Source organism: Alkaliphilus peptidifermentans DSM 18978 (assembly GCF_900101495.1).
In the GTDB taxonomy this organism is placed as follows: Bacteria; Bacillota; Clostridia; order Peptostreptococcales; family Natronincolaceae; genus Alkaliphilus_C; species Alkaliphilus_C peptidifermentans.
Genome location: NZ_FMUS01000006.1, coordinates 57,672 through 115,342 on the forward strand (window position 1 = coordinate 57,672; position 57,671 = coordinate 115,342).

The 57,671-nt window shown below is 33.0% G+C and carries 46 protein-coding genes (2 of these 46 cut by a window edge); 31 read left to right on the forward strand and 15 right to left on the reverse strand.

Annotation, left to right across the window (positions count from 1 at the left end; translation table 11 throughout):
• Positions 1 to 688, forward strand: partial view of a methionine--tRNA ligase gene (metG, locus tag BLP68_RS06105; RefSeq protein WP_091541260.1) — the 3' portion only. It extends 938 nt beyond the left edge of the window; only the last 688 of its 1,626 coding nucleotides appear in the window; its start codon lies off the left edge, out of view; its stop codon occupies positions 686 to 688.
• A gap of 31 nt (positions 689 to 719) precedes the next feature.
• Here metG and BLP68_RS06110 read toward each other — a convergent pair whose 3' ends face one another.
• Entirely contained in the window at positions 720 to 1,703 is a 984-nt protein-coding gene (locus BLP68_RS06110; protein WP_091541262.1) for a tocopherol cyclase family protein, read from the reverse strand.
• A 172-nt stretch (positions 1,704 to 1,875) separates the two neighbouring features.
• Here BLP68_RS06110 and BLP68_RS06115 point away from each other — a divergent pair, with 172 nt between their 5' ends.
• From BLP68_RS06115 to BLP68_RS06125, 3 genes are all read left to right on the forward strand, one after another.
• Positions 1,876 to 2,733 carry a DegV family protein gene (locus BLP68_RS06115; RefSeq protein ID WP_091541264.1) on the forward strand — a complete coding sequence of 286 codons (858 nt, stop codon included), beginning with the start codon at positions 1,876 to 1,878 and terminating at the stop codon, positions 2,731 to 2,733.
• A gap of 85 nt (positions 2,734 to 2,818) precedes the next feature.
• Positions 2,819 to 3,085: a hypothetical protein gene (locus BLP68_RS06120; protein WP_091541266.1), complete on the forward strand. Its 267-nt coding sequence runs from the start codon at positions 2,819 to 2,821 to the stop codon at positions 3,083 to 3,085.
• Positions 3,086 to 3,108: 23 nt separating this feature from the next.
• The gene (locus BLP68_RS06125; RefSeq protein WP_091541267.1) at positions 3,109 to 3,453 is read left to right on the forward strand and encodes a nitrous oxide-stimulated promoter family protein; all 345 of its coding nucleotides are present in this window, start codon (positions 3,109 to 3,111) and stop codon (positions 3,451 to 3,453) included.
• On the opposite strand, the gene BLP68_RS06130 is transcribed toward BLP68_RS06125, so the two are convergent.
• From BLP68_RS06130 to BLP68_RS06145, 4 genes are read right to left on the reverse strand one after another with little or no spacing between them, the layout of a single operon-like run.
• The gene (locus BLP68_RS06130) at positions 3,418 to 4,488 is read right to left on the reverse strand and encodes a GerAB/ArcD/ProY family transporter (RefSeq protein WP_091541270.1); all 1,071 of its coding nucleotides are present in this window, start codon (positions 4,486 to 4,488) and stop codon (positions 3,418 to 3,420) included. The two genes, BLP68_RS06125 and BLP68_RS06130, sit on opposite strands and share 36 nt — an antisense overlap.
• The gene (locus BLP68_RS06135) at positions 4,489 to 4,701 is read right to left on the reverse strand and encodes a hypothetical protein (RefSeq protein ID WP_091541271.1); all 213 of its coding nucleotides are present in this window, start codon (positions 4,699 to 4,701) and stop codon (positions 4,489 to 4,491) included.
• Positions 4,702 to 4,713: 12 nt separating this feature from the next.
• The gene (locus BLP68_RS06140; RefSeq protein ID WP_091541274.1) at positions 4,714 to 5,883 is read right to left on the reverse strand and encodes a Ger(x)C family spore germination protein; all 1,170 of its coding nucleotides are present in this window, start codon (positions 5,881 to 5,883) and stop codon (positions 4,714 to 4,716) included.
• A 5-nt stretch (positions 5,884 to 5,888) separates the two neighbouring features.
• On the reverse strand, positions 5,889 to 7,454 hold the full coding sequence (locus tag BLP68_RS06145) for a spore germination protein (protein ID WP_091541276.1): 1,566 nt from the start codon (positions 7,452 to 7,454) through the stop codon (positions 5,889 to 5,891).
• A gap of 273 nt (positions 7,455 to 7,727) precedes the next feature.
• On the opposite strand from BLP68_RS06145, the gene BLP68_RS06150 reads away from it, so the two are divergent.
• From BLP68_RS06150 to BLP68_RS06165, 4 genes are all read left to right on the forward strand, one after another.
• Positions 7,728 to 9,707: a toprim domain-containing protein gene (locus tag BLP68_RS06150; protein WP_091541279.1), complete on the forward strand. Its 1,980-nt coding sequence runs from the start codon at positions 7,728 to 7,730 to the stop codon at positions 9,705 to 9,707.
• Positions 9,708 to 9,763: 56 nt separating this feature from the next.
• Entirely contained in the window at positions 9,764 to 11,950 is a 2,187-nt protein-coding gene (locus BLP68_RS06155; protein ID WP_091541460.1) for a DNA gyrase/topoisomerase IV subunit A, read from the forward strand.
• Positions 11,951 to 12,212: 262 nt separating this feature from the next.
• Positions 12,213 to 13,421: a glycosyltransferase family 2 protein gene (locus tag BLP68_RS06160; protein WP_091541281.1), complete on the forward strand. Its 1,209-nt coding sequence runs from the start codon at positions 12,213 to 12,215 to the stop codon at positions 13,419 to 13,421.
• A gap of 33 nt (positions 13,422 to 13,454) precedes the next feature.
• Entirely contained in the window at positions 13,455 to 14,135 is a 681-nt protein-coding gene (locus tag BLP68_RS06165) for a glycosyltransferase family 2 protein (RefSeq protein ID WP_091541283.1), read from the forward strand.
• Positions 14,136 to 14,205: 70 nt separating this feature from the next.
• On the opposite strand, the gene BLP68_RS06170 is transcribed toward BLP68_RS06165, so the two are convergent.
• From BLP68_RS06170 to BLP68_RS06185, 4 genes are all read right to left on the reverse strand, one after another.
• Complete coding sequence (locus BLP68_RS06170) at positions 14,206 to 17,328, reverse strand: efflux RND transporter permease subunit (protein WP_091541286.1); 3,123 nt, start codon at positions 17,326 to 17,328, stop codon at positions 14,206 to 14,208.
• Between the two features lie 2 nt (positions 17,329 to 17,330).
• Positions 17,331 to 18,545 (reverse strand): efflux RND transporter periplasmic adaptor subunit, encoded by a 1,215-nt coding sequence (locus BLP68_RS06175; RefSeq protein WP_091541288.1) that lies wholly within the window; start codon positions 18,543 to 18,545, stop codon positions 17,331 to 17,333.
• A gap of 180 nt (positions 18,546 to 18,725) precedes the next feature.
• Positions 18,726 to 19,415 (reverse strand): response regulator transcription factor, encoded by a 690-nt coding sequence (locus BLP68_RS06180; protein WP_091541290.1) that lies wholly within the window; start codon positions 19,413 to 19,415, stop codon positions 18,726 to 18,728.
• On the reverse strand, positions 19,412 to 20,884 hold the full coding sequence (locus BLP68_RS06185) for a sensor histidine kinase (protein ID WP_091541293.1): 1,473 nt from the start codon (positions 20,882 to 20,884) through the stop codon (positions 19,412 to 19,414). Before BLP68_RS06185 ends, BLP68_RS06180 begins: the two co-directional genes overlap by 4 nt.
• Positions 20,885 to 21,145: 261 nt before the next feature.
• On the opposite strand from BLP68_RS06185, the gene BLP68_RS06190 reads away from it, so the two are divergent.
• The 3 genes from BLP68_RS06190 to BLP68_RS06200 all read left to right on the forward strand — a co-directional run bounded on the left by BLP68_RS06190 (position 21,146) and on the right by BLP68_RS06200 (position 24,226).
• On the forward strand, positions 21,146 to 21,439 hold the full coding sequence (locus BLP68_RS06190) for a hypothetical protein (RefSeq protein WP_091541294.1): 294 nt from the start codon (positions 21,146 to 21,148) through the stop codon (positions 21,437 to 21,439).
• A 212-nt stretch (positions 21,440 to 21,651) separates the two neighbouring features.
• Complete coding sequence (locus tag BLP68_RS06195) at positions 21,652 to 22,602, forward strand: L-threonine 3-dehydrogenase (RefSeq protein WP_091541297.1); 951 nt, start codon at positions 21,652 to 21,654, stop codon at positions 22,600 to 22,602.
• Positions 22,603 to 22,768: 166 nt separating this feature from the next.
• Positions 22,769 to 24,226 carry a PAS domain-containing protein gene (locus BLP68_RS06200; RefSeq protein ID WP_091541300.1) on the forward strand — a complete coding sequence of 486 codons (1,458 nt, stop codon included), beginning with the start codon at positions 22,769 to 22,771 and terminating at the stop codon, positions 24,224 to 24,226.
• Between the two features lie 29 nt (positions 24,227 to 24,255).
• Here the strand turns inward: BLP68_RS06200 and BLP68_RS06205 are convergent, their stop codons facing one another.
• Complete coding sequence (locus BLP68_RS06205; RefSeq protein WP_091541302.1) at positions 24,256 to 26,241, reverse strand: HD domain-containing phosphohydrolase; 1,986 nt, start codon at positions 26,239 to 26,241, stop codon at positions 24,256 to 24,258.
• Positions 26,242 to 26,534: 293 nt separating this feature from the next.
• Here BLP68_RS06205 and BLP68_RS06210 point away from each other — a divergent pair, with 293 nt between their 5' ends.
• On the forward strand, positions 26,535 to 28,043 hold the full coding sequence (locus BLP68_RS06210; protein WP_091541305.1) for a DUF1846 domain-containing protein: 1,509 nt from the start codon (positions 26,535 to 26,537) through the stop codon (positions 28,041 to 28,043).
• Positions 28,044 to 28,105: 62 nt separating this feature from the next.
• On the opposite strand, the gene rpsD is transcribed toward BLP68_RS06210, so the two are convergent.
• Together rpsD and BLP68_RS06220 are read right to left on the reverse strand one after the other, a co-directional pair.
• Positions 28,106 to 28,702, reverse strand: a complete 597-nt coding sequence (rpsD, locus tag BLP68_RS06215) for a 30S ribosomal protein S4 (RefSeq protein ID WP_091541307.1) — start codon at positions 28,700 to 28,702, stop codon at positions 28,106 to 28,108.
• Between the two features lie 164 nt (positions 28,703 to 28,866).
• Positions 28,867 to 30,093, reverse strand: a complete 1,227-nt coding sequence (locus BLP68_RS06220) for an FprA family A-type flavoprotein (protein WP_091541308.1) — start codon at positions 30,091 to 30,093, stop codon at positions 28,867 to 28,869.
• Between the two features lie 319 nt (positions 30,094 to 30,412).
• Here BLP68_RS06220 and BLP68_RS06225 point away from each other — a divergent pair, with 319 nt between their 5' ends.
• The 18 genes from BLP68_RS06225 (at position 30,413) to BLP68_RS06310 (ending at position 50,810) form a co-directional block, all read left to right on the forward strand.
• Positions 30,413 to 31,060, forward strand: a complete 648-nt coding sequence (locus BLP68_RS06225; RefSeq protein ID WP_091541311.1) for a bifunctional 2-keto-4-hydroxyglutarate aldolase/2-keto-3-deoxy-6-phosphogluconate aldolase — start codon at positions 30,413 to 30,415, stop codon at positions 31,058 to 31,060.
• Between the two features lie 20 nt (positions 31,061 to 31,080).
• Positions 31,081 to 32,103, forward strand: coding sequence for a sugar kinase (locus BLP68_RS06230; RefSeq protein WP_091541313.1), 1,023 nt, complete (start codon positions 31,081 to 31,083; stop codon positions 32,101 to 32,103).
• The gene (locus BLP68_RS06235; RefSeq protein ID WP_330389097.1) at positions 32,078 to 33,052 is read left to right on the forward strand and encodes a sugar kinase; all 975 of its coding nucleotides are present in this window, start codon (positions 32,078 to 32,080) and stop codon (positions 33,050 to 33,052) included. The genes BLP68_RS06230 and BLP68_RS06235 overlap by 26 nt, the downstream gene beginning before the upstream one ends.
• 11 nt (positions 33,053 to 33,063) lie before the next feature.
• A complete protein-coding gene (locus tag BLP68_RS06240; protein WP_091541314.1) occupies positions 33,064 to 33,447 on the forward strand; it encodes a VOC family protein in 384 nt (127 codons plus the stop codon).
• Between the two features lie 189 nt (positions 33,448 to 33,636).
• Positions 33,637 to 34,638, forward strand: a complete 1,002-nt coding sequence (locus BLP68_RS06245; protein ID WP_091541317.1) for a LacI family DNA-binding transcriptional regulator — start codon at positions 33,637 to 33,639, stop codon at positions 34,636 to 34,638.
• Between the two features lie 93 nt (positions 34,639 to 34,731).
• A complete protein-coding gene (locus BLP68_RS06250) occupies positions 34,732 to 36,180 on the forward strand; it encodes a tagaturonate reductase (protein WP_091541319.1) in 1,449 nt (482 codons plus the stop codon).
• On the forward strand, positions 36,180 to 37,667 hold the full coding sequence (locus BLP68_RS06255) for a UxaA family hydrolase (protein WP_091541321.1): 1,488 nt from the start codon (positions 36,180 to 36,182) through the stop codon (positions 37,665 to 37,667). Before BLP68_RS06250 ends, BLP68_RS06255 begins: the two co-directional genes overlap by 1 nt.
• Before the next feature lie 16 nt (positions 37,668 to 37,683).
• The gene (locus tag BLP68_RS06260; protein ID WP_091541324.1) at positions 37,684 to 38,934 is read left to right on the forward strand and encodes a glucuronate isomerase; all 1,251 of its coding nucleotides are present in this window, start codon (positions 37,684 to 37,686) and stop codon (positions 38,932 to 38,934) included.
• A 78-nt stretch (positions 38,935 to 39,012) separates the two neighbouring features.
• Positions 39,013 to 39,408, forward strand: a complete 396-nt coding sequence (locus BLP68_RS06265; protein ID WP_091541326.1) for a cupin domain-containing protein — start codon at positions 39,013 to 39,015, stop codon at positions 39,406 to 39,408.
• A gap of 399 nt (positions 39,409 to 39,807) precedes the next feature.
• Complete coding sequence (locus BLP68_RS06270) at positions 39,808 to 40,932, forward strand: ABC transporter ATP-binding protein (RefSeq protein WP_091541328.1); 1,125 nt, start codon at positions 39,808 to 39,810, stop codon at positions 40,930 to 40,932.
• Positions 40,933 to 41,015: 83 nt separating this feature from the next.
• Complete coding sequence (locus tag BLP68_RS06275; protein WP_207647882.1) at positions 41,016 to 42,086, forward strand: glycoside hydrolase family 88/105 protein; 1,071 nt, start codon at positions 41,016 to 41,018, stop codon at positions 42,084 to 42,086.
• Between the two features lie 277 nt (positions 42,087 to 42,363).
• A complete protein-coding gene (locus BLP68_RS06280) occupies positions 42,364 to 43,671 on the forward strand; it encodes an ABC transporter substrate-binding protein (protein ID WP_091541333.1) in 1,308 nt (435 codons plus the stop codon).
• A gap of 50 nt (positions 43,672 to 43,721) precedes the next feature.
• A complete protein-coding gene (locus BLP68_RS06285; protein WP_091541335.1) occupies positions 43,722 to 44,597 on the forward strand; it encodes a carbohydrate ABC transporter permease in 876 nt (291 codons plus the stop codon).
• Positions 44,597 to 45,526 carry a carbohydrate ABC transporter permease gene (locus BLP68_RS06290; RefSeq protein WP_091541338.1) on the forward strand — a complete coding sequence of 310 codons (930 nt, stop codon included), beginning with the start codon at positions 44,597 to 44,599 and terminating at the stop codon, positions 45,524 to 45,526. The genes BLP68_RS06285 and BLP68_RS06290 overlap by 1 nt, the downstream gene beginning before the upstream one ends.
• 47 nt (positions 45,527 to 45,573) lie before the next feature.
• A complete protein-coding gene (locus BLP68_RS06295; protein ID WP_176758891.1) occupies positions 45,574 to 47,139 on the forward strand; it encodes a glycoside hydrolase family 28 protein in 1,566 nt (521 codons plus the stop codon).
• A gap of 93 nt (positions 47,140 to 47,232) precedes the next feature.
• Entirely contained in the window at positions 47,233 to 48,066 is an 834-nt protein-coding gene (gene kduI / locus BLP68_RS06300; RefSeq protein WP_091541342.1) for a 5-dehydro-4-deoxy-D-glucuronate isomerase, read from the forward strand.
• A 33-nt stretch (positions 48,067 to 48,099) separates the two neighbouring features.
• A complete protein-coding gene (gene kduD / locus BLP68_RS06305) occupies positions 48,100 to 48,879 on the forward strand; it encodes a 2-dehydro-3-deoxy-D-gluconate 5-dehydrogenase KduD (protein ID WP_091541344.1) in 780 nt (259 codons plus the stop codon).
• A 341-nt stretch (positions 48,880 to 49,220) separates the two neighbouring features.
• Positions 49,221 to 50,810: a M28 family metallopeptidase gene (locus BLP68_RS06310; protein ID WP_176758892.1), complete on the forward strand. Its 1,590-nt coding sequence runs from the start codon at positions 49,221 to 49,223 to the stop codon at positions 50,808 to 50,810.
• A gap of 113 nt (positions 50,811 to 50,923) precedes the next feature.
• On the opposite strand, the gene BLP68_RS06315 is transcribed toward BLP68_RS06310, so the two are convergent.
• The gene (locus tag BLP68_RS06315) at positions 50,924 to 52,522 is read right to left on the reverse strand and encodes a M23 family metallopeptidase (protein ID WP_091541349.1); all 1,599 of its coding nucleotides are present in this window, start codon (positions 52,520 to 52,522) and stop codon (positions 50,924 to 50,926) included.
• Positions 52,523 to 52,691: 169 nt separating this feature from the next.
• Here BLP68_RS06315 and BLP68_RS06320 point away from each other — a divergent pair, with 169 nt between their 5' ends.
• Positions 52,692 to 55,352 carry a sensor domain-containing diguanylate cyclase/phosphohydrolase gene (locus BLP68_RS06320; protein WP_091541351.1) on the forward strand — a complete coding sequence of 887 codons (2,661 nt, stop codon included), beginning with the start codon at positions 52,692 to 52,694 and terminating at the stop codon, positions 55,350 to 55,352.
• Between the two features lie 125 nt (positions 55,353 to 55,477).
• On the opposite strand, the gene BLP68_RS06325 is transcribed toward BLP68_RS06320, so the two are convergent.
• Together BLP68_RS06325 and abc-f are read right to left on the reverse strand one after the other, a co-directional pair.
• Positions 55,478 to 56,164 carry a transporter associated domain-containing protein gene (locus BLP68_RS06325; protein ID WP_091541354.1) on the reverse strand — a complete coding sequence of 229 codons (687 nt, stop codon included), beginning with the start codon at positions 56,162 to 56,164 and terminating at the stop codon, positions 55,478 to 55,480.
• A 105-nt stretch (positions 56,165 to 56,269) separates the two neighbouring features.
• Positions 56,270 to 57,671: the 3' portion of a ribosomal protection-like ABC-F family protein gene (gene abc-f / locus BLP68_RS06330; RefSeq protein ID WP_091541357.1), read on the reverse strand. It continues 506 nt past the right edge of the window; only the last 1,402 of its 1,908 coding nucleotides appear in the window; its start codon lies beyond the right edge, outside the window; its stop codon occupies positions 56,270 to 56,272.

Here is a 57,671-nt window from a genome sequence, read left to right on the forward strand (position 1 = left end):
TAGAATAATATCCAGTGAGTATATAACCCTTGAAGGTAAGAAAATCTCTACTAGCAATAATTGGGCAGTCTGGGTTAATGATGTCATAGAAAAATATAATGTAGATGCCTTAAGATATTTTTTAATAGCCAATGGACCAGAAAAGAGAGACACAAATTTCTCTTGGAGAGAGTTTATCAATAGCAATAATGGAGAGCTCCTTGGAGCCTATGGTAATTTGGTAAATAGAACTCTGACCTTCGTTAAAAAGTTTTTTGATAATAGGATACCAAAGGGTGAGGTAGATGATGAAATAAAAAGAACTATAGAAAACCTTTACCATGAGGTAGGTATAAAGATAGAAGGGGGAAATTTAAAATCAGCTATTGAACAAATTTTTGATTTTATAAGAAGTATTAATAAATATTTTGATGAAGAAACACCATGGATCACTGTAAACACAAACAACAATGAGTGCAGAACTACTATTTATAATTGTCTTTTTTGCATAGTAAATGTTACCAATTTACTAAATCCATTCCTACCAGCGTCATCCCAAAAAGTTAAAGGATGGTTTAGTTGTAGTGAAAGCTCATGGAAGTTAATTAACCTGGTATCAGAAATAGAAATTGGAGAGTTTAGTATCTTATTTGAAAGATTAGATAAAAAATTGATTGAGGAGGAAGTAGCTAAGTTAAACAGAGATTAGTTAAAGGCTATCTATAGAAAAATACAAACAATTATGATTTTGGTAATAGTACAGATAAATCTCCCACCATTTCTAATCCTGTATTTTTACCTTCGCCTTGAAAAATTATATTATTACTTTTATCTGATAGCTTTACATGTACTTGAGAAGTAATGCTCTCCAAAATTTCTCGATTCATTACTCCTTTTTGGGGAGCAATAAGAATACTTGATTTTGAAAAAGTCGCTGAAATTTCTAAACGGTGATGTCGGTCTTCAATAATAGCTTCTATTCCATTGGCATATTTTTTTAAACGTTTTATTTTAGCTCCTGTGTAGGTAGCAAATCTAAAAAAATTATCTCCAATTTTTAAGAAAGAGATATGACCAATAAAATGTTTTCTTAGCCATGGAATTTTTGCTATGGAAAACATAACAGAAATATTTTCTTGAGCAAAATGATTGGATTGAAGCCATATATATGCCTCAGGAAAGGATACACCCCAATCCTTCTCAATATATCCATAGCCTTTATCAAAGGAAATGTTTTCATGGTTTATAGTTAAAGCTCCCTTAATATTATGATGAATATTAACAATACCATGGTAGCATTCCATAAAGGGTAAATATGAAAAGGGACCCATGATGCCTGGATATATTATGGATTTGGGGAATGGGACTATATTATAGAAGCTTAACGTCCCTTGAATCTTAGTATTATTATTTTCTAAATCTAATTTAATTTTACTGCTATTAAAATAATTGTCTCCAATTTGCACTACGAAATTTTTATTAGAAGAGTGAAAGTCATCAATAGGAAAGGAAAAATAATCGACTTCACCTTCTATACCATCAAAAACTTGAATAAATGAATGAGAATTCTTACTGTCTGCCTCCAATGAAATACCAGGGATTACCCCTAAGACCGTATCTCTTTTATCATTTATCAGCTTAAAATACCAGCCTTCGAAATAGTTTTTTTTCTTATATCTACCCTGAAACATTTCTGGATTCCAAAGCTTTGTTAGTATATACATTTTGCATCATCCTTTAGTTTTAATATAAATAACAGCATGGTTTATTTTTACCTTAGAATGATTGATAATAAACTAAGCAATGCAATAAAATTACTAATAATTTTATACATTAATAGTACTTTATGTTAAAATTATATTAATTGTAATAGAAATTAGATTGGAGGATAAATTAATGGCTATAAAGATTTTAACTGACAGTACAAGCTATATAAATGATTCAATAAAAAAATTATTAGATATTAGAACAATATCTCTAAGGGTAGAATTTCCCGATAAGACCTTTAAAGAAACAGATTTGAATAATACCAGCTTCTATGAAATGATGGAGGAGAAAGGCATTCCTAAATCTTCGCAGCCTTCAATAGGGGAATTATATACTGAAATGGAAAATGTTATAAAACCAGGTGATGATCTTGTTTGCATTTTATTATCATCTGAAATGAGTGGTACATATGCAACAACCCATATGGCCAAAGATATGATTTTGAAAAATTATCCTAATGCCAATATTGAAATTATTGACTCAAGGTCTAATTGCATGCAGCTGGGCTTTGCAGCAATAGAGGCTGCAAAAGCAGCAAAGGATAATGAGTCATTAGAGCAGGTTATTAATGCAGCTAATGAGAATATTAAAAAGAGCAGATTTTTGTTTATACCCGACAATCTCAAATATTTAGAAAAGGGAGGTAGAATTGGAAAGGCAAATGCCATCATAGGAAACCTCTTGAAAATCATCCCAATTTTAACTGTCGAAAATGGTGTAACAACAATATTTAAGAAGGTTAGAACAAAAAAGAAGGCAGTTATAACAATAGTAGAGCAAGTTTTAGAGGACATCAAGAACTACGGACTAGGAGAAGTGGTAGTTCATCATATTAATTGCTTTGATGAAGCTGAAAACATAGTGAATGAAATAAAAAAGTTTATTGATGTGGATATAAAGATACAAGATATTGGGCCAGTTATTGGATTGCATGTTGGACCGGGTGCAATAGGCGTTGCATATTACACAAAAAAGTATATTAGATAGCTAAGATAAAGATAAATTGAATTAAAGTAATTATAATTGGACATATAGATTAATATGAATAACACTTTATTTAGGAGGGGCTATCATGAGATTACAGCAGTTGGCAGAAGAGCTACAGAAGGACTTAGAAGAGGGCAGATTAAATTATATAATTTACCAGCAGGGTAGACAATGGAAATATGAAAATTATGATAACACCAGTGATAATCTAAATGATGCTGAGAAAAGATATTTGACCATAAAAAATAGAGTGGATGATAAAGCTATAATTGTAAATGGAAAAAAGGATTTCAGTGATTATGATATAAAGTATATTCAAAAACAGATTAAGAGCTTAAGGGACAAATTATGATATAAAAATTATGGGTAGGTAAAATGATTAACTTAGAAGAAAAAAGATTAAGAAGAGAAAAGCTAACAATAGAGAAAATGATTGGAATATATTGTAGACGTAATCATCAAAGGGAGCTTTGTATAGAATGCAAAGCTTTGTTGGAGTATGCAATTAATAAATTGAGGGTATGTCCCTTTAAGGAAAGAAAACCAGTATGCGCAAGCTGTAGAATTCATTGTTATGTAGGTGAAATGAAGGATAATATTAAGGGAGTAATGAGATACTCTGGACCAAAAATGCTTTTATTGTATCCTATTGACACCCTAGCCCATATATTACATACTGGGCTTTTATGGATTTTTAGTTCTAAAAAAACTAATGATTAATAGCATTAAAGGAATAACTATCTGAAAAGGTATGGAGTATAATGGCCAGATTTCTATTGCCCAATTAAGCATTTGCGGGGCACTTTCATATATCCAAATACATAAACCAAGTAATATTATTCCTACAGGTATTACAAAGGGTCGATGATCATGACTATTGGTTAACTGTGCAATCCCGATTGTTGCTGCTAAATAGCATATGCAAATTTTTGTTCCTCCACTAATAAAAAAGAAAACCCCAATTAAAGCGTCAATGTTAAGGTCTGGTATCTGCTGTATTGTATAGTGGGGTGGGAAAAGAGTTCTTGCAATTTCATCTGCACCCAGTACTGATAAATCCCTTATAATGCCCATTAATAATATAGATCCAGCTAATAGGAATGAAAATATGTAGGTTTTCTTAACACTTCCTGAAGAATGCAAATAGGGTAGTATCATTAGTAATATAATGGTTTCACCGAAGGGAAAGGTCAATACTGAGAAACTTGCCATCAAAACCGGTTGAAGCCCTTCTGCTAAGATGGGCTTTAAATTTGATATATCAAAGTAGGGTAAAAGGATTAAAAAAATTCCAACCTGAAAAATGAATATAAAGGGAATGATTAACTCTGCTGTTCGAGCAGTTACCTCCAATCCACTCCGTACTGAATATCCAGTAACAAATACATAACAAGCCATTATAAACCATAATGGAGTCTCTGGTAGTGTGACGGTTAAGGTATATTCTCCAAAATTACGTAAAACAAGAGAGGCTAAATGAATGAAGTACCAAATATAAAGGATATTAACTATTGTACCTAACCATTTTCCCAGTAATATATGATTAATTTCCACCAATGTTTTCTGTGGGAATTTTTTGTATAGTAGATAATAGCAGCTGAACAAAAGGAATCCACCTATCCATGCAGCTAAATAGGCGATCCATGCATCCTGCATTGCATTGCTTCCAGGTACTATAATAATTGTACTTCCTAAAATAAAACCAATCATTAGTATAGATAATTGAGTGGATGATATTTGTGCTTTCTTGTACATTTAATTACCTCTCAGGTTGTTTACTATTTTCTCTATATGTATAGCTGGTGAAGGAATTGCTAAATCTTCTGCTACTATTAATACAATTAAGATGCCTATAATCATGAGAAAGCTATATACAGCTAAAGCCAGCTTGTTTTTACTATTATAAAGAATAGGTAAATCAACTAAAAAGAGTAAAAACAACGCAATTAATAAAAGCACTATTATCATATAATCTCACTCCTATTCAGGGGTTGATGGCTGTAAAATTTGTCCAGTTCTTCTTATGTTTGACTCTATATCTATATTAATTTCAGCGTTAGAAAAAACAGTATCCCAATCATCTTCTACTTCCTTCCAATACTTTGGGTGCTCCTTTGCAACAATTTCTCCGAATCCAAAAAAGTCTAAGCTATGTACTCTTTGACCTTTATATAAAGCTTTAAGAATTTCTTCTTTAATAAGCTTTTTACTTTCTTCTTCAACGTATTTAATCATTTCAGGAGTAGTTAAATCGATGGATTTTTGCTGCTCACCAAGGTTACTATCTGCCTTTATTTTAATCTGTAGTATTGGTTTATTATCAACCAAACTAACACTCATCTTACTATTAACCTTCATAAGCTCTAGAGAAATAAACTCAAGTGGGTCCTTAGGGCTTGGTATAACCAATATTCCCCCGTGCAAATCACCTGCTACCCATAAATAACCACGGGTTTCGAATTCATCTAAAAATCCTATAAGCATATCCTTATCAAAAACCCCAGTCCCTGCGATCCTTAAATCCTTAGCTACATCTGGTATTCCTTCGTGTCTAACAAATACTGTTGGGAGCAAAACTTGGTTACCTTTACTATTTAAATCTTTAAACAGTTCAATTAATGTAATTTTTTTAGTTGTTCCAGTGTGAATAGCATTATCAATAGCCTTAGTGATATGCTCTGCTGGTATTAACTCTATAACACTCCCGGTTTCTAAAATAGCCTTAGCACTAACTCCCTTTGTTAGCAGTATATGTGCCTGTCTTCTAAACTCATGATCCCGCTCAAAAAAATCGATGGTATCTAATATCCCTTTTTTTGCAAATTCCTCCCCTAAAACCACCAGTTGAATATGGCCGATATATATTTTGCGACTGGAAATGGTAGTGATTTTTCTAAATAGCTCAAAGGTTGTTCTGCCTGTAGTTGAATAGGTAACAACAGCATTGCCCTCATAGCCCTCTTGAGCCAAGCGTCTAGGTATTAAAACCTGAACAGTAAGCTCCATCAGTTCATCCTCAACAAGGTCGACACCAATGGCAACAGCAACACCCATCTCACTTATTTCCCGTAAATTCCAACAGCCTGTTAAGGTTAGAATACAGATTAATATCATTAGTAATATGGTGATTTTTTTCATATTATCCCACATTTATACTATTCCTCCGTAGGGTTGTGATCTTCAAGGGCTCTAAATTTAGTATTATCAAACAGTAAACTCCACAATGGTGGTCGTATATAGGTATCCTTTAGGCCATCTGATATTGGAGCCAATGGTGATAAGAATTCAACTCCGAAGGACTTCATATTGCACATATGTATAAAGATAACAACCAGAGCAAATATTATTCCATAGAAGCCCAGTATACTACCTGCAATTAATAAGCAAATCCTTAAAAAGAAAACAGTCCCATCTAGGGGAGGTACAATAAAGCCTGTAATGGCTGTTAAAGCAATTACAATAACCATTAACGGGCTAGCTATACCTGCTTCTACAGTTGCTTGTCCTAAAACAATAGCTCCAACTATACTTACTGCCTGCCCCACTGGTTTGGGCATTCTTAGACCTGCTTCTTTAATTAATTCAAAAATAATAACCATCATTAGTGCCTCGAAAAAAGTTGGCATAGGTATTCCCTCCCGTACAGCAGTTATAGCTATAAAGAGTCGAAAGGGAATAATCTCATGATGGAATGTTTGAACAGCAACATATAGGGCAGGAAGGGTTGTGGTGATAAATAATGCCAATAAACGAAGTATTCTTAATATAGTTGCATATAATGGCCTTGTATAATAATCTTCACTTACCTGTAGGTTTTCTATAAACACCCTTGGTACTAACAAGACAAAGGGTGTTCCATCACATAATACAGCTACCCTTCCTTCAAGTAGTTTACCCACTACAACATCTGGTTTTTCTGAGTTGCTGACGGTTGGAAAGGGAGATAATGGATGATCCTCTATGAATTGTTCAATGTAGCCAGATTCCAAAATAGCATCTATCTCAATCCTTTCTAATCGTCCCTTCAACTCATTAATTATATATTTATCTGCTATACCTTCGAAGTAGCAAATTACAATTCTTGTCTTAGAAAACCTTCCAAGCTTTGTTTCTTCGAACTTAAGCTTTGCTGATTTTACCTTTCTCCTGATTAAGGTTATATTGGTTATCAAATCCTCATTAAAGCCTTCTCTAGGGCCTCTGACTACTGATTCAGTATCTGGCTCATTCACACCTCGAGTATCCCACTTCTTAGCATCTATAATAATTGCGGTTTTTTCATCCTGTAAAAATAGAATGGTGCTTCCCCCAAGGAGCTTTTCAATTATTTTATCTAAGGAATTTTCTGTTGAACAATTTAGGGATTGAATAATTTCGTTAATTATTATATCAATTACTTTTCTATTGTTCTTTAAGTATTTCATTTTGTTTTCCTGTGCTTCTGCCATTAATGGTTTTAGAACATTTAGCTCTATTGACTTTTTATCCGTCAAGCCATTAATATAAACAAGGATGCCTTCACTACAATTTATAGCACTTAGCTTAAAGGATCTGATTACTAAATCGCCATCATTGTTCATAATAAGCTTAAGTTTTGAGATTAGTTCCTTTAATGTAGTGGGAATAGCATCACCATACTGTAAAACAGATGTGTCGGAATGTATATGCCTCTTTGGCTTGTATTTGAAATATTGAAGTAAACCCATAATTCGTCGAAGCATTATTTCACTCCTCAATTTCTAGTTATATTAATTTCCCCTAAAATTACAAGAATATTAGTTAATTGAAAAGATTTACAAATATTTTCAAAAAATGTAATTAAAATCCCTTTTAAAGTAGTGTACTATACTCAATTTAATTATATTAGCTACTCAATTTAAAACTTCGGAAGGAAAAAACACTTCAATGTCTAATACCAATAAAAGATGTCGATAATATACTAGCTTTTATGGTATTATTATAAATGGTATTTACAAAAGAAAAGAGGGGCATAGATGACTTTGAAAACTCAACATACTTATGATAATGATAGTTTATCAACATTAGAAGAAAAGGATAAGGTGAGACTTAGACCAGGTGTTATTTTTGGTAGCGATGGAGTAGAAGGATGCCGACATACTCTTGTGGAGATAGTTGCAAATGCTAGGGACGAAGCTCAGGAAGGCTATGGAGATTTAATTGAAGTTGTGCGCTACAAGGATAAATCAATAGAAGTAAGGGATAGAGGTAGAGGTATTCCTTTAGAGTATAATACAAAGGAGCAAAAATATAACTGGGAGATCGTTTTTACAATTCTTTATGGTGGAGGAAAGTATAATAATAACTCAGGAAGTAATTATCAGTACAGTATAGGTCTTAATGGATTAGGTACTGCTGCCACGCAATTTGCAGCTGAATACATGGATGTAGAAGTATACAGAGATGGCCATAAGTACCAGCTCCACTTTGAAAAGGGAGAAAATATTGGTGGTTTAAAAAAGCAGGAATTCAATTATACCCACACAGGCTCCATAATAAAGTGGAAGCCTGATTTGGATGTATTTAATGACATTAATATTCCATTAAGCTTTTTTAAAGAAACCCTTAAGAGACAGGCAATAGTAAACAAAGGTATTACATTTAAATTATATGATGAAGAAACTGAGGAAACCTTTGAGTATCTATATGAAAATGGTATTGTTGACTATGTTAAAGAGATAAATGGAGAAATTGGATTTACTGAATGCCAGTATTTTGAATTTGAAACCAAGGGTCGGGACAGAGAAGATAAAGAATTATATAAGCTAAAAATTGAAGTAGCATTTGCATTTAACAATGAGAATACGCTGCTTGAATATTATCACAATTCATCCTTTCTTGAGCATGGAGGCTCACCCGATAAGGCTGTAGATAGTGCCTTTTCATCTCAAATACATAGCTTTATTAAGGACAAGAATAAATACACTAAAAACGAAAAAAGAGTTACCTTTACCGATATTAAGGACAGCTTAATTTTAGTCACAAATACCTATTCAACTATAACAAGCTACGAAAATCAAACAAAAAAGGCAATTACTAATAAGTTTATACAGGAAGCAATGACAACCTTTTTAAAGGAAAAGCTGGAGGTATATTTTATTGAAAATAAGGCTGACCTGGAAAAAATAATAGATCAAGTATTAATTAATAAGAGGAGTAGAGAAAAGGCTGAGCTAACTCGAATAGATGTAAAGAAAAAGCTAAGTAAAGGCATTGACAACTTTTCCAATAAGGTAAAGAAGTTTGTGGACTGTAGAACTAAGGATATATCTAGAAGAGAGTTATTTATTGTAGAAGGTGATTCTGCTTTAGGTTCAACAAAAATGGGTAGAGACGCAGACTTTCAAGCTATTATTCCTGTCCGTGGAAAGATATTAAACTGTCTAAAATCTGATTATGAGAAGATATTTAAAAACGATATAATTGTAGATATATTAAAGGTATTGGGCTGTGGAGTAGAAATTAAAAATAAACACAATGATTTGAGTTTTTTCGATATAGAGAAACTTAACTGGAATAAAATTATAATATGTACAGATGCAGATGTGGATGGATTTCAGATTAGAACACTTATATTAACAATGCTATATGTATTAACACCTACACTAATCGAAAAAGGATATGTATATATTGCTGAGTCACCATTGTATGAAATTGCTGATAGTAAGGATAATGTTTATTTCGCATATTCTGATGGAGAGAAAAATAAAATTTTAAAAAAACTAAAAGCAAACTATAAAATACAAAGATCTAAGGGATTAGGAGAAAATGAGCCCGAGATGATGTGGCAAACCACTATGAATCCAGAGTCAAGAAGGTTAATTAAGGTAACCCCAGCCGAGGCTCAGGCAACAAAGGAAGCCTTTGAATTGTTCCTTGGAGACAATCTAATGGGAAGAAAAGAATTTATTTCAGAGCATGGATACAAGTACATTGAGGAATCAGATGTTATATAAGACCTCAACTAACTGAATCTGGCAAATTTTTAATAAAGAAGGAGGGGGTAATGGAAATGCAGTCTAATTTAACCCATCTAAATGTAATAGAAACCTTAGAAAAAAATTATATGCCCTATTCAATGAGCGTAATTATATCAAGGGCATTACCCGAAATTGATGGATTAAAACCATCCCATCGTAAGCTATTATTCACAATGTTTAAAATGGGATTGTTAAAGGGTACTCGTACAAAATCAGCAAATATTGTTGGTCAAACCATGAAACTAAACCCCCATGGAGATGGTGCTATTTATGAAACAATGGTGCGACTCACCAGAGGAAATGAAGCATTATTACATCCATTAATAGATAGTAAAGGAAACTTCGGTAAAAACTATTCGAAGGAAATGGCCTATGCAGCACCGAGATATACTGAAGCAAAGCTGGAGAGCATATGTGAAGAGTTTTTTAAGGACATTAATAAAAACACTGTGGATTTTGCGCCTAATTATGATAATACAATGCAAGAGCCTAAGCTTTTACCTACAACATTTCCTAATATACTAGTTAATCCTAATATGGGTATCGCGGTAGGAATGGCAAGCTCAATATGTAGCTTTAATTTAAAGGAAGTATGTCAAGCAACCATTGAATTTCTTAAGAATTCAGAAGTAGATGTAACACAATACCTGAAAGCTCCAGATTTTTCTTCCGGTGGACAGCTTATTTTAAATAAGGCAGAGCTCAGTTCAATATATAAAACTGGGAAGGGTAGCTTTTATTTAAGGGGAAAATATAGATATGATAAAAAAATCAACTGTATAGAAATCTATGAGGTTCCTTATACAACCACTACAGAAGCTATTATTGAAAAAATAATTGAGCTTGTTAAGGCTGGTAAAATAAAAGATATTAGTGATATACGAGATGAAACCGATAAAGATGGTTTAAAGATAACGATAGATTTAAAAAGAAATGTTGATCCAGAGCAGCTGATGAATAGATTATATAAGCTGACAACCCTTCAAGATGCATTTAGCTGTAATTTTAATATATTAATTAATGGGTATCCAAGGGTTTTGGGTGTAAAAGAGATTATCAAGGAGTGGACAAGCTTTAGAATAGATTGCATTAAAAGGCAGCTTGCATATGATATTAATCAAAAAAACCAGAGGCTCCACCTATTAAAGGGTCTCGAGAAAATTCTATTAGATATTGATAAAGCTGTTCAAATTGTTAAGGAAACAAAAAATGATAAAGAGGTTGTACCAAATTTAATGAAGGGCTTTGAGATAGATGAGGTTCAAGCTGAATTTATAGCTGATATTAAACTTAGGAATTTTAATCAAGAGTATATACTTAACAAAACTAAGGATATTAAGGCGTTGGAAAAGGAGATAAAAGGCTTAGAGGCTACTTTAAAAAGTGAAGACAAAATTAATAATGTGATTATTAAAGAGCTTGAGGAAGTAGCTGAAAAATATGGTAATCCTAGAAAAACAGAAGTTATTGAAGAACAACAAATTGAAGTAATTACTGAAGAACTATTAATTGAAGATTATAATGTTAAGCTGTTTTTAACTAATGAAAACTATCTAAAGAAAATATCCATAGCATCCTTAAGAAGTAGTAGTAATGGACACAAGCTTAAGGATAATGATTTTATATGTCAAGAGATTGAGGGGACTAATAAGTCTGATATACTACTTTTTTCCAACAAGCATGTAGTATATAAAATAAAGTGCTATGAATTAGAAGATAAAAAGACAAGTAGTTTAGGGGATTATTTAAATAATTTACTTTCATTAGCAGATGATGAAAAAATAATTTATATGACCGCTACTGATAACTATAGTGGACATATGTTATTTATATATAGAAATGGTAAATGTGCTAAAATAACTATGGAAAGCTATCAAACAAAAACAAATAGGAAGCAATTGGCAAATGCATATTCTGATGAAGCTGAATTGGTACACATTGAGCATATTAAAGAAGATAAGGAACTAGTAGCAATTAGTAGTATTAATAAAGTATTGATATTCAAAACCAGTCAAGTTAGTGTAAAAACTACAAGAAGCTCTATTGGAGTTCAAGTGTTGAAGGCTAAAAAGGGCAGTGCATTGGCATCAATTAAAGAGCTGGAGGAAGTATTTTTTGCAGACTTTGATTATTATAGAGGCAATATACCTGCAATAGGTACATTTTTAAAAAAGGACGATTATTTAGAAAAACCATTAGAAAATCTAAGCTTTATTTAACTAAAAATATGAAGCCAGCTATTTTATAGCTGGCTTCATACTGTTGAAAATCCTCCACCTTCTTTGTTGCTGCAAAAACCCAGCACCCTTACGTATTACGTATACGTTGCAGTCGCTGAGTTTTCTTGCGCCATGAATGTGAAGAATTTTGAACAGTCTGGATATTGTTGAAAAAATTAAACTTGTCTATGAACATAATTACCGTTAACTAATATAATGTACTGGAAGTAAAGATTAAAATCAGTATAGGAGACGTGATTAGATGTTTACAGACCCCAATATAGAAGTAAGTGTTATTATACCTTCATTTAATAGATATCCATTAAACTTAATAACCCTCTATTCATTTGAAAATCAAACCTTTGATTTTAAAAAAATGGAGGTTATCTTCATTGACGATGCATCAGTAGACGACACATATAAAATTATATCAAAATATAAACCCCCATATCATTTTTCATATGTAAAATGCACAAAAAATTTTGGTAGGGGGAAAGCAAGGAATATTGGTATTAATTTAGCTAGAGGAAAGATAATTATTTTTCTAGACGCAGAGATGATAGTTGAAGAAGATTTCGTAATGAATCATTATTTAAAGCATAAAGAAAAAAACAATCTAGTATTAACTGGAGCCCTTCATTTAAAGAGTGTCTACACTTGTATTTTCCCTGAATTTGATATGAAACAATTTTCTTTAATGAAGATATTATTTAAAAACGATAAAGAGTTATATATTAGATTAAATAATTTCATTAAGAATCTTGAAATAAGTCAAGAGAAGGAAAATAAAAATTTTGTACTGTTTAATAGAAAAGAAATATTGCAGCGCAAATATAAAATATTAATAACTGAAGACTCATACTTTACTAAGGAATTACTAGAGCTTTATGGAAAGGACTTCAACTTTCCATGGATGGCATTTTTGACTGGTAATGTTTCTATAAAAAAGGATCTTATTTTAAAGTTGGGTGGGTTTGATATAGATTTTGAAGGATATGGCTATGAGGACTGGGAGCTTGGATATAGATTATATTTAAATGGAGCAGAATTTGTTGCAGATGAAAGTGTTGCTGGTTATCATCAAGAACATCCAATTCCAGAAAATAAATGGAATAATGCAGTTAACAACTATTATCTGTTTACAGAAAAGCATCCTAGTATAGATGTATTGATACTAAGCCTAGAATTAGCAAGAATAGTTGATTTAAAGACAATGAATAGTATTCTAGGGGAATATAAACATCTAAAGAATAAATATTCCAATGAATTTACAAGCTTTCAGGAGAGCTTTTCAAAAATATTAAAAACAACAGCTATATTATTGAAGTATGATATACGCCATAAATTCCTAATTGAAGCTTCAGGGATAAGTAAGCAAGAAAAAGAGAAGCTATTATCTGATATTAAAGCAATGAAAAGGATGGGCGAATTTAAACAGTTAGTTAAATTATTCGAGGAAAAGCTAGTATAAGTATTGTTAAACTAAATAAAGGGAGAGATTTACTTGATTTCAGTAATAACCTGTACAATTAGAGATGAATGTATGGATAATGTATTTCAAAATTATAATAGTCAAGTAGGTAAAAACAAACAATTAATTATAGTTCTAAATAAAGATAAGATGAATTATGATAAGTGGGTTGAAAGATCAAAAAAATATGATGATATATCTGTATATAGAATAGAAGAGGGGGCGACCTTAGGAGATTGCTTGAATTTTGGCATTGAAAAATCCAAATATGATATAATTGCAAAGTTTGATGATGACGATTTTTATGGACCAAATTATCTACGTGACTCTATAGAAATTCTTAATAAAGGTAAGGATATTGACATAGTTGGTAAAAATGCGTATTTTGTCTATTTACAAGAGGAAGAGAAACTAATTCTAATGAATTCTATTGAAAATGACTATGTGGATCATGTGGCTGGAGCTACATTAGTATTTAGAAGGGACCTATGGCATAAGGTGAAGTTTCAAAAAGCAAATAGAGGAGAAGACTATTTTTTTCTTGTAGATGCTCAAGAGCAAGGGTATAAGGTTTACTCAGGTGACAGATACAATTTTACTACAATAAGGAAAAATAAAGAATTACACACATGGAAGCAGGATAATAGTTTTTTCATAGATGAGGGTGCGGTAATTAACTATACTGGAGACTATGGAGCTAAAGTAGTAAAATAATAGGTATCGAATATATAATTAACTCCCCAAAATATACAATTTAGGGGAGTTAATCTATAAATATAACAATTTACATTTCGACTATCTCTTTTTTACCTTTAATTTTTCTTTTAATCGCAACTGATAAGTCATCCACTAAGGTATATACTGTTGGTATCAATACTAATGTTAATATTGTTGACAACAATAGCCCAGCAATAACTACTATACCCATCGGAGCTTGAATTTCTGCTCCTTCACCTATACCAATGGCCAACGGAAGTAAACCCAACACTGTAGTTAGAGTGGTCATTAATATAGGTCTTAACCTAACTGGCCCGGCTGTAATTATCGCATCATGTCTATCTTTACCAGCATTTCTTAAGGTATTAATATAGTCCACCAGTACAATAGCATTATTAACAACTATACCCGATAGCATAATTATTCCAATCAATGCTGTTATACCTAAAGCTGTACCTGTTACCAATAAGCCTAGTAATGCACCAGCCAATGCAACTGGAACTGATAGCATAATTACAAGGGGGTGCAGCAATGACTCAAACTGTGCTGCCATAACCATATATATTAATATGACTGCCAGTACTAGGGCCAATAGCAAGTCTGCAAAAGCATCATTCATTTCTTTGTTTTGCCCCCCAATATTATAGGTATAGCCTTGGGGTAAATCATAGCCTTTCAACACCTCTTCAATATCTTGGGTAACACTTCTTAGATCTCTGTTACCTATTTGTCCACTAATGGTTACAACTCTTTGTTGATTTTCTCTGTTGATTTGGACAGGACCTCTTTCAATTGACACATTGGCAACTTGATTTAATGGGACTGTTCCTCCAGTAGCAGTTGGTATTTTCATTTGCTGAAGATTAGATAAGCTATCTGTTACACTATCATCACCTTTAATTACTACATCTATTTCATTACCATCATACTTATATCTTGTAGCAGTTATACCTGATGTTGTATTTCTAATGCTATTGGCTATCTGGGCGGTTGTTAAGCCATAGGTAGCCGCGCTATATTTATTAATATGAACCTGAACCTCAGGGATTCCTTCACTAAAGCTGGTGGTTATTTCTCTTGTATCTGGTACAGACTCAATCATTCTTTTAAAGTCTTCAGAAATGTTCTGTAGAATCTCTAAGTCATCACCCCGTAGACTAATACTTATAGGATCACCGCCCATCATACCCATAGCGGTGGCAGCTTCTGTGACATTTATTTCTGCACCAGGAATATCCTTAACTAATTCTCTAATTTCATCTGCTATTTCCTTTGAATTTCTATTTCTATGTTTGATATTGGTAAGGGTAACAGTTATACTGCCTCTATTTCCACTAGACCCACCTAGAGACATTTGACCTCCTCCTCCGATGGAGGAAAATACAGTATCAATTTCTTCAACGGATGAGATGCTTTCTTCAATCTCTAGAAGCACATTATTTACCTCGTGCAGTTCGGCTCCTACAGGTAAGGTAACACTAATATTGACTAATCCTTCATCTGAGGCTGGGAATAACTCTACACCAATTAGAAAAATCGATGATAAGCTTCCTAAGAATATCAAAATGGCTACAACCATTGTAATTTTTCTGTGACCTAGACTCCATGATAACAGCTTTTTATAACGGTTTTCCATTCCATTAAAGGCTTTATCGAATAAATCATATATATGCTTAAAGCCTTTTCTAATTCCTTTTCTTTCTTTTACATCCATATTATCAACCTTCAATATCTTAGAAGCCAGCATAGGAATTAATGTCAATGAAACCACCAACGATGCAACCAGTGAAAAAGTTACTGCCAGGGCAAGCTCTGTAAAGAGACTGGAAATCATACCATCCACAAATACAATTGGTAAAAATACTGCAATTGTAGTAAGGGTGGAGGCAGTAACGGCCATCGCCACCTCAGAAGCACCAGCACTTGCAGCTTCCTTTCGGGAGTAGCCTTCCACTCTAAATCTATAAATATTCTCTAATACAACTATGGCATTATCCACCAGCATCCCTACACCGAGGGCAAGCCCTCCCAGTGTCATGAGGTTCAAGGTAATATTACCAAAATATAAAAGAGCAAAGGTTCCAATTACGGCAATAGGGATAGATGTTCCAATAATCAATGTTGATCTAATATTTCTTAAAAACAGATAAAGTATCATTATAGCGAATATTCCACCCATTATAACGTTTTGAAGAACATTGTTAATGGCGCCGGTTATATAGGTAGACTCATCGGAAACAATTGTAATATTTACCTCTGAAAATTCATTTTGAAGTTTTTGTAGCTCATTATGAATCAATGAAGCTACCTGAACTGTATTAGTATCAGATTGCTTTTGAATTGTTATATTTATACTTTCTTGTCCATTGGTTCGGGATATAGTTTGTATGTCCTTGTGGGCAAGTTCGACTTCTGCTATATCCTTTAATAGCACAATACCCCCAGTGGGTAATGCTATTGGAATTTCCTTAATTTCATCAATGGTTGAGAATTCTCCCATTGTTCTAATATTAAGCTCCTTTTCTCCATTGGTAAGTGTTCCACCTGGTAAATTCATATTGGAGGCACCTATTAATTGAGCTAATTGTGTCAAAGTAATGCCATATATATCTAAAATCTGTTGATTTGCTTTAATTTCCACTTCATTTGTATACCCACCAGTAACATCTACAGATGCCACACCTTCAATTCTTTCTAGTCGAGGCTTTATTGAATCCTCAGCTAGTATCTGTAAAGAGTTTAGGTCATCACCTTCATTAGTTAATGATATCTGCATAATTGGAAAGGCATTTGGATCTATAGTTAAAACCATAGGATCCATTGCTCCTTCAGGCAACATGCCCTTTATAAGGTCAATCCTTTCCCTCATATCTAAAGAGGCAAAATCCATATCTGTACCATAATTAAATTGAGCTATAACTATTGAGCTTCCCTGAGATGTGATAGAGGTAATACTATCAATATTACTAACAGTTGCTATAGCACCTTCAATAGGCCTAGTTACAAGGTTTTCTATTTCATTGGGGCCTACTCCTGAATAAGAAGTACTAACAATTGCAACAGGTATTTCTAAAGCAGGATATAGGTCAATTGGTAATCTTGTTAAGGAAATTGTTCCCAATAAAACTATAATAAGCATTATCATTACAATAGTTACAGGTCTTCTTACGGCTAAATTAGATAAATTCATAATTACTCACCCCTTACTACTTTCACCCGTTGACCATCTGCAACATAATGCTGACCTTTAGTAATAACGGTGGCTCCTTCTTGTAACCCCTCTGTAATTTCAACATACAAGCCGGTGTCTAAACCAATAGTAACCTTCTGTTCAACAGCATAGTCATCCTTTACAAGGTAAATGATTTTTTCACCTTCTTTGTCTAGAATGGCACCACTTCTAACCGTCAACACATCCTGTCTGCTTTCTAAATCTATTTGGATTATACCACTCATTCCAGGCTTAACTTTATTATTAGTATTTGGAATATACACTTTTACAGAATAAAGCTGTGTTCTAGGATCAGCAGTAGGACTAATATAATCAATAACACCAGTTATAGTTTCATCAAGGGCTGAGGCTATAGAAATAACAACTTCTTGACCTTTAAAGAGCTTATTAACTAAATTTTCAGCTATGTCAACTCGTAAATAAATATTGTCTAAATCAACAACAGTTGCTGCAGTCTGTGCATTAGTAGCTAAATGACCTTCTACAACATTTAAGCTGGATACTACACCACTAATTGGGGCTTTGACCAATGTATTATCAAGATTACTTTTAACCTGTGCATAGCCACTTTCAGCTTGACTTAGTTGATTTAAAGCCTGCTGATATCCAATTTCAGATTGCCTAACCTGTGCTTCGGCTGCTTCTATGGTCTTGCTAGATGCAGCCATTTCTGCTTGTTCAAGCTGTGTCTTAGATACAGCCCCTGCTTCATAAAGGGTCCTTGTGCGCTCTAGGTCTGAAAGAGCAGCCTCGTAACGTTCTTTAGTAGATTCGTATTGGATTTTGGCTGATCTCATTCCATTTTCTGCTTGATCAACACCCCTTAATGCTAAATCAACTCCGTGCTTTGATTGCTCAATACTTCTATTTATATCTTTTTGATCCATTACAAATAGAACTTCATCCTTATGGACAAAATCACCCAGCTTAACATTAACACTTGTTACTGTACCAGGCATTTGAGGCATAATCATTAGTTCATTATCTGCATAAATCTTTCCATTAAGATTGACCTTATTTGCTATAGTTTCCTCATTAACCCTTTCAACCTCCACTGGAATATAGTGCTGGTCGCTAGTAGCTGATTGATCATCTACATCTTTGCTGCATCCAACTACAAATGTTGAAATAACTAGTAGGGTCAATAAAAGTATATAACTAGCTCTTTTTTTCATTTTTTTTCCTCCTGCATTTTAATTTAGTGTGAATATTCACAATAGACAGCAGTCTACTATCAAATATTTAAGATATGTTACATGCTTTAAATCGATTATAACTATTAAATATGAATTACATCTAAATAGAATCTTAAATAATTCTAAAATAAAAAAAACGAATAGTTAATATTTAGTAGCTTATAGCTCAAATCTGTATCCGACTCCCCATATTGTTTCAATGTATTGGGGATTCGACGGATCAATTTCAATTTTTTCTCTAATCTTTCTGATATGAACAGTAATTGTAGAAATATCACCATGAGATTCCAGACCCCATAATTTTTCAAATAATTCCTCTTTTTTGAAGACGATGTTAGGGTTAGAGGCTAGAAATAATAACAAGTCAAATTCTTTAGTAGTCAAAATAACCTCCTTGGCATTAACAAATACTCTTCTAGAAGCTTTATCTATACTTAACCCTCTAATTTGTATTTCGTTATTATCTTCATTTGTTTTTTTAGTTAATCTTTCATATCTAGTGATATGTGCCTTTACCCGTGCAACTAACTCACTTGGGCTAAATGGCTTAGTCATATAATCATCAGCTCCGAGTCCTAGGCCTCTTATTTTATCAATGTCTTCTTTTTTAGCAGAAACCATAATAATAGGAACATTTTTGTTCCTTCTTATTTGCTTACATATTTCAAAACCATCTACCTTTGGGAGCATTAGGTCAAGTATTATCAAATCATATTGCTGATTTTTTGCCTTTATCAGTCCTTGATCACCACTATTTTCTACTTCAACAAGGTACCCATTTATTTCTAGATAATCTCTTTCCAACTCAGCAATGCTAATATCATCTTCAATAATTAATATTTTTTTCATAATGTATCACCACTCTTACTAATTTTTATTGTGAAGAATATACTTGTACCTAAGCCTTCGATACTTTCAGCCCACATTTCTCCGCTATGCTCTTCTATAATTTTTTTAGCAATAGCCAGACCTAACCCACTACCACCAATTAAGCTATTACGAGATGGATCAGCCCTATAAAACCTATCAAAGATGTATGGAAGCTTGTCTTTTGAAATACCTTGACCATTGTCTCTAATTTCAAATAATATATAGTCATCTTTTTGATTTACTATAAAGTTTATGATACCCTCAGATTTATCCATAAATTTCACTGCATTTTCTATAACATTAACAATTACTCTTTTCAGCTGCATCACATCCACCAAGACAAATGTAGAGCTGGCAACCTGATTTTCATAGTTCATCATTACATTCTTTTTTTCTAAATCGAAATTTAATTCCTCCAATAAGTCAACCATGTATTTAGAAATATTAATCCTATTCAAATGCAATGGTAGCTTACTTAAATCTAATTTAGAGAATAAAAATAAATCATCAATTAATCTATCAACATCTACTGTTTTTGTATAAATTGTATTTATATATTTTTCAATCTTATGGGGTGTATCTGCCACACCATCTTTAATACCCTCAACATATCCTTTTATAGTAGTAATAGGTGTTTTTAAGTCATGAGAAATATTTGTGAAAAGCTCTTTCCTATTCTCTTCATATTGAAATTGTGTATCTAATGATTCCTTTAATCTTTTTCGCATTTCTTCAAAGGCATTGGATAATTCACCAATTTCATCCTTTGAATTTATATTTATTTCAAAGTCTAAATCACCCTCTCTAATTCTATTGGCGGAAGTTTTTAATTTATTTAAAGGCTTTACAATACTACCTGCCACAAGATAAGTTAAGGTACCATTAGTTAATATCAGAATAACTACAGTAGATATCATAAGCATATTTATAAAGTTCTGCATGCTTCTCATCATGGGCTCAACATTTGTTATCATGAAAACACTTCCTTTACTTGAATCATCAAAAAAGAAGTCGTGCTGATATATCTGTAAGCCTTTAATTGTAGTATCTAAGGGATATGATTGTTCGTATACATACTCACCAAACTGAGGCAGAGGATTTTCCTCAATAATATTAGTCATTCGAAGTGGAGAGTAAATAATCTCATTATTCTTCCTAACTATTAATCCCGAATTAAAGCCATTAAGCTTATCTTCATAATAAAATAAAAAGTCTTCATCCTCAAAGCTCTGGGGAGATATTAAAGCGGTCTGTTTAATGGTAGAAAAAATTGCATCTCTTTCAGCTACAACCTGTTTAGCCTTATGAATTGTATCAACACCAGGATACTCTTTTTGAAAATCTCCAATATAATAAAAACGGGCAAAAAAACTTACAATCACCAATAAGATAATAGGAATAACCAGTAATCCTATATAGGATAATAGTAACCTTAATTTTATAGACATAGTGCCTCCTAATTTAAAATAATTTATTAAACTTACTTGGACTGAACAATAAAACTAAATTTGTGCTATATCATAGAATCTGATATTGTTATTATATATAACTAATATAAATTGCATATAAAGTATTTCTTAAATTTTTCTAAAATACCAATCCTTTTTAAAACAAAAATAAAATTTATAAAAATTTAAGACTTTTTTTAGTTGAAGTTTATACTTTATTGTTATAATAATTATATATGAGTTGAAGTAGGAGGTATATATATGGAAGTAATTACTGGTTTCTTTAGGTTTTTGTTAATATTCTTTACTGTAAAAACAGTGTTAAATATGTTATTTAAAATTAGGCCTGCAAATAGAGAAAAGATAGAAGAATCAAAAATAGAAAATGATAAAGAAACTGAAATACAAGAAGAGAAGGTAGAGGATATGGTCTTTGACGAAATATGTCAAGCATATGTAGTTAAGTCTAAGGCATACCAAGTCGTTATGGATGATGGTGATACACACTATTTTTGCAGTTGGGATTGCAGACAAAAGCATATTGATAGCAAGTAGAAAAAGAAACAAAGGGACGGTTCTTTTGTTTCTTTTTCGAGGGTGAAACAAAAGAACCGTCCCTTTGTTTCTTTTTGTTTCGTCCGTGCTTACTTGCTTAAATATTTATTTATGTTGGCATAAATATTATAATAAAATTATGAAAAGAATATAAAAAACTGGGATTTTTATTATTGGTTATAAACTAAAATAGTATAAGGAGTGGATTCATAATGAAAAAGGTTCTAGTGACAGGTTCCTTAGGGCAGATTGGTACAGAGCTAGTAGTAAAGATGAGAGAAATATACGGAGTAGATAACATAATAGCATCCAACAGAAGTGTGAAAAAAGGACATCCATTAGTGGAGGGCGGAATTTTTGAAGCCCTTGATGTTACAGATGGCAAGCAATTTTTCGAGGTTGCAAAAAAATATCAGGTAGATACTATAATACATATGGCTGCTCTGTTGTCGGCTACAGCAGAAAATAATCCCATGATGGCATGGAATATTAATATGGGTGGATTAGTAAATGCCCTCGAAGTAGCCCGAGAAATGAATTGTAAATTTTTTACCCCTAGCTCTATAGGAGCATTCGGTCCCTCAACACCAAAGGATAATACACCACAAGATACGATTCAAAGACCCACAACAATGTATGGTGTAAATAAGGTTTCAGGGGAATTACTGTGTGATTATTATTACTATAAATTCGGAGTTGATACTAGGGGTGTGCGATTCCCTGGATTGATTTCATACACTCAAGAGCCCGGTGGAGGAACAACAGATTATGCAGTATACATATTTTATGAAGCACTAAGACAGAAGAAATATACTAGCTACATAGCAGAGGGTACCTATATGGATATGATGTATATGCCTGATGCTGTAAATTCTATAATTGACCTTATGGAAGCGGATCCATCTAGGCTTAAGCATAGAAATGCTTTTAATGTTACTGCAATGAGCTTTGAGCCTAACGAATTAGCAGCTGAGATAAGAAAGCATATTCCTGAATTTACAATAGATTACAAGGTTGACCCTATGAGACAAGCCATAGCCGATAGCTGGCCTAACTCTATAGACCCTTCAGCTGCAATAGAAGAGTGGGGCTTTAAAGCAGAATATGATTTATCTAAGATGACCATTGATATGTTAGCTAAGCTTAAAGAAAAAGGGATATAAAGATAATAAAATAATGTTAAGAACACCAAAACCCGTAAAACACCTCGTAATATATATACAGGTGTTTTATTATTGCATATTATTAATAAAATATAAAGAACAAAAGGATTTACCAAAGAAGAGATAGAAATATATAATATAGATAACGGGGAAGGGGGATTCATTGATGGAGGATAATATATATAATAGGTTGAATTTTGAAGAGTTAATTGATATTTTTCCTTTGGCGTTATATGTAGTGAAGGATTCAAAAATAATAGATTGCAATAAATCTGCAGTAAATATTTTTGGATATGAAGACAAAAAACAAGTAATCGGTCGTATTCCCTATGACTTGTCACCTGAAAAGCAACCAGATGGCAGTTATTCAGCCATCAAGGGAGAAGAAATTATTAATAGAGCATTAATGGGAGAGAAGGACTTAGAATTTACCTGGACCCATAGAAGAAAAAATGGAAGTGATTTCTTAACTAACATAAAGATAAAAAATAAAAAAGGAAGTTTATATGTAGTTATTAATGATATTAATGAAATTGATAAATTAAAGCAACAATTAATTCAGAAAGAACAAAGCTATCAATTGTTGTTTAATAACCATAAAAGTGTAATGCTATTGATTAATCCTGCCAATGGAAATATAATCGATGCAAACCAAACGGCTATTAATTACTATGGATATTCTAAGGACAAGCTATTGACAATGAAAATACAAGATATTAATATTCTAGATGAAGTAGAAGTATTAAAGGAAATGAGTCTAGCAAAGACTGAAAAAAGAAATTATTTTCAGTTTACCCATCGTCTATCTAATAACCAATTGAGGGATGTTGAGGTGCATAGTTTTCCTATTGATATAGAAGATGAAAAATTATTATTTTCAATAATCCACGATGTATCAGAAAAAATTGAACAAAAATTAATGTTTGATACGTTATTTTTTGATTCGCCCTATGCTGTAGCTATTTTAGATAAAGACCAAAAAATAAGAAATGTAAATAGGAATTTTACTAATATGTTTCAATATTATCTTGAAGAAGTACAAGGGCAGGCTATTAATGATTTTGTCTCCACAGAACAAGTAAGAAGTCAGGTAGATACCAATATACAGTCAGTATATAGAGGTGATATTATTAAAAAGGAAGCAGTTAGAAGGAGGAAGGATGGTAGTTTGGTGGATGTGGAGGTATTATGCTATCCAATTATTAACCATAATATCATTATAGGTGCATACATCATATATACTGATATATCTAGGAAAAAATCCTCTGAGAAACAGCTTCACTTATTTAGAAAGATACTTGACAAATCATCTGATGGAGTAGTTATTACTGATATTAAAGGAAATATAAAGTGGATAAATAAAGCTTTTATGATGAAAACAGGATATACATTTGTTCAGGTAATTGAAAAAAAGGTTAATATACTTAGGTCTGGTACACATGACAAAGTATTTTATGAAGCTATGTGGAATGAAATAAAAAATAAGGGCAGCTGGAGTGGCGTAATTTACAATAAAAATAAGCGAGGGGACATATTCCCCCAATTCCTCAGCATTAATAGTATTGAAGATGAGAATAATGTAATAAATTACTATGTTGGCATATATAAATCAATAGAAGAATAAAAAGAACTTTGCTTTAGGCAAATTTCTTTTTATTTCATCATAAGAGCAATAAATCTTTCAGCTAAAAGTGGGTCGAACTGAGTACCAGCACAGCGTCTAATTTCTTCTAGAGCTTCAGCATGACTCTTTGCAGGACTATAGGAGCGAGGATGGGTCATTACATCATAAGCATCAGTGATTGTTATAATTCTAGATATAATAGGTATTTCTTCACCCTTAAGACCTCTAGGGTACCCCTTACCATCCCAGCGTTCATGATGTGCAAGAATGTACTCACCGATTGACCTCATGTTGGCAGAGGACATCATAATATGATAACCAATTTCTGTATGCTTTTTCATTACCTCCCATTCTTTTTCAGTCAATTTGCCTGATTTACTAAGAATACTGTCAGGTATGGCGATTTTCCCAATATCATGCATTATACTGGCAAGGCTCAACTCATCCAGCTGACTATCTGAAAGACCAATAGATTTACCCAGCATAAGAGATAGCGCTTTTAGCCGTTCGGCATGCTCTCTTGTTTCCATTGTTTTTTCATCTAAGGTTGTCTGTAGAGAAGCGATGATAGAGCTTCGTATACTTTTACTCTCATTAAGCTTGTTTTTATACATACGGTCATCAGCTTCCTTTATAAGAAGCTCGTTGGTAATTTTATTTGAGCGTTTTGTTGAATAACCGAGGGCAATACTTAATTGAATTGGATTAGCCTCTGTTTGCAGGCAGAGCTTGCGAATTCTATCGCAAATCCTTTTTGCTCCTACCTCTGTGGTTTCTGGAAGGATTATGGAAAACTCATCTCCGCCTATTCTAGCTATAATATCATCTTTTCTACAGGCTTTTACCAGGATTCTAGCCATTTTTTTCAATAGATCATCACCAATCTTATGACCAAAAGCGTCATTTGCTAGCTTTAATCCATTCATATCTCCAATGATGATTGTATATGGATAGGCTCCGCGATTATCAAGTTTTTTCAATCTTTCATCGTAATAGGTTCTATTATAAAGGCCAGTTAGTTTATCGTGATAGCTCATATGGATGATTTTTTCTTCAGCTTTTTTTCTAGCGGTAATATCCTGAGCAACTCCTTGAATTTCGTAGGGAGCTCCATCTTTATATATAAGACTAATATAAGTTTCTAAAACAATAACTTGATTCTTTTTATTCAAGACCTTTAACTCGATTGGTTTTTGAAAATTTTGAAGGGTATATGTAATAATATCTAACCCATATATGTGATTTTTATTATTACTAATTATAAAATCTGCAAAATGCATACCTAGAATTTCTTCCTGAGGATAACATAATATTTGACTACAAACATTGTTTACCGAAGTGAGGCGGCCTTCCAAATCGTAGGTGAAGATGATGGCAGCGGCATTTTCGTAAAGGTTTCGGTATCTTTCTTCGCTTTCTTTAAGCTTATCTGCAAGTTTTTTCTGTTCGGTTATATCCCTAAGAATTCCTTTTTCTGCAATTGGTGTACCAGATTCATCTCTTTCAAGGATGAGCCATTCCTCAACCCATCTTATCTCTTTATTTTTACATACTACACGGTAGGTATGATTAAACTCATCAATATTCTGTTGTCTAGCATTATAAACAGCCAACATTGTTTTCTCTATATCTTCTTCATAAACAAAGTCCCAGTAATCCTTTAATTCTCCATTATAAAAATCTTCAGGAGTATAACCAAAACGAGAAATATTGTTGGTAACAAATTTAGTCGGAGCTTCCGGTGTCAAAGTCCATTCAAAAACAAAAACTGCACTTTTCTCAATGATTTCATATGCTTTTTCAAGCTCTTTATTGGATATTCTCAGCTGTTCTAAAGAGGCATGAGACTGATTTGTATAAACAACCATGCTCTCCAGCATTTGGTTAAGGGCTTCCTTCAGATGCTTAAGCTCATCCTCTGGATTAATAAAAAATTTTCTATTGTAACGGTTCTTAGATATTAATTGAATTTCCTTCACAAGTGCATCAATTTTATTGCAATCAACTTTATACACACCATTGATCCTCCTGTTTTCATTAAGTCGTAGGACTTTTTTCGCAATTTTCACTAATATTTATTTTTCTCCTTATTTCTATAAAATCCTTCTTAGTTCAAAAATAATATGAGGTTTTGACCTATTTTGAAAGGATTAATTTTACATTATAAAAGGGATATTCTTTCTTAATAATAAGGACAATACTATATACTTTAAACTCAAACTATGTCATAATAGTAAGTTGTAATCAAATGTTTTTAACAATATATAGATAGAAAACAAATTTAAAAAAGCCATTGTGAGGAGATAATATGATGATAGGATTTGACCATAAAAAATATCTAGAAGAGCAATCAAAGTATATTTTAGAGCGTGTTAATAATTATGACAAGCTATATCTGGAATTTGGAGGTAAACTCTTATTTGACCTTCACGCTAAAAGAGTACTTCCTGGATTTGATGAAAATGCTAAAATAAAGCTATTACATAAGCTTAAGGAAAAAATTGAAATCATTATCTGTGTTTTTGCAGGAGATATAGAAAGAAATAAAATAAGAGGCGATTTTGGGATTACTTATGATATGGATGTTTTAAGAATGATAGATGATTTAAGAGCATATGAGCTTTTAGTAAATAGCGTAGTGATAACAAGATATGATGGCCAGCCAGCTACTAATGTTTTTATGAATAGGCTTAAACAAAGAGGAATAAAGGTATATACCCATAGGCCAACGAAGGGCTATCCTACTGATATAGATACTATTGTAAGTGATGAAGGATATGGGAAAAATCCTTATATCGAAACTACAAAGCCTATTGTTGTTGTGACAGCTCCAGGGCCCGGCAGTGGTAAACTGGCTACTTGTTTAAGTCAGCTATATCATGAATATAAACAGGGTAAGGTTGCAGGATATTCGAAATTTGAAACATTTCCAGTGTGGAATATTGCATTAAAGCATCCATTAAACATAGCCTATGAGGCTGCAACAGCAGATCTTAAGGATGTTAATATGATTGATTCATTCCATTTAGAGGCATATGATAATATTGCTGTTAATTATAATCGCGATGTAGAAACCTTTCCTATTCTACAAAGAATTATAGAAAAAATAACTGGAGAAGAGTCTGAATATAAATCTCCTACGGATATGGGCGTTAATAGGGTAGGCTTTGGTATTATTGATGATGAAGTTATTAAAGAAGCCTCAAAACAAGAAATAATAAGAAGACTTTTTAAAATAGCCTGTGAATTTAAAAAGGGCTACGTGGATAAAGAAACCTTAGATCGAATAAAGCTCATAATGGAAGAATTAAAGCTTAAGCAGGAGGATAGAAGAGTCGTTATATATGCAAGGGAGAGGTCAGCAAAACTAAAAGAATTATCTGATAAAAACGAGATATGCCCAGCAGTAGCAATAGAGCTAAATGATGGAACAATACTAACCGGTAAAGGTTCAAAGGAAATGGAGGCAACCGCTGCTGTTATATTAAATGCTGTAAAATACTTAGCTAATATATCTGATGAGATACATCTAATTTCTCCACTTATATTAGAACCAATAAGAAACTTAAAATCAAAGACATTGGGGAGCAAAAATGCTGCTTTAGATTGTGAAGAAATATTAATTGCCCTAAGTATATGTGCAGCAACAAATCCAACTGCTCAGGTGGCTATGAATAAGCTCCCCATGTTAAAGGGATGTCAAGCCCATTCTACTACAATTCTGGGTAACAATGATGAAGAAATTTTTAGAAAGCTTGGTATAGATATAACAAGTGAACCTGAATATCCTTCAGAAAGCCTTTACTATAATATTTAATAAAATTATTAATTTAATCAAACAAAACCGTACTCAAAAGTACGGTTTTATTAATTAAAAAGCTATTTTCTAGAATAGAACTCTACAACTAATTGTTCATTGACTATTACTGGTATTTCATCTCTAGCTGGGATATATGTCAATTGTGCTTCGAAGCTTTCCATATCTTTAGTTATATAGTTATAGGGAGCTGCACCTGAATTAATAAATTGCTCACTAAATTTCAATATTTTTCTCGATTTATCGTTAAGCGAAATTATGTCACTGGTGCTAACACTAAAGGATGGGATATTTACCTTCCTACCATTTACCATAATGTGGCCATGATTTACCATCTGTCTTGCTTCCCGGATTGAAACAGCAAATCCCATTCGATATACAAGGTTATCTAAGCGACATTCTAATGTCTGAAGAATTGCCTCACCAGTTTTACCTTTGGATTTCATAGCTTTTCTCACATAAATTCTAAATTGTTTTTCTAATACGCCATAATATGCTTTAAGCTTTTGCTTTTCAAGTAGCTGAATTCCATAGCTGGATAGCTTCTTTTTACCAATGCTAGATTTCATATTTGCACGATTAAGGGCCTTAGGATGCCCATAAATATTTACCCCTAGTCGTCGACTTAATTTGAATCTAGGCTCCATCATTTTTGCCAATACCTTTAACCTCCTAATTATAGATAGTTATAAGCCGCGGTATGGTACTATATGTAAATATTATCACATTAATAATGATTTGTAAATGATAAACAGTATCAATAAAGAAGGTTAAAAAGTCTACACCCTTTAGTGTAGACCTTGATATTATAGCATATTTAAAGCTATTCACATATTGGCTTTGAATCTTGTCTTTCAGATAAAAGAGATTTTGCCATTTCTGCTGCTATTTCACTGCAAAGCTTAAATTCATTTTCCTTAGGAGATGATTGAGCTTCAACAGATTCTCCAACCTGTGGCCATTTAATTTTTTCTGCAAACTTGTTTAAAGTAGAAACACCACCACCACTCCAGGAGGCTGTTCCGAAAATACCTAAGTATCTATTTTTAAGCTGTGAATTCTCAATCTTATGTAGTACAGTTTCCATTGAAGGGAATAGGCCAGTGTTATATGCACAGCTACCTAGAATTAATCCCTTGAATCTCCAAATATCACTAATAATATATGATACATGAGTTTTTGAGGCGTCATAGATACGTATATTCTTGATATCCCTTTCGGAAAGCTCTCTAGCGATATAGTCAGCCATTTTTTGAGTATTACCATACATTGAGCCATATACTATTACTACGCCCTCTTCGGTTTCAGCCTTCGACCATCTATCATAGTATTCTATTATGCATGAGGGGTTGCTTCTCCATACAGGTCCATGAGTGGGAGCAATGACCTTTATATCAATATTTGCATCTTTTAATTTTTTCAATGCTTTTTGTACCATAGCACCGTACTTACCTACAATATTAGAATAATATCTTCTTATTTCATCTGTATAAAACTCTAGGTTTACCTCATCATCAAATACACCACCATCCAGGGTTCCAAAGCCACCAAAAGCATCTCCTGAAAATAACACGTTTTCTGTCATTTCATAGGTCATCATGGTTTCAGGCCAGTGAACCATAGGTGTCATATAAAATTTTAGCTTGTTTTTACCCAAATCCAGTATATCACCATCTTCAATTATTAAATAATTAGACATTTTTCCATAGAAATTTTCCAACAGCTGGAAGGTTTTTTTATTACCAACGATTGTAACATCTGGATATTTTTCCTTTACTGCCTTAATTGCCCCAGAATGATCAGGCTCCATATGATTAATAATCAAATAGTCTACAGGCTTTTTATCTAAGATCCCGCCTATCTTCGACATGAATGGTTCCATTTTTGTGTTCTTGACTGTATCAATAAGTGCTACTTTTTCATCATTAATAAGATAGGAATTGTATGAAACTCCCTTATCAAGAGGCCACAGATTCTCAAAAAGGTATGTTTCCCTATCATTAACACCAATAAAATAAAGACTATCATGTATTTTTATTGTATCTATCATGATTGTATATCCTCCTTTTCATCTTTTGTATTTGTTCTAAAACTAGTTTATCAACATTTTCAATATATATCAATAATATACAAGTTTAATAAAATAAAACAATTTATATTTATATATGAAGGGGATATGGCAGCCCTCAAATTGTAAGAATTATTTCTAAACTTATGAATTGCAAAGAATTCAAGCATAATAATGAGGATTAGAGAAATAATTAAAAATTATATGTAATTTATAGCTTGAAATAGAAAAGAAAATTTCGTATAATGAAACCAAGGTTCATAAAATGAAACATAAAAATTTAAATATAGGAGGAGAAGTAATGATTCCTAAGATTAAAACCTTAAAAAGAATAACAGATGTTGGTGTTGTTGCTGTTGTTAGAGCAGAAAATGCTGAGGAAGCTGGAAAAATAGCTACGGCATGTATTGAAGGTGGAGTATCAGCTATAGAAATAACCTTTACCGTACCCGGAGCAGATAAAGTTATTACTTCATTAAAAGGGAGCTTTACTAATGATCAATTAATTGTTGGAGCAGGGACTGTGTTAGATAGCGAGACAGCAAGAATTGCAATTTTAGCTGGGGCAGAATATATTGTTAGTCCATCATTTGATTTAGAGACTGCTAAGCTATGCAATCGATATCAAATTCCTTATATGCCAGGGTGTATGACAATTACTGAAATTGTAAGGGCTATGGAAGCAGGGGCAGATATAATAAAGGTGTTCCCTGGTAGTGTTTATGGCCCGGATGTTATTAAAGCCATTAAGGGTCCTCTTCCTCAAACGGTTTTAATGCCAACCGGTGGAGTTAGCTTAGACAATGTAGATAAATGGATAAAGAATGGTTGTGTTGCAGTAGGCGTAGGCGGAGAATTAACTTCAGGAGCAAAAACAGGAAACTATGAATTAATAACCGAAACTGCTATAAAGTTTGTAGAAAAAGTAAAATTAGCTAGAGGATTATAATTATTTGGGAGGTAGTTCAAATGAAAAGAATTGTTACATTAGGAGAAATAATGCTAAGGTTATCAACACCAGGTTTTGAGAGATTTGTTCAAGCAGATAATTTTGATGCTTGCTATGGTGGAGGAGAAGCTAATGTTTGTGTTTCTTTAGCAAATTATGGTTTGGACGCAAGATTTATTACAAAGGTACCTAAGCATGAAATAGGACAATCGGCTGTAAATGCCTTAAGAAAATATGGTGTAGATACAACATATATAGCAAGAGGTGGAGAAAGATTAGGAATCTATTACTTAGAATCGGGTGCTTCTCAAAGACCTTCTAAAGTAATATACGATAGAGCCCATGCTGCCATTGCTGAAGCAGATTCATCAGATTTCAACTGGAAGGAAATTTTTGATGGAATAGACTGGTTCCATTTTACTGGGATTACACCAGCCTTAAGTGATAAAGCAGCTGGAATCACATTGGAAGCATGTAAGGCTGCAAAAGAGATGGGGCTTACAGTTTCAGTTGATTTAAACTACAGAAAAAAATTATGGACACCTGAAAAAGCAGGAGAAGTAATGGCTACCTTAATGCCATACGTAGATGTTTGTATCGGAAATGAGGAAGATGCAGAAAAGGTATTTGGAATTCATGCAGATGATACAGATATTACTAAGGGTGAAATTAACCACGAAGCCTATGAAGGTGTTGCAAAGAAATTGATTGAAAGATTTGGATTCAAATATGTAGCTTCAACACTTAGAGAAAGCCACTCGGCTTCAGATAATGGTTGGTCAGCTCTACTTTACGATGGAGAAAAATCATATCTTTCAAAAAAATATGATGTAAGAATTGTTGACCGTGTAGGTGGAGGAGACTCCTTTGCTTCTGGTTTAATATATGGCTTGATAACTGAAATGCCATTACAGGAAGCTTTAGAATTTGCTGTTGCGGCATCAGCTTTAAAGCATACAATACCAGGAGATGCAAATCTTGTGTCTACTGAAGAGGTGGAAACATTAATGAAGGGTGATGGCTCTGGAAGAGTACAAAGATAAAATGGAGCTTATTACCTTTGGAGAGACCATGGTTTTGTTTAATCCTGATTCTACAGGACCTTTGAGATATATTCATAATTTTAGTAAATCAATAGCTGGAGCAGAATCAAATGTGGCAATAGCCCTTGCAAGATTAGGACATAACGTAGGTTGGTTTTCTAAACTTGGTAATGATGAATTTGGTAGATATATTCAATCTGTTATTAGGGGCGAAGGGGTAGATGTTTCAAGAGTAGTTACTGATTATGAAAAAAGTACAGGGCTACTATTTAAAGAAAGATTTGCCCATGCAAACCCAAATGTATATTATTACAGAAGATACTCTGCTGCCAGCGATATTTCTTTAGACGACATAGATATTGACTATATTAAGTCATCTAAAATTCTACATGTGACTGGGATAACCTTAGCACTATCAGAGAAAACAAGGGAAACTGCATTCAAGGTAATAGAAATTGCTAAAGAAAATAAATGTTTAATATCCTTTGATCCAAATATTAGATTAAAGCTATGGAACATCAAAGAAGCTAAATCAGTTATTCTAGAAATGGCTAAAATGGCTGATATTGTTTTCCCTGGAGCTGATGAGGGTAGGCAATTGTTAGACACAGAAGATCCTATAGAAATAGGGAAAGCATTCTTAAATATGGGCTCTAGTATTGTAGCAGTTAAGCTGGGTAAAGAGGGTTGCTATATTACTGGAAAAGGACAAGAAGAATTTATTGAAGGATATGTTATTGATAAGCCAGAGGATACAGTAGGGGCAGGGGACGGATTTGCAGCAGGATTCTTATCTGGTATTTTAAAGGACTATAGTTTAATAGAATGCGGAAAGCTAGCTAATGCTGTTGGGGCCATGGCAACCCTTGTGAAGGGTGACATGGAAGGTTTCCCAACAATTACACAGGTTAGAGAGTTTATGGGTATTGAAAAATATGTAGATAGATAGGGTGAGTAAAAATGCTGACATTGGAGCATGTAGGTATATGTGCAAATAACACTAAGCTATTAAAGGATTGGTATATACAGCTTTTTAACTTTAAGGTGGTCTATGATAATCAAAAAGAAATGCCTACTTATTTTTTATTGATGGATGATGAAAGCATGCTGGAAATATATCCGATGGATCATAGTACTGAAACCAAAACTAATAAGCATCAGGGTATTAGACATATTGCATTTGGCACTGATAATGCAGAAAAAGAATATGAAAATCTAATGAAAAATAATGTAGAAATAATTGATGAATTAAAGTCAAATCCAAAGGGAATTAAGACAATATTTTTTAAAGATCCTGAAGGTAATATAATTCATTTTATAGAGAGACCTACACCTTTGGTTTAGTTAATTACAATTATCCTTAGAAGATAATCCCCCAATCTTCTTTCTCTTCCGAAACTCAGTAGACTATATGTGTTTAATTATACTATAGCTGCTGAGTTATATTTTATTCTTCTATAAATTAATCAGCAAAAATAAAATAAGTATTGTTAACGTGTGCAAACTGTGTTAATATATAGTTGAGGTGGTATTATGAGCGTGACAATTAAGGATATTGCAAAGCTTGCAAATGTTTCACATACAACTGTTTCAAGGGCTTTGAATGATAGTTCTTTAATAAATGATGAAACAAAAAAACGTATTAAAAAAATTGCAAAAGAGCTGAATTACACACCAAACTTTAATGCTAAAAGCTTAGTTTTAGAAAAATCTTATCATATTGGGCTTTTTTTCTCAACAATTGATAAAGGAACTTCATCTCATTTTTTCTATGAAGTAGTTAGAGGGGTTAACAGCGTTATTGGTGAACAATACAATCTAGTTGTCAAAGGCATAGATGAATATCATGATTTAAATGTAATAAGCAAAACAAATTTTGATGGAATTATTATAATGAGTCAAAGTACAAAGGACAATCCATTTATCTATCATGTTTTAGATAGGAAGATACCTATGGTTGTTTTGAATAGAGAATTCCAAGAAGGATTATCAGTAAATATTTTATCAGATGACAAAATGGGTGCATATAAAGCAGTACAATATTTAGTTAATATGGGTCATAAAAAAATCGCAATAATTGAAGGTAAAGAAGGCTTTAAATCAACACAGGAAAGAAAAGAAGGGTATTTAGAAGCTTTAGTCGATTATAATATTTCAATTAATAGAAACTTTATTGTTAAAGGAAACTATGATCTTGAAAGTGGATATATAGCAATGAAACAGCTTTTGCATAATGAAGAGTTCCCTACGGCAGTTTTCTGCTCAAACGATGATATGGCAGTAGGAGCAATGAAGGCAATTGGTGAAAAAAATCTAAAGATACCAGAGGATATATCAATTATTGGCTTTGATGACAATATATTTTCAAGCTTTTTAACACCAGCATTAACTACGGTACAAAGACCAATCAAGGAAATAAGTCAAGAGGGTGCAAATAACCTCATAAAGCTAATTGATAAGACTAAGGTTGAAAAAGATACGATATACATTAATACTGAATTAGTAATAAGAGATTCTGTTAAATCATTAGTATAATAGAAACTGCTAAGTAATTATAGAAAATTATAATTACTTAGACATTTTTTTATATTTTTATGCACACGTTAACAATAATAGGGAGGTAATTATATGAAATTAAATAAAACAAACCATTCAAATCATCAGAAATATCCAGAAAGAATTTTACAGTTTGGAGAAGGTAATTTCTTAAGGGCCTTTGTCAATTGGATGATTGATAAGATGAATAAGGAATGTCAGTATAACAGTGGCGTTGTTGTTATTCAGCCCCTTGATAACGGATTAGTGCACTTACTTAATGAACAGGATGGTTTATATACTGTTTATTTAAATGGCATTAAAGATGGTGACGTTATTAGTGAACACAATGTTGTGGATTGTGTTACTAGAGGAATAAACACATACACTGATTACGAGCAATATTTAGAGGTTGCAAAGAATCCTGATCTCAAAATAGTTTTGTCAAATACTACAGAAGCAGGAATTGCTCTCAATGAAAAGGATTGCCTAGAGGATAGACCACAAAGTAGCTTTCCAGGAAAGCTAACAGCATTTTTATATCATCGATATAAAGCATTTAATGGTGATAAAAGTAAGGGACTAGTATTTATACCATGTGAGTTAATTGATAGAAATGGTGAAAAGCTGAAGGAAATCATCTTAAAGCTTGCTGAAATATGGAGTCTAGAAGATGAATTTAAAGTATGGCTTCAGGAAGCATGTACCTTTTGTAACAGCCTGGTGGACAGAATTGTTCCAGGGTATCCCCGGGAAAGAATTGAAGAAATTAGAATAGAACTAGGATATGAGGATAGTTTGGTGGTTGAAGGCGAACCTTTCCATTTGTGGGTAATTGAAGGACCAGCATGGATAAAAGAGGAATTTCCAGCACATAAGGCAGGTTTGAATGTGTTGGTTGTTGATGATATGACACCATACAGAACCAGAAAGGTAAGAATATTAAATGGAGCTCATACTTGCATGGTGCCAGTAGCTTATCTATATGGTATCGATACAGTTCGAGAATCAGTGGAAAACCCTATACTGGGAAAATATATTAGAGATACAATATTTGAAGAAATAATCCCAACCTTAGACTTACCAAAGGATGAGCTAGAGAATTTTTCAAATGCAGTAATTGATAGATTTAAGAATCCATTTATTAAGCATCAATTAATGAGTATAGCTTTAAACTCAACTTCAAAGTTTGAAACAAGAGTGCTTCCTTCGATTTTAGAATATCAGAGTAGAAAACAGGAGTTACCTAAGAAACTGGTATTTTCATTATCTGCATTAATAGCCTTTTATAAAGGCGAAAGAAATAATGAAAAAATTCAATTAGCCGATGATACCGATATATTAAATCTATTTAAAGACCTATGGAAGGCTAATGACGGTACAGAGGACTATTTGAAACATCTGGTAACAGAGGTTTTAGGAAATGAAAGGATATGGAAAACTGATTTAAACCAAGTGCCTAATTTAACTGAAGCTGTAACAGACTATTTGATAAAAATAGATGAATTAGGATTAGAAAAGGCGCTACAGGAGGTATTGTAATGAAGCAATTTGTTAAAATCAACAGTATTGATAATGTAGCAGTTGCCTTAATAGATATAGATAAAAATGTTTCTATTTTAGTTGATGATAAGGCTCTACTGCTGAAGGAAGACATAAAGAGGGGACATAAGTTTTCTTTATCTGATATAAACTCTGGAGAGAATATTATTAAATACGGTGCTCCAATAGGTCATGCAACAAAGGAAATTTTATGTGGAGAATGGGTACATTCTCATAATATGAAAACTAATTTAGAGGGAATCAATGATTATACCTTTCAACAGGAATTAAGCGATGTAACAGAAGCGGATGCGAAGCTAACCTTTAAGGGTTATGTAAGGGGAAATGGATCTGTAGGGATTCGGAATGAACTATGGATTGTACCTACAGTTGGCTGCGTAAATGGAATAGCTGAAACAATTATAAACAGATTTAAAAAGGAAGTGAAACCAGAAGGAATAGATGCAATCGAGGTTTTTAAGCATAATTATGGATGCTCTCAATTAGGTGATGATCATGCCAATACTCAAGCTATATTAGGGGATATAGTAAAGCACCCTAATGCTGGGGGCGTATTGGTACTAGGTCTTGGATGTGAAAATAATTACATTTCAGCCTTCAAAGAAACTATTAATGAATACGATGAAGAAAGAGTAAAGTTTTTAGTAACTCAAGAGGTGTCAAATGAGATAGAAGAAGGATTGAAGCTGCTTACTGAATTATATGAAAAAATGAAAAAAGCCCAAAGAGTTGAAACATCAATTTCTGAATTGAAAATTGGTCTGAAATGTGGTGGTTCTGATGGACTATCTGGAATTACAGCAAATCCATTGTTAGGTGCCTTTTCTGATCTCTTGATTTCTCAAGGGGGAACAACTGTATTAACAGAGGTGCCAGAAATGTTTGGAGCTGAAACAATTCTAATGAGTCGAGCAGTTGATAAAAATGTGTTCAATCAAACTGTTGAATTAATAAATAATTTTAAACAATACTTTATAGAGCATAAACAACCTGTATATGAAAATCCTTCACCTGGAAATAAAGAGGGAGGAATTACCACCCTAGAAGAAAAGTCCCTCGGCTGTACTCAAAAAGGTGGCAAGGCTATGGTGGTGGATGTACTGAAGTATGGAGAAATTATTAATAAAAAAGGGCTTAATCTTTTGAATTCTCCTGGCAATGACTTGGTGGCAGCTACAGCCTTAGGAGCTTCAGGTTGTCAAATGGTGCTCTTTACAACTGGTAGAGGAACACCCTTCGGTAGCTTTGTACCAACTATGAAGATTTCAACAAATAGTCATTTGTTCAATTTAAAACCCCATTGGATTGATTTTAATGCAGGTGGACTTGTGGAAGATGCATCTATGGAGGAAGTCCTAGAGCAGTTCCTTCATTATATCATCAAGGTAGCCAGTGGTGAATTAGTAAATAATGAAAAGAATAATTTTAGAGAAATTGCAATTTTTAAAACAGGAGTTACATTATAGAAGGGGGAAGAACACAATGAAAATTACAGATCAAACCACACTAAAATTGGTTATTGAGGAAGCAGTAAATAATGTTGAAATTACAGATGTTCATACACACATCTATTCTACAGGATTTAAAAATTTATTGCTTTGGGGAATTGATGAACTATTAACATATCATTATTTAATTGCCGAATTTTTTAGATATTCAACAATGAGCTACAATGAGTTCTTTAAGCTTTCTAAAAAAGAACAAGCCAATTTAATATGGGAAACCTTATTTATTCAAAATAGTCCAGTAAGTGAAGCCCAAAGAGGTGTGTTAACAGTCCTTGCAAAGCTAGGTCTTGATCTTTCTACAAGGGACCTGGAATCCTATAGAAAATATTTTAACGATATGACAGTAGATGAATATATTAGTAAGGTTTTTGAAGTTGCAGGAGTTAAAGAAGTTGTAATGACCAACGATCCCTTTGATAGTCTAGAGCAGCCAATTTGGGAATTAGTTGGAAATAAAGACTCGAGATTTAAAGCAGCCCTTAGGATTGATCCTCTTTTAAATCAGTATGAGACCACTTATATAAAGCTACAAGAATGGGGTTATAATGTCAGCAGGAATTTAGATGAGGAAACAATAGGAGAAATTAAAAGGTTTTTAAAGGATTGGATCAAAAAAACAAGCTCCCTTTATATGGCAGTATCCTTACCTCCAACTTTTATGCTTCCAGAGGCCTCAGATCGCTCTAGAATTATAGAACAGTGTATTGTACCAGTTTGTAGTGAGTTTAACATACCATTTGCAATGATGATTGGCGTTAATAAATTAGTTAACTATGATCTAGGCTTAGCAGGAGACTCACTAGGCAAATCCAACATTGAGGTTGTTGAGTATCTATGCAAAACCTATTCTAAAAACAAGTTCATGGTAACAATGCTATCAAGAGAAAATCAGCATGAGCTAGCTATCACTGCAAGAAAATTTAGAAATCTTATGGTTTTTGGTTGCTGGTGGTTTTTAAATAACCCAAGTATTATTGAAGAAATGACACGTATTAGGATGGAAACATTAGGATTATCCTTTATTCCGCAGCATTCTGATGCAAGGGTATTAGATCAACTTATTTATAAATGGACACATTCACGTAAAATTATTGAAAAAGTGCTAATCGATAAATATAACGACTTGTTGGTTAATAATTGGATAATTACAAAAGAAGAGATAAATAGAGACGTTGAAAATATATTTGGTGGAACCTTTTGGACCTTTATAAATAAAGAAATATAAACCATAACAAGTTAGACAAACTTGATTATTGAAATGTTAGCTTGAATAAATAGACATTATTTAATTGGAGGAATGACTATGCTGGAGGTAATCGGAATAGAAGGCAACGGATTTGTTCCACTTAAGGATTACAAGTCATGGAGAATAGCACAATTAAGCTATAAGGAAAATAATAATTCCCTGGAGGGAGTACAATTCTTTGGTCGTCATCTAGAAACCGATGAAGTATTCTTGCTATTAAAGGGAGAGGCGAAAATTTTTACGGCTGGATTTGAAGATGAATTTGGAGAAATTCAAGCTGAAGAAATGATAAACTACAAATTATATACCGTAAAAGAAAAGCAATGGCATGCAGTTATTTTAAAACCAGGAGCTCAAATACTAATCGTTGAGAACAGTAGCACAGATGATAGTAATTCACAAAGTTATAAACTAACCCCAATAGACAAAATGAATATGAATAGTTTCAAATAAGCATAAATTTTCAGTTGCAACTTGTTTTGACAAGTTGATAAGATAATAACAAAATGACAATATAAGTTAATCATTGTTATTGACAAAATTGTAGAAATTATTATATAATTTAAACTAGAAAACGTTTACAATCATTATCTCACTAAATCTTGAAAAATCAATTATCTGGCTAGTTGAACACGTTTGCATGAACGGATTTAATCCATAATTATTTTCAAGATTAATTATTTAAAACTTTTGAACACGTTTGCATTAATTCAATAAAAACACAATTAAACATTGATAAATAAAGATTCGCTAGTCTTGAACACGTTTTCAAACAATGGGTTTTGTCTAAGCAAAGAGTACAAATGTAATTTCTCTAATAAAACAGAATCAAACATAAAAAGGAGAGTAATTATGGCTGAGGTAGTGTTGAAAAGAATTGAAAAAGAATACCCAAATGGCTTTAAAGCAGTCCATGGAATTGATCTAGAGGTTAAAGATGGAGAGTTCATGGTATTTGTAGGTCCATCAGGATGTTCTAAGTCTACAACTTTAAGAATGATAGCAGGTCTGGAGGATATCACAGGTGGAGAAATATGGATTGGAGATAGATGTGTAAACGAAGTCCCTCCAAAGGATCGTGGAATAGCAATGGTATTCCAAAACTATGCATTGTATCCTCATATGACAGCCTATAATAATATGGCTTTTGGGCTAAAATTTCAAAAAACACCTAAGGATGAAATCGATAAAAGAGTTAGAGATGCAGCAGAAAAACTAGAAATAACAGATCTTTTAGATAGAAAACCTAAAGAAATGTCTGGGGGCCAAAGGCAAAGGGTGGCAGTTGGAAGAGCAATAGTAAGAAAGCCAGAAGTTTTCTTATTCGATGAACCATTGTCAAACCTAGATGCAAAATTGAGAGTATCAATGAGGGTACGTATTAGTCAGCTTCATCAACAGTTAAAAGAAGAGGGGCAACCTGCTACCATGATATATGTAACACATGATCAGGTAGAAGCCATGACAATGGGAGATAGAATTTGTGTATTGAAATTTGGTGAAATCATGCAGGTAGATACACCTTTAAATTTATACAACAAACCAGCCAATAAGTTTGTTGCAGGCTTTATTGGGGCACCAGCTATGAATATTGTTGAAGCAGAACTAATTAGTGAAAAAGATAAAGCTTGGTTAAAAATTGGAGAGTTTACGTTCCTTCTTCCAGAAGAAAAAGCCAGCAAGGTAAAGAATTATGTAGGGAAAAAGGTATGGTTTGGTATAAGACCAGAGAATATAAAATCCTTTGAAACCAATCCTAATGAAGAGAATAATTATGCAACTGGCGAAGTATCTGTGGTTGAACAAATGGGTAATGAAGAATTTGTTTATTTTTATATGGCTGGCAACCAATTTATTTCTAGGTTAAATCCAGAAAAAGTAAAACAAATTTCCTTAAGAGGAAGCTATAAGTTTTGGTTTGATTTAAGTAAATGTCATTTGTTTGATTTTGAAAGTGAAGAAAATATATCACTGTAGTGGTGAATAAAGAACTAAGTATTATACTTTAAGCAGTATTGCTAAGAACTTAATTTTAAATCTTAACAATAAGGAGTTATATGATGGATATACAAAAATATGTAGATAATTACCTAAAGAATTTTAAGCGATATAGAGAAAAGTGGAATTACGAAGATGGATGTGTTTTTATCGGAGCCTTAAACCTATACAAAACCACTGGTGAGGATAAGTATCTTTCTTTTATCTTGAACCAATTAGATCAGTTAGTTTCAGTAGAAGGACAGCCATTGAATTATCAAGCAGATGAATATAACATCGATAATATTAATTCTGGGAAGGTTCTTTTTGATGCATTAGAAACAACTGGTGATGATAAATACAAAAAAGCCCTGAATCTATTAAGGGAGCAGCTGAAAAAACATCCTAGAAATAATGAAAAGAGTTTTTGGCATAAACAAATATATCCTAACCAAGTATGGTTAGATGGTCTATATATGGCAATGCCATTTTATGCAAAGTATGAAAAAACATTTAATAATAAAGAAGGATATGAAGACATTCATCAGCAGTTCTTAAACGTAAGGAAAAGAATATGGGATGCTGAGAAGCAACTATATTATCATGGCTATGATGAGAGTAGAAAAGAAAAATGGTGCAATAAAGAATCAGGCTTATCCGAAAACTTTTGGGTGCGGGCTATGGGTTGGTTCGTTATGGCGATGGTTGATACACTAGAGATTATAGAAGAGAATTCAGACTTTAAAAGAGATATACAATCAATGCTTATAGAGGCAATAGAAGGATTACTTAGGTACCAAGATGCAAGTGGAATGTGGTATCAGGTAATAGATGAAGGAAATCGCGAAGGGAATTATCTAGAAACATCTGGAACATTAATGATTGCTTATTCTATATTAAAGGGAGTAAGGCTGGGATATTTACCGTTGGAGTTAAGGGAGTACGGAGTAAAAGCCTTCAACGGAACAGTTAAATTATATCTAAATACTGAAACTATGGAGTTAGATGGAATATGTGGTGTTGCAGGGCTTGGAAACGTCCCCTACAGGGATGGAAGCTACGAATATTATATTTCAGAGAAGCCTGTCATCAATGATCATAAGGGAGTTGGAGCTTTTCTAATGACCTACAGCGAGATACTAAAATTATCTTGATAATAATATAATTTGCTTTGGCAAAGTTTGGCCGTTGCCAAGCTTCCCAAAGGGTGTTATTGTAGTAACTAATGCTGTTTTTACAGGAATTCATAAAACAGCACCTTGAAGAAACTATATTATATAAAGTCGATATGTTTTTAAATATTATGTCTTAATCTTATATATTGAGCTGGAAATGGATAGTATGGTTAAGTTGTTCAGTTAAGTTTATGCTTAAAATGATAGTACATTTAAGCTATTATTATAGGCAATAAATAAAGGGAGGAGAATTATAATGAAAAAGATTAAAGTGTTATCGATTTTTGTGGCATTAGTTCTACTGCTTACAGCATGTGCTGGTAATACAAGCACAGGCAACAACGATGGAAATGGGGAACCAGAAGAGGTAACCTTAAGATTTTCTTGGTGGGGTGGAGATGCTAGACATGAAGCAACTTTAGAGGCCATCAGATTATTTGAGGAAAAAAATCCTGGAATTAAAATCAGTGCTGAATACGGTGGATGGCAAGGTCACCAAGAGAAGGTAACAACACAAATGGTGGGTAACACAGCTCCTGACGTTATACAAGTTAACTGGAACTGGTTATGGTTATTCTCTAAGGATGGTAATGGTTTCTATGATTTAAACCAAGTTAGTAATATTATTACGCTAGACAACTATGATAAAGCATTATTAGACCAAACTACAATTAATGGCAAATTAAATGGACTACCTGTTGGAATCGGTGGTAAAGTGTTTTACTTCAATGAAAGCACATATGAAAAAGCAGGCGTGGAAATTCCAAAAACCTTTGAAGATTTATTTGCAGCAGCAGAAGTTTTTAAGGCTGAGCTAGGTGCAGACTATTATCCATTTGATTTAGATCAATATAATGCATTTTTAATGGTATTATACTATCTAGAGCAAAAAACTGGTAAGCCCTTCATTGGTGCAGACAATCAAGTAGCATACACAAAGGATGAATTAATTGACGGATTAAACTTCTATCAGAAAATGGTAGACGAAGGAGTAACACCTTCACTGGAAGTTAGAGGTGCAGCAGGTGATGTTCCTGTAGACCAAACTCCAAGCTGGATTCAAGGTAAATATGGTGGAACCTATGAATGGGACAGTGCAATTGCTAAGTTCCAAGCAGCCCTTGAGGGAGATCAAAAAATAGTAACAGGTGATTTCTTAAAGGATATTGGACCAAACAAATCTGCTTTAGCAAAGGTTTCTATGGTTTACTCTATCAATAAGAATACTAAACACCCAGAAGCAGCAGCTAAATTCTTAGATTTCCTAGTTTCTGACCCAGAAGCTTCAGCAATTTTAGGAACATCAAGAGGTATTCCTGCAAACCTTAGTGCGCTAGCAACTCTTGAAGGTCAAGGCAAATTAGAAGGACTAACCTATGAAGGAAATGTAAAGGTTAAAGAAAACTTAGGTGCTGGTATTTCACCATACTTTGAAGATGCAGAGCTTCAAGCCTTCTATAGAAACTCAATGGAAGAATTCGGATACGGAATCTTAAATGCAGAGCAAGTTGCAGAGAAAATTATAACAACAGTAAATAGATTAGTAGCAGAATTAGCTAAGTAGGTTTGGGGGGGAGAGATTCTCTCCCCTGTAATTCCTAGAAGGAGGCAGGCATGAAGCTAAAGAAATATGAAGGTGTCATTTATATTTTACCTTGGTTAGTAGGTTTAATGATTTTTACAGCATTTCCGTTTATTGCATCCTTTTTACTGAGCTTTACTAATTACAACCTGATGTCAGCACCTAGCTTTGTGGGTCTTGATAATTATAGAACAATGTTTGAAAATGAACTATTTAAAAAGTCTATTACTACTACGTTTATATATGTATTTGTTACTGTACCATTAAAGCTGTCATTTGCACTTTTTATCGCTTATATTTTAAACTTTAAAATTAAAGGAGTAAACTTCTTTAGAACAGCATATTACTTACCTTCGATTTTAGGGGGGAGTGTTGCAATCGCAGTTTTATGGAGATTCTTGTTCTCGGATAGTGGTTTAATTAATCTGATCATAGGTTTCTTTGGAATAAGCTCAATCAGTTGGTTAGGTAATCCAAGATATGCGATATTTACTATCAGTCTACTACGTGTATGGCAATTTGGTTCACCAATGGTTATATTCTTAGCAGCATTAAAAAATATACCAGAGTCCCTATACGAAGCAGCCAGGATTGATGGAGCTTCAAAGGTTAGTATTTTCTTTAGGATAACATTACCATTAATTACACCCATTGTATTCTTTAATTTTATTATGCAACTGGTACAAGCCTTTCAAGAATTTAATGGACCCTATATCATAACTGGAGGTGGACCGTTATACTCAACCTATTTATTTCCTCTCTATATTTATGATAATGCATTTAAATACTTTAGAATGGGTTATGGTAGCGCGCTTTCTTGGTTCTTATTCATTATTATAATGATTTTCACATTAATTACCTTTAAGTCTGAGAAGTATTGGGTTCACTATGATGGGGGAGATGAATAATGAAAGCAAAGGAAACAAAACAAAAACAAGAAACCACACAAGTGAATAATGCAATATTAGAGAATGATCTAATACTGAGAAAAAGAAGAGTAAGAAGAACAAAAATAAATGAAGGCATTCGATATGCAATTTTAGCAATAGTTGGGCTATTTATGTTATATCCATTAGTTTGGCTTGTTGGAGCATCATTTAAATCTAATGCAGAAATTTTTACTTCTATTGGTTTTTTACCGTCGGAATTTGATTTTTCAGGATATGTAAGAGGTTGGAAAACATCAACAGAGTACACCTTTACAACTTATTTTATTAATACCTTTAAAATCGTAATCCCTAAGGTTATTTTGACAGTAATTTCAACAACAGTAACTGCCTATGGGTTTGCTAGATTTAAGTTTGCAGGAAAAAAATATCTTTTCTCAATTTTGATTGCAACATTACTTTTACCAAATGTTGTTTTAAGAATTCCTCAATATTTGATGTTTAGAGAGTTTAATTGGTTAGACACCTATAAGCCATTAATAGTACCTGCAGCTTTTGCAGTTGATGCATTCTTTGTATTTATGATGATACAATTTATGAAGGGTATACCAAAGGACTTAGAAGAAGCAGCAGTCATTGACGGTTGCAACTCACTACAAGTATTATTGTATATTCTAATACCAATACTAAAACCAGCAATGATTTCAGTTGCCCTTTTCCAATTCATGTGGACAATGAATGACTTCTTAGGACCATTAATTTATCTATCAAGTGTTAAGAAATATCCAGTATCCATTGCCCTCAAAATGTCTATGGATGCTAGTGCACTGGTTCAATGGAATCAAATTATTGCAATGTCAGTTATTGTATTGATACCATCTCTGGTAGTATTCTTCATAGCACAAAAACACTTTGTAGACGGTATAACTACTTCAGGATTAAAAGGTTAATAAGACTATGGTTAATACCATTGTAATAAGCTATGTAGAGGTGAATTATGAGATTTGAAATTATTACAATATCATCCAGAACAGCTACTATAGAAGTAATGAATGATCTGTGTGTCTACACAGATTATGAGTATCAGATTTATGCAAATGAAGAATTAGTTAGAACAACTAATAAAAATGTAGTAACTCTATTTAATCTGGAACCAGATAAAGAATATGAATTATATTTAAAGGACTCTAAAACAGATAAAAAAAGTAGTATTAAGATATTTAAAACTGAGAAAGAATATGTTTCCTTAAACGTAATGGAATTTGGCGCAAAAGGAACAGGAGATATCTATGATACTGCAGCAATACAGGCTGCTTTAATGGCTTGTCCTGAAAATGGAAGGGTGGTTATTCCTAAAGGAACATATTTAACCACACCCATTTTCCTTAAAAGCAATATAACCTTGGAAATTCAAGAAGGAGCTATACTTTTAGGCAGCGTAATTAGAGAAGATTATCCTATTTTACCTGGATTGACTCAAACTACCGATGAAAAGGATGAATTCTATTTAGGCTCATGGGAAGGTGAACCAGTAAATTCCTTTGCTAGTCTATTAACCGGTATTGGACTAAGTAATGTAAAGATTATCGGTGAAGGAATTATCGATGGTAATGCTTCCTTTGATAACTGGTGGAAGGATGCAAAAAAGCAAAAAATTGCATGGAGACCCAGAACTATATTCTTAAAGGATTGCAGCAATGTTTTAATTGAGGGTGTTACAGTTCAAAATTCACCTTCATGGACTATTCATCCTATTTTTTCAAAGGATATAAAACTTATTAACTTAAAGGTTATAAATCCAAAGGATTCTCCAAATACAGATGGAATTAACCCCGAGTCATGCCAAAATGTTGATATTATTGGGGTTGATTTCTCTGTTGGAGATGATTGTATTGCCATAAAGTCTGGAAAACTTTATATCGGAGCAAGACTTAAAACTCCCTCAGAAAATATAATAATACGAAACTGTCATATGAAATTTGGACATGGTGGAATAGTTATTGGGAGTGAAATGGCAGGAGGAGTAAAAAACGTTTATGCAATAAGGTGTATATTTGAAGAGACAGATAGGGGTATAAGAATAAAGACTAGAAGAGGTAGAGGTAAAGATGGAATAATCAATGGTATTAATGCTGAAAATATTATAATGAAAAAAGTATTAACTCCCTTTGTCATAAATGCTTTTTATTTCTGTGATCCAGATGGGAAGACTGAATATGTATGGAGTAAAGAAGAGCTCCCTGTAGATGAAAGAACACCTGTTATCAGAAACATATATCTAAAAGACATGATATGTGAAGATTGTGAAGTAGCAGCTGGATTTATTTATGGTCTTCCAGAAAAAAAAGTAGAAAATATAATACTTGAAAATATTAAGGTTTCATTTGCTAAAGATGCAAAGCCAGGGCATCCTGCCATGATGAGCTTTTTAGAAGAGCAAGTGAAAGCAGGATTTTTTATTGGAAATGCTAAAAATGTAACCGTAAGAAACTTTAAGACGGAAAATGTTGTAGGTAAACCATTTATAATGTCTGATGTTGAAGATATTACATTTATAGAATAATTCCAATATTAAAATGAATTTTAAGACAAATGTCATAGGTTGTTTAAACTGATAGATTATTGATAGTATATAAATTTAAAAGGAGGTATTTAGATGCTAGAGATTAGATATGCATCAAACAATAAGGACGCCAAAGCTTACGACACCAGTAGATTGCGTGAAGAATTTCATATAGGAGGCCTTTTTAAGAAGGATGAAATCAAGTTGGTTTACTCCCATATTGATAGGATTATTGCAGGGTCAGTGTGTCCAGTAGAAAAAGAATTAAAGCTGGAGGCTGGAAAAGAAATTGGAGCAGAATATTTTTTGGAAAGAAGAGAGCTTGGAATTATTAATATTGGTGGTAAGGGAACAGTACTGCTTGATGGAAATGAATATGAATTGGATAAAAGAGACGGCCTTTATGTGGGTCTTGGAATAAAGGATGTTATTTTTAAATCAGCTAACAATGCTGATCCAGCTAAGTTTTACATAAATTCGGCTCCAGCCCATAGGGAATATCCAACGGTTAAAATTAATATTAAGGATGCTAATCCTGTACACTTAGGCTCGGAAAAAGAGCTTAACAAGAGAACCATTTATCAGTATGTACATCCAAATGTTTGTAAATCCTGTCAGCTATTGATGGGAATGACATTATTAGATGAAGGTTCAGTTTGGAATACTATGCCTTCTCATACTCATGATAGAAGAATGGAAGTTTATTTTTATTTCGATATGGACGAAGATGCAATGGTATTTCACATGATGGGAGAGCCTCAAGAGACTAGACATATTATCTTGAGAAATGAAGAAGCTGTTATTTCACCTTCTTGGTCTATACACTCAGGGGTAGGAACAAAGAAGTATACATTTATCTGGGGTATGGTGGGAGAAAATCAAACCTTTACTGATATGGATCATATTGATAATAGAGACCTACTATAGTAGTTTACTAAACTTAATAAGGAGGTTATAGCTATGGCAACAGTTGAATATCTTTACGAGCATTTTGGATTAGAGGGAAAGGTAGCAATGATAACCGGTGGAAATAGTGGTATTGGCTGGGCTATTGCAAAAAATCTTGCTAAGGCAGGAGCAGATCTATTTCTTTTTACCCACTCGACAAGAAATAAAGAGGAAATAACCAACGAGATCGAAGCTTTAGGAAGAAAAGTAAAGTTTGCCCATGGAGATTTAGATAAAGAAGATGATGCTATGGGAGCAGTGGAAAAATGTATAGAAGCCTATGGCAGAATAGATATTCTAGTTAATAATGCAGGAACAATTCATAGAGCACCGTTGTTAGAAGGAGATAATGAGGGGTGGAAGAAGGTAATAGATTTAAATCTAAGCTCCATCTATTATTTATCTAAGGTTGCTGCCAAGTACATGGTAGAGCAAGGAAGCGGTAAAATAATAAACATTGCTTCTATGCTATCATTCCAGGGGGGGAAATTTGTTCCATCCTATACAGCCTCTAAACATGGAGTTGCAGGACTAACAAAGGCCTTTGCCAATGAGTTAGCAGAGAAAAATGTACAAATAAATGCCATTGCACCAGGCTATATTGAAACTGCCAACACAGCTCCTATAAGAGCTGATGAAAAGAGAAATGCAGAAATTTTAGGGAGAATCCCTGCAGCAAGATGGGGAAAACCAGAAGATTTAGCAGCAGCTGCAGTATTTCTTTCATCAAAGGCATCAGATTATATGAACGGACATGTACTATGTGTAGATGGTGGTTGGCTAGTTAGATAGATAGAAGAAAAAGAATCCTTTTTAGGATTTATAGACAAACTCATATTTTCGAAACTACGTAAATCCGCTCAGAACCAAGTCTGGAATGAGCTAAAGATAATCAGGAGATTTCAAAACTCGCTTTCGCTCAAACAGTTGAAAACTCTTATCTGATTATCTTTTCGCTCTTTTTATTTTAACTTCACTGATTATTTACTTAAGTTTTAAAAATCGAGTTTGCTAAATAGATATTACTTTGTCTGCAATCTGAAAGAATCCTTTTTAGGATTCTTTTTTTATGGATTTGAATATTTTAAATTCTCGTTAATGTTTGTAAACAATATATGGAAAAAAGAATTATTATGATAAAATATATTTACATAAGCATAAACATATACTATATGGGTCAGGGGGGGATTATTATTAAGCTTTTTAAAGGTAAACCATATACTCTAAACTATAAAACTGCAATACTTAGCTTAGTAATTGCATTAGCTGTTATCTTTAGTGGCTGTAGCAGTGATGGTATCGAAAAAAATAATTGGAGCACAGTAGACCTACAAGATTACCTAGATGCCTTTGATGGAGAAGCAGCTTATCAGCATGTAGCTGAACTAGCTTCAGATGGATTTTTAGGAAGAAATCCAGGAACAGAAGGTAATGAATTGGCAGCAGAATATATTAAAGATCAATTTGAAGCCTTTGGGTTACTGCCGGGAGGAGATGATGATAGCTATTATCAGCATTTTGATATACAGACAATACTATATAATAGTCCAGTTGTTTTAGAATTGATTAATGAAGATGGAGCTGTTGAAGAAAGCTTCACTTACCGTAAGGATTACATTAAGATACATAATATAATTAGCTATAATCAATTAGGAAGGGCTACCTTTAGAGATGTTTCATATGAAATAGAAGCACCATTTTTAATCCAACGAAAGGACGAAGCAGCTTCAGCAGGTGAGGAAACCGTGCTAATAATAGATCAACAACACATTAATGCCCTGGGATCTATTACTAGTCAAAAGCTTCGTGAGGCTAGTAATAAGAGTGAATTCCCACTGGTTTTATATGTACACCAGCCATTTAGTGGATATGGCGGTGGCATAGTTTCAGAATTCATGTCAATTATTCGTTCACCCATTAACTCTATTAGTAAACCAATGATACTTATTACCCCAGAGGTACTTCAGACCCTCGAGAGCTATGAAAATGATCATTATATGCTTCGTGTATCTAGTAGTGTTAATTATCCAAATGTAAGTGCGGCCAATGTAATTGGTCGACTACCTGCTGCTGAAGAAACAGATGACACATTAATAATTTCTGCTCATTTTGATCACTTTGGAGTAGATGCAGATGGTCAAGTAAACTATGGTGCCCTTGATAATGCATCCGGTGTCGGCGCTATGCTGGAAATAGCAAGGGTGATTTCAAACATGGAGAACTTACCACCCTTTAATATAGAGTTTATTGCCTTTAATGGGGAAGAACATGGACTCTTAGGGGCTTACCATTATGTATCGAAAATGGAACATAATCCTAATAATTTAAAGATGATTAATCTCGATATGGTGGGGGCAAATAATTCTGAATTAATGCTACTATATACTAATGCAAATGATCAGTTATATAGAGATTTAACCAAAGTTGCACTGCAGCAAAATACAAGAATTAGAACTAGTTCTGACAACGGTCGAAGTGATCATTCGGTTTTTGGTAATGCTGGAGCAGATGCAGTAATGTTTATTCATCTTTCTCAACAGGTATTTGATGAAATATATCATAGGCCATACGATACTATCGATCAAATAAATAAAGAAAAGCTCGAGGAAGTTGCAAGGGTAATTCTTCAATATATTTATGATAGTGCAAATGAACAAAAAATTAGTGAAGCAGGTGTTAAACACCTGCTTTTATCTTTTTTTCTTATATCTCTTAACCCTTAAACTCTTTATTTTTATTTTTGTTTTTTTCATTCAACATTCAACATTTAAATAATATGTTCTTAACTCTTAACTCTTAACTCTTAATTTTTATCTTTTCGCTCTCAACTCTTAACTTATTCTAACCCTTCCCAATCTATAAGCATATATGGGTCAATATTGGTGGTATAATAGGAGGTTGTCCAGTGAAGATGGGGCCCTGTTGAAAAGCCAGTAGAACCAACAGTACCAATTGTTTCTCCCTTAGTAACCATATCACCCTCAATAGAATAACGTTGGTCCATATGATAATATACTGTGAAAAAGCCTAATCCATGGTCTATGACGATTGTTTCACCAGTCAATATTAGATTCATTGATAGAACAACTTTCCCTCCGTTGGATGCTAATATTGGAGTGCCCTTTGGGGCAGCTAAATCTAAACCAGAATGGGGACTTGATGCAAGAGAACCATTAACAAATCTCATCATACCATATTCTGTTGTAAGTCTACCCTCAACTGGTATAATGAAATCTCCCTCCCAAAGCTTTGATGGCTCACTATTTTTACGTACTGGTGTAAAATATTTAGCGAATTCTTCGTAAGCAGCATCATTACGGGTTGCCTCTTCAATTTTAGAATCTATTACAAGGTACTGCTTTCTAAAATCTCGATTAATAATTTCTAGGCTACCTTGATAAATAAGCTGATTTTCTGAGTTTGATTCAAGGTATATCTCCAATGGATAATCTCCAGTTTTGACCCAATAATCAAGGGGAATGATGGCGATTTTATAGTCATCAAAATTATGTACTTCAATATTATCAGTTATGTCTTGTTGTATGATTGGTACTTGATTATCATCGAGATTCTCAAGCTTTATAACAAATAAGCCACCTGGGGAAACTTTAGAGTTTTGAATTGTAACTTTAGGTGGTAAATCCATTTTACCAAGAAAAGAGTATACTATGGTACCATAGTAATCCTTTTCATAAGTTTTTTCAAAACCTAAAGTTATTGTGTAAGTGAAGGTGCCATTACCTTCTAATGGTTTAAAGGTATTATTTATCATTGCAAGCTCTTTTAGTGTTTTGCCATCCTTCATAACCTCAATAGTAATACTATCTGGGACAATGGAAAAATCAAGCTCTAGTATATCATCCGGGTTAAGGGATAAAGCACTTGTGGCTGGGCTACTTAACTGATCCATAGTATGTATATAGTAGTTTCCATCTATTTTCAAATAATTCCAAATAAAAGAAATAGGGGTTAAAATATTTGTGACATTATTTTGATTCAATGAAACTAGAGGTGGTTCATATGTAGGATATATTGATTCTAATCCATTAATCAATAGAAACTCCTGCATGCTGGCATTTGAGGTCTTTAAAAAATCTCCTTTACCATTCTTTAAAATATAAAGTTCCTGATTATCGAAATCCACAAATAGATCATAGTAGAGGATTCTATTATTTATAGTAATTTCAAGTCTTTGGTCCAATTCGGCATTAACTATCTCCTTTGTTTTTAATGAAGAATTTATTAAAGAGGCGATTACATCAATTTCAGAAATATCTTCAACAGAATTGAAGGAAGTAACCAGTTCATTGTCGAATTTATAAACATTAATTAACGTTATCTGGTCTGCTGAAAGCTCCTTATTACTAAAATAGTAATAAGCTGTAGAAATAGTACTTAATAAGAGTATTAAAATAATAAATTGTCTTTTTTTCAATAGAATCGCCCCCTTGTATATATCTATTATAATCGACAGTTCATGTAAAAATAAAGAGCATTTAATGTAATATGTAGATAATGCCCCCTTATCAAACCCGTATTCATAGGAAGTTGAAGTTTCCTAGGGCAATAAAAGAAAAAATTTAGGATGAAAGAGGTGATATCCAATGATCAATAAAAAATATGAAAATACTAATATGACTTTGTTTGATGATGCATTAATGGGAATCTTTCGCAGTACACTGGATGCTAGGTTTCTATACGTAAACAAGTTATTTGCTCATATTTTAAAATACGATTCACCTGATGATGTCTTGAAATCTGTTCATAACATTGAAGAACAGGTATATGTTAAGAAAAATAGAGAAGAGCTAACTAATATAATTAAAAAAGAAGGTAGACTTTCAAATTATGAAATAGAATATTATTGTAAGGATGGTAGTATAGTAGCAGCAGTATTAAACATGAGGTTAGTGGAGGATATTGAAGGAAATTACTTTTTAGAGGGTTTTATTAGTGATGTATCGGATATGAAAAAGAAAGAGGTTATTTTAAAAGAGAATGAGCAAAGGCTACAGGAATTGAATGAAGAGCTGGAGGCAGCATTGCAGCAATTGAAGGCGAATGAGGAAGTATTACATGATCACTATAATCGTTTAAAGGAAAATGAAAAAGCACTGACAGAAAGTGAAGAACGTTGGTATTTTGCCCTTGAAGGAAGTGAAAATGGAGTTTGGGACTGGGATATATTAAATAATAAGATTTTTCGTTCTGATCAATATAAAAAAATGCGTGGATTTACAAAAACTGAGATGAATGACTCATTAGATAGCTGGACTTCGCATCTTCATCCTCTAGATAAAGAAACTGTTTTGAAGGAATTAAAGGATCATATTGATGGTAATTCTCCCATCTACTCAGTTGAGTATAGGTTAATGTGTAAGGATGGTACCTATATGTGGATTCATGAGAGGGGAAAGGTAATGGTTCGGGATCATATGGGTAAGCCCATAAGAATGGTTGGTACCCATATGAATATAAATAAGAGAAAAGAAGCAGAGGAAGCTATACAATATCAAAAAAACCTTTTTGAGTCTCTTTTTAATAATTCACCAGAAGCCATTGCTTACTTTGATAGTGATGAAAAAATATTGGACATAAATTCTAGATTTACAGAATTGTTTGGGTATAATGACTGTGAAATAAAAGGTAAAAGAATAAGTGAAGTTGTAGATACAGAGGGAAAGCTAAATAATTTTGGGATTAGAACTGTACTGGAGGGTAAACCCTTCCTTTTGGAGGATGTTATCCGTTTTAATAAACAAGGTAAACCTCTTCACTTGATAGTAAAGGGAGCACCAATTATAATAAAAAATAAAACAGTTGGTGGTTATGCTATATATACAGATATACGTGCTATTAAGAAGGCTGAAGCTAAAATAAGAAGACAGCAAAAAATATTGGAATCTCTCTTTAAATACTCACCAGACGCTATAGTGCACATGGATATGGAGGGAAACATTATACAGATTAATGAAAAATTTTATCAAATGTTTGGGTACTCCCAGGAGGAATGCAAAGGTAATCACTTAAATAATCTAATTGTTACAGAAGAGTACATTAACGATGCAAAAAATATTGATATAATGGCATTTAATAGGAGCGACTTGGATATAGAGTCTAAGAGAATTAAAAAGGATGGTAGTTTTATAGATGTAAAGCTTCGTGGAGGGGCAACTGTAGTTGATGGTGAAATAATAGGGTATCATGCAATATATACTGATATTACTGCCCAGAAAAAGGCAGAAGAACATATAAAATACTTAAGTTATCATGATAAATTGACAGGATTATATAATCGAGCTTACTTTGAAGAAATACTAGAAAAGCTGGATGCAGAGAATCAACATCCTTTAGCTATTATTATTGGTGACGTAAATGGTCTTAAGCTTATTAATGATGTATTTGGGCATCAGGAAGGAGACAAGCTATTAATTACAATTGCTGAAATACTGAAAAAAGCCTGTCGTTTTGATGATATCGTTTGCAGATGGGGTGGCGACGAATTTGCAATAATGCTCCCCAATTCAAATGAGTCTGATGCTAGAGAGGTCTGTAAGCGTATTGATCAATTACGGTTAGAATCTAAGAACACTCCTATTAGAATAAGTATTGCAACTGGATTCGCTGTAAAACAAGATAAATTCAAAAACATGAAGGAAGTTAAAAAAGAAGCTGAAGAGAAAATGTATAGAAATAAGCTTATGGAAGAAACCAGTATGAGAAGTAATATAATCTTGTCACTTCAGCAATCATTATATGAAAGAAGCAATGAAACCGAAGAACATGCCCAGAGAATGAAGGATTTAAGTATTAGATTGGGAAAGAAGCTAGAACTAGATAGTGATAAAATTGCAGAATTAAGTTTGTTGGCAATAATTCATGATATTGGCAAGATAGCAATCTCTGATATAATTCTAGATAAGCCCAGTAAGCTAACTGAAGCCGAGTGGGAAGAGATGAAAAAGCATACGGAAATAGGTTATAGAATTGCTAATACTACACCAGAATTAATGCATATATCAAAATATGTACTATTCCATCATGAAAGATGGGATGGTAGGGGATACCCTAAAGGATTAAAAGGGAATGAAATTCCTTTATTGTCACGTATTATAGCAATTATAGATGCATACGATGTAATGACCCATTCCAGACCATATAAAAAACCAATTTCCCATGAAGAAGCAATTGAAGAGATAGTTAAATGCTCAGGTAGTCAATTTGATCCAGAAATTGCAAAAATATTTGTAGATCTGTTTAAATAGCCGCTCTAAATCAACAGTTTACATATAAAACCCAGTAATAAAAACGTTGTTAATAATACGTTTTTATTACCGGGTTATTAGTAGTATTATATAAAGATATAATAAGCAAAATATACTATAATTATTTAAGAATGTGATTTAACCTTTTTACTTTCATTTTTACTTTCATTTAGAACAACCTGTTCTATTAAGCCATCCTTCATTTTTAAAATCTTCATTGTAATATCACCGATTTCATATTCAGCGCCTTCCTCTACAGGTATACAGGTTTCCTCTGAAAGGTGGCAAATAAGGCCTCCTACTGTATTTCCTTTATCCTCTGGAATGTCAAGGTCTCCTTCAAAATTGAGAGCATGTACAGGCGAGGCAGCAGATATAATTCTACCTTCTCTAAATGAATACTTCGGCGACATTAAAAACTTACGAATGAGAAATACTATTGCAATAGCAGCTGTTCCAAGAAGTAAATCCCACGGTGTCTCACTATAAACCAACATTTTTCGTGCAATTGCGAAAAGAACAAGCTCTAAAATACTGCTGGTTGAATGAGATAATAGCATTAACACAAGCTCTACTCCAATAACTAGTAACAATGAAACACTAAGGAATTTCTTGAATACCTCATATGTGTAAGTTACATCAGTTTGGTAAATAATAACGAGATATTTAACTATTGTTATTAATCCAATACCGATAGCAATAATAATACATAAGGCCAATAGAAGCTCTAGACCTGTTGCACATTTAACTAGTTTTTTCTTAGCATTTTCTAACAGCATTGTTAACCCTTCTTTCAATAAATTATAATCCAAACATAGTATACTCCTGTATGACAATTTTTGCAACTAAATTTTTTGGGTATTTTGACTTTGTATACTGTATATAGAAATATAATTAGGGCTATAAAACCAATGGATTTAATGGTTATAATTCATCCACTTTTCAAGAAGTATATCTAGCTCTTGCTGTAGCTTGTCTTTTGTTATCTGCAAGCTTTCTAAAGCTGCATAGTTTGAAGCATTATTAAGCATATCTTCATCGATTAATGTGATTTGCTTTTCCAAAGCTTCTATTTTATCTTCAATAGCGTTAACATCTATTTTTATGCTTTTCGGTTTGTCTTTTCCTTGTCTTGAACTATGTTTTTCCTTAATTTCGACAGTTTTCTTTATATAGTTTGATTGATTATGACTAATTAAGTCTAAAGTCTGAGTCTGCTTTTCCTTATAGTAGTCATAATTTCCAACATATTCAGTGATCTTAGAATCCTTTATCTCAAAAACTTTTTCTGCAAGCATGTTAATAAAATAGCGATCATGGGATACGAATATTACAGTTCCATCGAAATCTTTAAGGGCATCCTCCAGCATTTCTCTAGATTCAATATCCAGATGATTTGTTGGTTCATCTAAAATTAATGTATTAACATCTTGATGCATTAATTGGCATAAGCGAAGCCTGCTTTTTTCTCCACCAGATAAGGTTCCTACTTTTTTAAAAACATCTTCATCATAAAACAAAAACTGAGCCAATATGCTTCTTGCTTCACCTTCATTAACACTAAGGTTAGATCTAAAGGCCTCTAAGACAGACATCTCCAAATCGTTGAAGGTTATATTTTGCTGTAAGTATCCTACTTTTGTACTGTTCCCAATTAATATTTTCCCTTCATCCGGTAAATACTCACCAGTAATTAGCTTAAATAATGTGGATTTTCCAGCTCCATTTTTTCCCAATATAGAAACTTTATCGTTTTTATAAATATGAAGATCTATTTTACTAAGTATAGTAGTGTTATTAAAGGCTTTACTTATTTGATGAATTTTCACTACATCCTTGCCACTAAGTTCCTTAGATGTGAATTCAACCTGAATTTTGCGACGATCTAGAATTGGTTTTTTGATCTTTTCTAATTTTTCTATTTTTTTAAGAATACTAGCAGCTTTTCTGTGGAACTTTGGATTATCTCCGCGATTACCCCAATCTTTAAACCTTTTAGCAGCTTCCTCCATAGATTTTATTTTCTTCTGTTGGTTTTTATAGTCCTCCAGCATTTCAATTAATCTTCTGTTTTTTTCTTCTACATAGTAGGAATAATTTCCTAAATAAACTTCACACACTCCATCTTCAATCTCTATTATTTTATTAACTGTTTTATCTAAAAAGTATCTATCATGGGATATAACAATAACAGTACCTTCATAATCGGTTATGAATTTTTCTAACCATTCGATAGATTCCATATCTAAATGATTGGATGGTTCATCTAATAGCAATAAATCACAGGATTTTAATAGAATCTTTCCAAGTAAAATAGTA

Excerpts from the sequence above, each read along its gene's own strand:
- BLP68_RS06110 (WP_091541262.1), bottom strand. The coding sequence starts at position 1,703 with ATGTATATACTAACAAAGCTTTGGAATCCAGAAATGTTTCAGGGTAGA.
- BLP68_RS06115 (WP_091541264.1), top strand. The coding sequence starts at position 1,876 with ATGGCTATAAAGATTTTAACTGACAGTACAAGCTATATAAATGATTCA.
- BLP68_RS06120 (WP_091541266.1), top strand. The coding sequence starts at position 2,819 with ATGAGATTACAGCAGTTGGCAGAAGAGCTACAGAAGGACTTAGAAGAG.
- BLP68_RS06125 (WP_091541267.1), top strand. The coding sequence starts at position 3,109 with ATGATTAACTTAGAAGAAAAAAGATTAAGAAGAGAAAAGCTAACAATA.
- BLP68_RS06130 (WP_091541270.1), bottom strand. The coding sequence starts at position 4,488 with ATGTACAAGAAAGCACAAATATCATCCACTCAATTATCTATACTAATG.
- BLP68_RS06135 (WP_091541271.1), bottom strand. The coding sequence starts at position 4,701 with ATGATAATAGTGCTTTTATTAATTGCGTTGTTTTTACTCTTTTTAGTT.
- BLP68_RS06140 (WP_091541274.1), bottom strand. The coding sequence starts at position 5,883 with ATGTGGGATAATATGAAAAAAATCACCATATTACTAATGATATTAATC.
- BLP68_RS06145 (WP_091541276.1), bottom strand. The coding sequence starts at position 7,454 with ATGCTTCGACGAATTATGGGTTTACTTCAATATTTCAAATACAAGCCA.
- BLP68_RS06150 (WP_091541279.1), top strand. The coding sequence starts at position 7,728 with ATGACTTTGAAAACTCAACATACTTATGATAATGATAGTTTATCAACA.
- BLP68_RS06155 (WP_091541460.1), top strand. The coding sequence starts at position 9,764 with ATGCAGTCTAATTTAACCCATCTAAATGTAATAGAAACCTTAGAAAAA.
- BLP68_RS06160 (WP_091541281.1), top strand. The coding sequence starts at position 12,213 with ATGTTTACAGACCCCAATATAGAAGTAAGTGTTATTATACCTTCATTT.
- BLP68_RS06170 (WP_091541286.1), bottom strand. The coding sequence starts at position 17,328 with ATGAATTTATCTAATTTAGCCGTAAGAAGACCTGTAACTATTGTAATG.
- BLP68_RS06175 (WP_091541288.1), bottom strand. The coding sequence starts at position 18,545 with ATGAAAAAAAGAGCTAGTTATATACTTTTATTGACCCTACTAGTTATT.
- BLP68_RS06180 (WP_091541290.1), bottom strand. The coding sequence starts at position 19,415 with ATGAAAAAAATATTAATTATTGAAGATGATATTAGCATTGCTGAGTTG.
- BLP68_RS06185 (WP_091541293.1), bottom strand. The coding sequence starts at position 20,884 with ATGTCTATAAAATTAAGGTTACTATTATCCTATATAGGATTACTGGTT.
- BLP68_RS06190 (WP_091541294.1), top strand. The coding sequence starts at position 21,146 with ATGGAAGTAATTACTGGTTTCTTTAGGTTTTTGTTAATATTCTTTACT.
- BLP68_RS06195 (WP_091541297.1), top strand. The coding sequence starts at position 21,652 with ATGAAAAAGGTTCTAGTGACAGGTTCCTTAGGGCAGATTGGTACAGAG.
- BLP68_RS06200 (WP_091541300.1), top strand. The coding sequence starts at position 22,769 with ATGGAGGATAATATATATAATAGGTTGAATTTTGAAGAGTTAATTGAT.
- BLP68_RS06210 (WP_091541305.1), top strand. The coding sequence starts at position 26,535 with ATGATGATAGGATTTGACCATAAAAAATATCTAGAAGAGCAATCAAAG.
- BLP68_RS06220 (WP_091541308.1), bottom strand. The coding sequence starts at position 30,093 with ATGATAGATACAATAAAAATACATGATAGTCTTTATTTTATTGGTGTT.
- BLP68_RS06225 (WP_091541311.1), top strand. The coding sequence starts at position 30,413 with ATGATTCCTAAGATTAAAACCTTAAAAAGAATAACAGATGTTGGTGTT.
- BLP68_RS06230 (WP_091541313.1), top strand. The coding sequence starts at position 31,081 with ATGAAAAGAATTGTTACATTAGGAGAAATAATGCTAAGGTTATCAACA.
- BLP68_RS06235 (WP_330389097.1), top strand. The coding sequence starts at position 32,078 with ATGGCTCTGGAAGAGTACAAAGATAAAATGGAGCTTATTACCTTTGGA.
- BLP68_RS06240 (WP_091541314.1), top strand. The coding sequence starts at position 33,064 with ATGCTGACATTGGAGCATGTAGGTATATGTGCAAATAACACTAAGCTA.
- BLP68_RS06245 (WP_091541317.1), top strand. The coding sequence starts at position 33,637 with ATGAGCGTGACAATTAAGGATATTGCAAAGCTTGCAAATGTTTCACAT.
- BLP68_RS06250 (WP_091541319.1), top strand. The coding sequence starts at position 34,732 with ATGAAATTAAATAAAACAAACCATTCAAATCATCAGAAATATCCAGAA.
- BLP68_RS06255 (WP_091541321.1), top strand. The coding sequence starts at position 36,180 with ATGAAGCAATTTGTTAAAATCAACAGTATTGATAATGTAGCAGTTGCC.
- BLP68_RS06260 (WP_091541324.1), top strand. The coding sequence starts at position 37,684 with ATGAAAATTACAGATCAAACCACACTAAAATTGGTTATTGAGGAAGCA.
- BLP68_RS06265 (WP_091541326.1), top strand. The coding sequence starts at position 39,013 with ATGCTGGAGGTAATCGGAATAGAAGGCAACGGATTTGTTCCACTTAAG.
- BLP68_RS06270 (WP_091541328.1), top strand. The coding sequence starts at position 39,808 with ATGGCTGAGGTAGTGTTGAAAAGAATTGAAAAAGAATACCCAAATGGC.
- BLP68_RS06275 (WP_207647882.1), top strand. The coding sequence starts at position 41,016 with ATGGATATACAAAAATATGTAGATAATTACCTAAAGAATTTTAAGCGA.
- BLP68_RS06280 (WP_091541333.1), top strand. The coding sequence starts at position 42,364 with ATGAAAAAGATTAAAGTGTTATCGATTTTTGTGGCATTAGTTCTACTG.
- BLP68_RS06285 (WP_091541335.1), top strand. The coding sequence starts at position 43,722 with ATGAAGCTAAAGAAATATGAAGGTGTCATTTATATTTTACCTTGGTTA.
- BLP68_RS06290 (WP_091541338.1), top strand. The coding sequence starts at position 44,597 with ATGAAAGCAAAGGAAACAAAACAAAAACAAGAAACCACACAAGTGAAT.
- BLP68_RS06295 (WP_176758891.1), top strand. The coding sequence starts at position 45,574 with ATGAGATTTGAAATTATTACAATATCATCCAGAACAGCTACTATAGAA.
- kduI (WP_091541342.1), top strand. The coding sequence starts at position 47,233 with ATGCTAGAGATTAGATATGCATCAAACAATAAGGACGCCAAAGCTTAC.
- kduD (WP_091541344.1), top strand. The coding sequence starts at position 48,100 with ATGGCAACAGTTGAATATCTTTACGAGCATTTTGGATTAGAGGGAAAG.
- BLP68_RS06310 (WP_176758892.1), top strand. The coding sequence starts at position 49,221 with ATGATAAAATATATTTACATAAGCATAAACATATACTATATGGGTCAG.
- BLP68_RS06320 (WP_091541351.1), top strand. The coding sequence starts at position 52,692 with ATGATCAATAAAAAATATGAAAATACTAATATGACTTTGTTTGATGAT.